The organism is Pantoea sp. App145, from assembly GCF_047947045.1.
GTDB lineage: Bacteria > Pseudomonadota > Gammaproteobacteria > Enterobacterales > Enterobacteriaceae > Pantoea.
This window is the reverse complement of the sequence record NZ_CP133290.1, coordinates 3,802,708-3,860,378: the sequence shown is the minus strand read 5'-3', so window position 1 is coordinate 3,860,378 and position 57,671 is coordinate 3,802,708. Positions and strand designations below refer to the sequence as shown.

Below are 57,671 nucleotides of genomic sequence, written 5' to 3'. Positions count from 1 at the left end.
ACACGGTTTCAGGTTCTGTTTCACTCCCCTCGCCGGGGTTCTTTTCGCCTTTCCCTCACGGTACTGGTTCACTATCGGTCAGTCAGGAGTATTTAGCCTTGGAGGATGGTCCCCCCATATTCAGACAGGATACCACGTGTCCCGCCCTACTCGTCGGACTCACAGTCCGTGCATTTTCGTGTACGGGGCTGTCACCCTGTATCGCGCGACTTTCCAGACGCTTCCACTAACACACAAACTGATTCAGGTCCTGGGCTGTTCCCCGTTCGCTCGCCGCTACTGGGGGAATCTCGGTTGATTTCTTTTCCTCGGGGTACTTAGATGTTTCAGTTCCCCCGGTTCGCCTCGTTAACCTATGTATTCAGTTAACGATAGTGCACAAGTGCACTGGGTTTCCCCATTCGGACATCGCCGGCTGTTGCGGTTCATATCACCTTGCCGGCGCTTTTCGCAGATTAGCACGTCCTTCATCGCCTCTGACTGCCAGGGCATCCACCGTGTACGCTTAGTCGCTTAACCTCACAACCCACAGGCGTTTTGCAACGCTTATGAATCGTAAGCTTTTGAGAGACTCGAACGCGCCGCTTTCATTTCTTATTACGGAGAAATGAAACAACGCGTCGTTTCAAATTTTCAGCTTGTTCCGGATTGTTAAAGAGCAAATACTTCGCAGCACACCGTTTCCGGTACGCTCTGAAGTATTGAAGTACTGTAATGGTGGAGCTAAGCGGGATCGAACCGCTGACCTCCTGCGTGCAAGGCAGGCGCTCTCCCAGCTGAGCTATAGCCCCATACAGTTACTGCAGAGACCACTACTACCACTCAACCGAGTTCACATTCTTCAGACAAAAGAAGAATGCAATTTCTGCTCAGGCAAGGCATGCGGAAGGGAAGTTTACGTCGGTAAACGACCGCGCGCATAACGCAGCATGAGAAGAAATTTGGTAGGCCTGAGTGGACTTGAACCACCGACCTCACCCTTATCAGGGGTGCGCTCTAACCACCTGAGCTACAAGCCTGTAGAGGTTTTTCTGCTCGTTACTTTTCTATCAGACAATCTGTGTGAGCACTTCGCGGGAAAGTATCTTCAGGTAAGGAGGTGATCCAACCGCAGGTTCCCCTACGGTTACCTTGTTACGACTTCACCCCAGTCATGAATCACAAAGTGGTAAGCGCCCTCCCTAAGGTTAAGCTACCTACTTCTTTTGCAACCCACTCCCATGGTGTGACGGGCGGTGTGTACAAGGCCCGGGAACGTATTCACCGTAGCATTCTGATCTACGATTACTAGCGATTCCGACTTCATGGAGTCGAGTTGCAGACTCCAATCCGGACTACGACGCACTTTATGAGGTCCGCTTGCTCTCGCGAGGTCGCTTCTCTTTGTATGCGCCATTGTAGCACGTGTGTAGCCCTGGCCGTAAGGGCCATGATGACTTGACGTCATCCCCACCTTCCTCCGGTTTATCACCGGCAGTCTCCTTTGAGTTCCCGACCGAATCGCTGGCAACAAAGGATAAGGGTTGCGCTCGTTGCGGGACTTAACCCAACATTTCACAACACGAGCTGACGACAGCCATGCAGCACCTGTCTCACGGTTCCCGAAGGCACTAAGGCATCTCTGCCAAATTCCGTGGATGTCAAGGCCAGGTAAGGTTCTTCGCGTTGCATCGAATTAAACCACATGCTCCACCGCTTGTGCGGGCCCCCGTCAATTCATTTGAGTTTTAACCTTGCGGCCGTACTCCCCAGGCGGTCGACTTAACGCGTTAGCTCCGGAAGCCACGCCTCAAGGGCACAACCTCCAAGTCGACATCGTTTACGGCGTGGACTACCAGGGTATCTAATCCTGTTTGCTCCCCACGCTTTCGCACCTGAGCGTCAGTCTTCGTCCAGGGGGCCGCCTTCGCCACCGGTATTCCTCCAGATCTCTACGCATTTCACCGCTACACCTGGAATTCTACCCCCCTCTACGAGACTCAAGCCTGCCAGTTTCGAATGCAGTTCCCAGGTTAAGCCCGGGGATTTCACATCCGACTTGACAGACCGCCTGCGTGCGCTTTACGCCCAGTAATTCCGATTAACGCTTGCACCCTCCGTATTACCGCGGCTGCTGGCACGGAGTTAGCCGGTGCTTCTTCTGCGGGTAACGTCAATGCATGAAGCTATTCACTTCACACCCTTCCTCCCCGCTGAAAGTACTTTACAACCCGAAGGCCTTCTTCATACACGCGGCATGGCTGCATCAGGCTTGCGCCCATTGTGCAATATTCCCCACTGCTGCCTCCCGTAGGAGTCTGGACCGTGTCTCAGTTCCAGTGTGGCTGGTCATCCTCTCAGACCAGCTAGGGATCGTCGCCTAGGTGAGCCGTTACCCCACCTACTAGCTAATCCCATCTGGGTTCATCCGATGGTGTGAGGCCCGAAGGTCCCCCACTTTGGTCTTGCGACGTTATGCGGTATTAGCTACCGTTTCCAGTAGTTATCCCCCTCCATCGGGCAGATCCCCAGACATTACTCACCCGTCCGCCACTCGTCACCCAGGGAGCAAGCTCCCCTGTGCTACCGTTCGACTTGCATGTGTTAGGCCTGCCGCCAGCGTTCAATCTGAGCCATGATCAAACTCTTCAATTTAAAGTTTGATGCTCAAAGAATTAAACTTCGTAATGAATTACGTGTTCACTCTTGAGACTTGATATTTTTTAAGTCCGTGGACTTTTGATATCAATCCTGCGAGTGCCCACACAGATTGTCTGATAAATTGTTAAAGAGCAGTGCGGGCAGCGGGTTAACCGTCTGTCGCGAGGTGGCGTATATTACGCTTTCCTCCTTCAGAGTCAATCACTTTTTTCAGCGATTTTCTCCGGCGGGATGAATCACTTCGTCCCTTGCTGACCCGTCTGCGTTGCCGCTTTGCCGTGTCAGTGGAGGCGCATTATAGGGAGATAATTCTGAGTGACAAGCGCTAATTTAAACTTTTTGCGCGACCGCTCACTTTCCAGGCGAAGCGTTGCAAAATCCAGCAAAAACCTGTGCAAAAGGCATAAAAAACGGGCCCGCAGGCCCGTTAATGGTTATTTCTTACTGATGTGCGACTATCACATCATCTTTCACATCCATCTCGATGGTTTTACCCGGCACTAACGCCCCAGAAAGAATCTGTTGCGCCAGCGGGTTTTCAATTTGCTGCTGGATAGCACGTTTCAGTGGCCGCGCCCCGTAAACCGGATCGTAACCGTTCTCACCCAGCAACCGGATAGCTGCGTCCGAAATGTGCAACTGGTAGCCACGCTCTTCAAGACGTTTATACAACCGCTGCAGCTGAATCTGCGCAATAGAAGCAATGTGTTTTTCACCCAGAGGATGGAACACCACCACTTCATCGATACGGTTAATAAACTCCGGACGGAAATGGTGCCCGACAACCGACATCACCATTTCTTTCATCTCAGGATAATCCAGCGCACCAAACCGCTCCTGAATCAAATCTGAACCGAGGTTCGAGGTCATAATAACTACCGTGTTGCGGAAATCGACCGTACGTCCCTGTCCATCCGTTAAACGACCATCATCCAGCACCTGCAACAGGATGTTGAAAACATCCGGGTGTGCTTTCTCTACCTCATCAAGCAAAATCACCGAATAAGGACGACGACGAACAGCCTCAGTCAGATAACCACCCTCTTCATAACCGACATATCCCGGAGGAGCACCCACCAGCCGCGATACCGAATGTTTCTCCATAAACTCAGACATATCGATACGTACCATCGCGTCGTCGCTGTCGAACAGGAAGTTTGCCAGCGCCTTACACAACTCGGTTTTACCCACACCTGTTGGTCCCAGGAACAGGAAAGAACCAATTGGCCGGTTTGGATCAGACAATCCGGCACGGCTACGACGAATCGCATTTGATACGGCTTCTACCGCTTCATCCTGGCCAATCACGCGCGCATGCAGCTCCTGCTCCATCCGCAGCAACTTATCACGCTCCCCTTCCATCATGCGGGCAACAGGAATACCCGTCCAGCGCGCCAGTACATCAGCAATTTCCACATCGGTCACGCGGTTACGCAGCAACTTCATGGTCTTGCCTTCGGACTGCATGGCCGCAGCCAGCTGTTTCTCCAATGCGGGTATCTTGCCATACTGCAATTCAGACATCTGTCCCAGATCGCCGACACGCCGTGCCTGCTCCAGAGACAAGCGTGCCTGCTCCAGTTCAGCCTTGATATTCTGCGTACCGGTCAGAGACGCTTTTTCAGCTTTCCACTCTTCTTCCAGCTCGGCGTATTCACGCTCTTTCTGGTCAAGCTCGCTTTCCAGCATTTCCAGACGTTTGATACTGGCATCATCCGACTCTTTCTTCAGCGCCTGCTGTTCCAGCTTAAGCTGGATAATGCGGCGTTCAAGGCGATCCAGTGGTTCCGGCTTCGAGTCAATTTGCAGACGAATGCTGGAAGCCGCCTCATCAATAAGGTCGATAGCTTTATCCGGTAACTGACGATCGGCGATATAACGATGCGAAAGCGTTGCTGCTGCCACAATCGCCGGATCGGTGATCTGCACATGATGATGCAGCTCATAGCGCTCTTTCAGGCCACGCAAAATGGCAATGGTGTCTTCGACACTGGGTTCCGCCACAAACACTTTCTGGAAACGACGTTCCAGTGCAGCATCTTTTTCAATGTACTGACGATACTCATCCAGCGTAGTGGCACCGACGCAGTGCAACTCACCGCGAGCCAGAGCTGGCTTAAGCATGTTACCGGCATCCATTGCGCCATCAGCTTTACCGGCACCGACCATGGTATGCAGTTCGTCGATAAACAGGATGACGTTGCCTTCCTGTTTCGCCAGATCGTTCAGGACCCCTTTTAAACGTTCTTCAAACTCACCACGATATTTCGCACCCGCCACCAGCGCTCCCATATCCAGCGCCAATACCCGACGGCCTTTCAGGCCTTCAGGCACTTCGCCATTGATGATGCGCTGAGCCAAACCTTCAACGATAGCGGTTTTACCGACACCGGGTTCACCAATCAGTACCGGGTTATTCTTGGTACGACGTTGCAGAACCTGAATGGTGCGCCGAATTTCCTCGTCACGACCAATCACCGGGTCAAGTTTGCCCAGTTCGGCGCGTTCCGTCAGATCGATGGTGTATTTCTTTAATGCCTGACGCTGATCTTCAGCCCCTTGATCGTTCACGTTCTCTCCCCCTCGCAATTGCTCGATAGCCTTAGCGAGTTTTTCCGACGTTGCACCAGCCGATTTAAGTAAATCAGCCAGCGAGCCACGTGAATCCAGGGCCGCCAAAGCAAATAATTCAGATGAAATAAAATTGTCGCCGCGCTTTTGCGCCAGCTTGTCGCACAGGTTAAGCACACGGACTAAATCCGCAGACGGCTGGACGTCGCCGTCAGTGCCTTCAACTTGTGGTAATCGATTAATAGCCTGTTCAATGCTGGTGCGTAGCCCAGCGACATCGGCACCCGCTGCGCTGAGCAACGGACGCACCGATCCGCCTTCCTGATTGAGCAACGCGCTCATCACATGAAGGGGTTCTATGAATTGGTTATCGTGTCCCAGAGCAAGGGACTGTGCATCGGCCAAGGCCAACTGGAATTTGTTGGTAAGACGATCCAGACGCATGTTTCCTCCCATTACAGGTCAAAATGCTACTGGAGATTAAATGAGGTCATCCCTCAAATTTTCAAGGTTAATGACCTGAGTTGTGAGCAAAAAATACGCTAACTGGATCGTCTTGTGGCGTAAGGTTATCTCAGCCAAATCAAAGTTGCCATACGCCCGGTGATACGATCGCGTCGGAAGGAGAAAAAATCGTCGCTTGCATGCCAGGTACAGCGTTGTTCGCCGCTGATTGAACGCACACCAGCAGCCTGCAAGCGCTGGCGAGCCAGCAACCAGATATCAGCAAAATATTTTTCGCCGACGGGGCGAAATGCCTGGTCGGCACGCTCGTCATGCGCCATAAATGCCGAACGCACCTCCGCACCCACTTCGAAAGCCTGCGGGCCAATGGCAGGTCCCAGCCAGGCATGAATCTCTTGTGCGGGACAGTGAAACTGTGCCAGCGTCTGCTCCAGTACACCGTGACATAAGCCGCGCCAGCCGGCATGAGCAACCGCCACTTCGCTACCGTCACTGGCACAAAAGAGCACCGGCAGGCAATCTGCCGTCATCACGGCACAGACCACGCCCGTTTCACGCGTAATCGCAGCATCCGCATCAGGTAGCGCTACGCTAGCAGGTAAACGCACCGCCTCCTGACCGTGAACCTGATTGAGCCATTGGGGCATCGCCGGTAACTGTGCCAGAGCAACCAAACGCTGGCGATTAAGGAGCACATGTTCCTGATTATCACCAACGTGGCTGCCAAGATTGAGAGTGTTCCAGGGAGCCTGACTGACGCCACCGTGACGTGTAGTTGAACATGCCCGAACGCGCGCCGGTGCTGGCCAGTCCGGGATGATCAACTCATTCATAGCCAGTCCATCTGATCGCGGAACATATCGGTATCAGCTTTCAGGGCATCAATCAAATCGACCATGTCCTGCGGCAGTGGTGCATGCCATTCCATTTCAATCCCGGTGATCGGATGGTAGAGACGCAACATGGTTGCGTGCAACGCCTGACGATCAAATCCACGCAGGGTTGCGATAAATTCATCAGATGCCCCTTTTGGTGGACGTGGACGACCACCGTAAAGCGGATCACCCACCAGCGGATGGTTAATATGGGCCATATGAACGCGGATCTGGTGTGTACGACCGGTTTCCAGACGCAGGCGCAGGCGGGTATGCGCACGGAAGTGCTCCATGATGCGGTAATGGGTCACCGCCGGTTTCCCCATCGGGTGCACCGCCATATGAGTACGTTTGGTGGAGTGACGCGCCATGGGCTCATTAACGGTACCGCCCGCGGTCATGGTGCCAATCGCAACCGCTTCGTACTCACGGGTGATTTCACGCAACTGCAGCGTTTCCACCAGATGCGTTTGTGCAGGTACGGTTTTAGCCACCACCATCAGACCGGTGGTGTCTTTGTCCAGACGATGGACAATGCCCGCACGAGGAACATCCGCAATCGCTGGGTAATGATAAAGCAATGCGTTAAGCACAGTCCCGTCCGGATTACCGGCTCCCGGATGCACCACTAAACCACGCGGTTTGTTGATAACAAGAATATCGTCGTCTTCATACACGATATTCAATGGGATGTTTTGCGCTTCCCAGCGCTGCTCTTCTTCGATTTCAGCGCTGATCGACACCTGCTCGCCGCCCAGAACCTTCTCTTTCGGTTTGTCGATGACGGTGCCATTGACGCTGACGCGACGCTCAAGGATCCATTCTTTTATGCGAGAACGTGAATAATCAGGGAACAATTCCGCCAAAGTCTGATCTAAGCGTTGTCCAAGTTGTGCTTCGGACACCGTTGCGGTGAGTTGAACTTGTTGTGCCATATACAGCTTCTTCGTTAACGTTGGGTTTTCACGGCGATGCCGTTTAATATAATGTGCTATCGTACCTGGTCATTACCGGGAGCTACACGGACAGCTTCCGCCATAACACTTTGAGGATAATCATTTCGTCATGACGCGTATGAAACATCTGGTGGCTGCTGCCACACTGAGCCTGGCACTGGTGGGTTGTTCCAGCTCAAAGGACACAGTACCGGACAGCCCGCCGTCTGAGATTTACGCCACAGCTCAGCAAAAACTGCAGGACGGTAACTTTAAAGCGGCGATTAAGCAACTGGAAGCGCTGGATAACCGTTACCCGTTCGGCCCATATTCTCAGCAGGTACAGCTGGATTTGATCTACGCGTATTACAAAAATGCCGATCTGCCGCTGGCGCAAGCCGCGATCGCTCGCTTTATGCGTCTGAATCCGACCCATCCAAACATCGACTATGTCATTTACATGAAAGGTCTGACGGATATGGCACTGGATGATTCGGCACTACAGGGCTTCTTCGGTATCGATCGTTCTGACCGCGATCCGACTCATGCCCGTGACGCGTTCCGCGACTTTTCTCAGTTGCTGCGCGGTTACCCGAACAGCCAGTATGCCGCCGACGCCCAGAAACGCCAGGTCTTCCTGAAAGAACGTCTGGCGAAGTATGAACTTTCAGTGGCGCAATTCTATACCAAGCGCGGTGCTTATGTCGCTGTTGTTAACCGTGTAGAAGGCATGATGAAGGATTACCCGGATGCAGAAGCGACTCATGAAGCGCTGCCGCTGATGGAAAATGCCTATCGCCAGCTGCAACTGACTGCTGAAGCGGATAAAGTGGCAAAAATTATTGCCGCCAATAACGCCTGATCAATGGCAAATAAAAAAGCAGCCTTCACTGGCTGCTTTTTTTTGGTGAAAATTCAGACTAAAAACAAAATTTCTCACCCGGTTAACTCGTCAATCTTGCCCCCTTCCCCCCACCGCTTCAAGCTTTTTCCGCCACTTTCCCGGCCTTTCTCACAATTTGCTGGCATTGACAAAAAGTGACATTTTAATGTGATTCTGATCACATATTTTCCCGATTTCCGCGGTATGCTGGACCTACCCAGACGGAAATGACAGAGAGGTTTGAATGATGATTCTGAACATTACCAGTAAACAAATGGAAATCACTGCGGCTATCCGCAACCATGTCGAAGACCGTCTCGCCAAGCTGGAAAAATGGCAAACTCACCTGATAAACCCGCACATCGTGTTATCGAAAGAGCCGAAAGAATTTGTGGCAGACGCCACGATTAACACGCCAAATGGCACGCTGGTCGCCAGCGCGAAACATGATGATATGTACACCGCAATCAACGATCTGATTGCGAAGCTGGAACGACAGCTCAACAAAGCGCAACACAAACCCGAAGCGCGTCGTGCCACCAGTAGTGTGAAAGATTTTACGCCTGCGGGTTAAACACCCATTTTCTCAGCAACGCGCCTCCGGGCGCGTTTTTTATTGACAGCCTCAAATCAGTGCGGTTAATCTCGGGTCACTTTACTTTCGGAAACCACCATGAAACATCTGCCGTTCTTCTTCGCATTCTTTTTTACCTTCCCCTGATTGGGAGGCGATTCGTCATGTGAAAATGAATGCGAAGACGAACAACAAAGCCTCCCAACCGGGAGGCTTTTTTATTGGACAGCTTACAGGTGAGCCCTATGACCCCCGATAACCCACTGCTGGCATTACGTGACAAAATCAGCGCCGTTGATGAGAAGCTGCTGACACTGCTGGCCGAGCGCCGCGCACTGGCCATTGAAGTTGCCCAGGCAAAACTAGCAACCCACCGCCCAATCCGTGATGTCGAGCGCGAGCGCGCCCTGCTGGAAAATTTGATTACGCTGGGAAAAAAACACCAGCTTGATGCGCATTACATCACGCGCCTGTTCCAGCTGGTGATTGAAGATTCGGTTCTGACGCAGCAGGCATTGCTGCAAAAGAACCTTAATCATCCCCATGCGCTGGCGCCGCGTATCGCTTTCCTTGGTCCGAAAGGTTCCTATTCGCATCTTGCTGCGCGCAAATATGCGGCACGACATTTTGATTCGATGGTGGAAATGGGTTGTCTCAAATTCCACGACATCATCCAGCAAGTGGAGAGCGGCCAGGCTGATTATGCGGTGATGCCGATTGAGAATACCAGCTCTGGCTCCATCAATGACGTTTATGACCTGCTCCAGCAGACGTCGTTGTCGATCGTTGGCGAGCTGACCATTCCCATCGAACATTGTGTGCTGGTGAGCAGCAATACCGATTTGCAGCAAATTGAGACTGTCTACAGCCATCCGCAACCGTTCCAGCAATGCAGCCAGTTCATCAACCGTTTCCCGCAATGGAAAATCGAATACACCGAAAGCACCGCTGCAGCGATGGAAAAAGTGGCTGCGATGAACTCACCGAAAGTGGCGGCTCTCGGCAGCGAAGCCGGTGGTGAGCTGTATCAATTGCAGGTACTGGAGCGTGATCTGGCCAACCAGCAGCAAAACCACACACGTTTTATCGTACTGGCGCGCAAGTCCATTGATGTCTCCGACCAGGTACCTGCCAAAACCACGCTGATTATGGCCACCGGGCAGCAGGCAGGTGCGCTGGTTGAAGCGTTACTGGTATTACGTCAGCACAACCTGATCATGAGCAAACTGGAATCACGTCCGATTAACGGCAATCCGTGGGAAGAGATGTTTTACATTGATGTGCAGGGCAATCTGCAATCTGACAGCATGCAACGCGCGCTGGAAGAGCTGCGTGGTTTAACCCGCTCACTCAAGGTACTCGGTTGTTATCCAGGCGAGAATGTGGTGCCGGTGGAGCCGCGCATCTAAGCAAAAGGGCATCCGGATGGATGCCCTTTTCTGTTATTGCCGACTGTCGTTTGCCGAACGTAGCATGCTACGGCTTTCAACCAGGAAGCGTTTCGCATAGTCACCAAACCAATGTTCTACGCGTTCAAAGCTTTCGATGAAGGCCTGCTTGTCTCCATGTTCCAGCAAGGTTATCGCCTCACCAAAACGCTGGTAATAGCGTTTAATCAGCGCGATGTTGCTCTCCGAGGACATAATGATATCCGCGTACAGCTGTGGGTCCTGCGCGAACAATCTGCCGACCATTGCCAGTTCCAGCCGGTATATCGGTGACGACAGCGCCAGTAATTGATCCAGATTGACGTTCTCTTCAGCCAGATGGAGACCATAGGCAAAGGTTGCAAAGTGACGCAATGCCTGGATAAACGCCATATTCTGGTCATGCTCAACGGCACTGATACGATGCAACCGCGCGCCCCAGACCTGAATCTGTTCCAGGAACCACTGATAAGCTTCCGGCTGACGTCCATCGCACCACACCACCACCTGTTTCGCCAGGCTGCCGCTATCCGGGCCGAACATCGGATGCAGGCCAAGTACCGGTCCGTTATGGGCAGCCAGCATCGCCTGCAGGGGACGGTTCTTCACCGAGGCCAAATCAACCAGGATGCAATCTTCCGGCAACGTTGGCAGCTGCGCGATAATTTGCTCGGTAAGATGGATCGGTACGCTGATGATAACCATACCGGCATCTTTCAATAACTCGTCAGCCTGTTCCCAGTCACCTTTGTCGAGCAGACGTACCTGATAGCCCGACAGGGTGAGCATTTTTTCAAACAGACGTCCCATCTGACCACGGCCACCGACGATCACCACCGGACGCAGCGTCGGACACAGGGTTTTAAAACCTTTGTCGTTTTCACTGGTATAGGATTCACGCATCAGGCGGCGCAGGACATCTTCAATCAAATCCGGCGGTACACCGAGCGCCTCAGCTTCCTGACGACGCGAAGCAAGCATGCTCGCTTCGCGCTCAGGTACATAAATCGGCAAGCCATAACGGCTTTTCACTTCACCTACTTCTGCTACCAGCTCCAGCCGCTTAGCCAGCAGCCCGAGCAGTGCTTTATCTACTTCATCTATTTGATCGCGTAGCGCGGTCAGTTCAGCCACCATGACTCATTACACCTCGTGTGACAGACGCGCCGACAGCACTCCCTGCAAATCCTGATGGATTTCACGCAGCAAGGTTTCAGTGGTGTCCCAGTTGATGCAGGCATCAGTGACAGACACACCGTATTTCATCTCACTACGCGGCTGCTCGGAAGACTGGTTGCCTTCGTGGATGTGGCTTTCCAGCATCAGGCCGATAATGGAACGGTTGCCATCTTTAATCTGGGCAATAGCCGATTCGGCTACACCAGGCTGGCGGCGATAGTCTTTGTTAGAATTGCCATGGCTGCAATCTATCATTAAGGCTGGACGCAGTCCCGCTTTCAGCATCTCTTTTTCGCACTGCGCGACATCTTCCGGGCCGTAGTTCGGTGCTTTGCCACCGCGCAGAATCACATGACCATCCGGGTTACCCTGGGTCTGTAACAGACAAACCTGCCCAGCCTGGTTGATGCCCACGAAGCGATGCGGCATGGCTGCTGCGCGCATAGCATTAATCGCGGTGCCGAGGCTGCCGTCGGTGCCATTTTTGAATCCAACCGGCATGGAAAGACCTGACGCCATTTCACGGTGAGTCTGCGACTCGGTAGTACGTGCACCAATCGCTGACCAGCTGAACAGGTCACCAAGGTATTGCGGGCTGTTAGGATCGAGCGCCTCAGTGGCCAGCGGTAGTCCCATTTCTACCAGGTTCACCAGCAGCTGACGCGCAATGTGCAGCCCGGCTTCCATATCAAACGAGTTGTCCATGTAAGGATCGTTGATTAACCCTTTCCAGCCGACGGTGGTACGGGGTTTCTCAAAATAGACACGCATAACGATGTACAGCTGATCCTTCAACTGTTCAGAAAGAGTTTTCAAAAGATGGGCGTATTCAAGTGCAGCTTCGGTATCGTGGATTGAACAAGGGCCACACACCACCAACAGACGCGGATCGCGGCCCGCGATGATGTCGGAGATGGTCTGACGGGAAGCCGCGATTTGCGCTTCCTGAGCAGCACTGAGCGGAAATTTCGCTTTCAACTCTCCCGGGGTGATTAAAATTTGTTCATCGGCGATATGCACATTGTTCAGCGCGTCTTTTTGCATGATTGCGATCCTTTTTACTCGTTTATGCGTGTTGGGATCCTCACTGAGGATGGCGTTCACTTTACCATAAGTCGTAAATCATGCAATCCACATATGTACACTTTTATTACCACATATAAAAACCAATAAGGTAATTTCAGATAAAATTGTTTTATTTCATAAAATTAAAAATAAATAACCACCAAACAACACTACGCCATTATGTAAACTATTAATTACACTCATTGCGGAAATTTAATACCGTCATTGGCATCATCTGGGCTAACATTCTGTTAAATAGACTTTTTCGGGATCGATCTTATGGCAATTCCTCATGTACATCTCCGCCCCTACAATTTGCAGGATGCTGAGGCTTTTACCGAGGCGGTGAATGCATCACTTCCCAGCCTTATCCCGTGGATGGAGTGGGCACATGATGACTATCGTAATGATGAAGCCGTCAGTTGGATCAATTTTACCCATCTTCAGCGGGCCAGAGGTGAAGCCGAAGAGTTCGCCATTGTCGATGGTAATGATCAATTGCTTGGCGGGGCTGGGATCCGTTTTGCCCGCCAACCCGGAGAATTCTGTGCTCTGGGTTACTGGGTACGCTCATCCGCCCAGCGCCAGGGCGTCGCGACACGGGCTGTGGCGCAGCTGATTGAATTAGGCTTTCAATCACCCGAGGTGAAGTTACTGGAAATTCTCGCCGCTGCTGATAACCTGGCCAGTCGCGCAGTGGCAGAACGCAGCGGGTTTAGTTTCATTGATTATCGTTACGGGTTAATCGTGCTGGAAAGCGGCCCGGTGAATACCGCCATTTATCATTTAGAACGTAGATAAAAAAAGGGGCTGGCAGATGCCAACCCCTTGTTTGCTATTAACTTTGAGATGTCGCTTTCGCGAGCTCTTAGCTAAGACGCTCTTTAATACGAGCAGACTTACCAGTACGCTCACGCAGGTAGTACAGTTTGGCTTGACGCACAGCACCACGACGTTTAACAGCAATGCTGTCAATTACCGGAGAGTGAGTCTGGAAGACACGCTCAACGCCTTCGCCGTTAGAAATCTTGCGAACAGTGAATGCAGAGTGCAGACCGCGGTTACGAATAGCGATAACCACGCCCTCGAATGCCTGCAGACGTTTCTTAGAACCTTCAACGACCCATACTTTCACTTCCACGGTATCACCCGGACGGAAGGAAGGTACGTCCTGTTTCATCTGCTCTTGTTCAATTTGCTTGATAATGTTGCTCATAATTAAATCTCTTATCCTGGGTAAACTGATAGTCAGGGAAGATTACTCTTCCGCCTCATCGTTTTGTTGCTGCTGATGTTCCCGCTGGAACTCAGTAAGCAACCTTGCTTGCTCTACAGTCAGAGCCAGGTTTTCCAGAAGTTCAGGTCTTCTCAGCCAGGTACGGCCTAGCGACTGTTTCAGACGCCAGCGGCGAATATCGGCATGGTTCCCCGACAGTAACACTGCCGGTACATCCATCCCTTCTAACACTTCAGGTCGGGTATAGTGCGGGCAATCCAGCAAACCGTCCGAGAACGAATCCTCATCGGCTGACGCCTGCTTCCCCAGAACGCCGGGTATAAACCGGGCGACGGAGTCAATCAACGTCATGGCTGGTAGCTCACCGCCACTGAGTACGTAATCACCGATTGACCATTCTTCATCAATTTCGGTTTGAATAACGCGCTCATCAATCCCTTCATAGCGACCACATACCAGAATCAACTTCTGATGTGTCGCCAGTTCGCAAACGCCCTGTTGGTCAAGTTTGCGCCCCTGAGGTGAAAGATAAATCACCCTGGCCCCTTCTCCCGCCGCTGCTTTCGCTGCGGAGATGGCGTCCCGTAAAGGTTGCACCATCATCAGCATTCCCGGTCCGCCGCCGTAAGGACGATCATCCACGGTACGGTGCCGGTCGTGCGTGAAGTCACGCGGACTCCAGCTCTCAATGCTGAGCAGGCCATTTTTTACTGCCCGGCCAGTTACCCCGAAATCGGTAATAGCGCGAAACATCTCTGGAAACAGGCTAATAACACCAATCCACATCGCGTTCGCCGTTACGTTACCGGTTGGTCCGGAGGTCAAAAACCAGGATCCCAATCTACTTCAATAGTGCCAGTAGAGAGATCGACTTTCTTGATAACCTGTTCATCAAGAAACGGTATTAACCGCTCCTGTGCACCGAATGCATCTTTCAGGTTTGCCTTTACGACGAGAACGTCGTTCGAACCGGTTTCCATCAAATCAATGACTTTACCCATTTCGTAGCCTTCGAGGTTTACTACTTTGCAACCCATCAGGTCTTTCCAGTAGTAATCACCCTCTTCCAGCGCTGGCAGTTGCGCGGAGTCAACCGTAATTTCGCAATTGGTTAACTGTGCCGCTGCATCCCGATCGTCAATGCCTTTGACTTTGATGATCAGATCCTGATTGTGGTGCTTCCAGCCCTCCAGTTCGACCAGCTGCCATTGACCGGCGTGCTGAATCAACCAGGGCTGATAGTCAAAGATACTTTCGGCTTCTTCGGTGGAAGAAAACACTTTGAGCCAGCCCCGAATGCCGTAAGCGGCACCCATCTTCCCCAATACGATTGGGTTAGCGGGAGGCTGTGCGGCAGGTTTTCTGCTCATGCTCACCACCGTGACAGATTAAGCTGCTTTTTTTGCTTCTTTGATCAGCGCGTTAACGCGATCAGAAAGCGTTGCGCCCTGGCCAACCCAGTGCTCAATACGGTCCAGATCCAGACGCAGACCTTCAGCCTGACCAGCAGCGATCGGGTTGAAGAAACCTACGCGCTCGATGAAGCGACCGTTACGAGCATTGCGGCTGTCAGTAACGACGACCTGATAGAACGGACGCTTTTTCGCGCCGTGACGTGCCAAACGAATAGTTACCATAACATCCTCATTAGTTAATAAAACAACCGGGCCCCATCGAGGAACGGGGCCCGGGTGCAATATATAAAGCCCGAAAATTCTACTCATTTTGGCGCAAAAAGCAACCTGAGCATCTCACTTTTCCGGCATTTTACCGGTCGCCTTAGCGACCGGGGAATCCTGGCGGCATCATGCCTTTCATGCTGCGCATCATTTTCGCCATGCCGCCCTTCTTCATTTTCTTCATCATGCGCTGCATGTCATCGAACTGCTTCAGCAGTCGGTTAACATCCTGCACCTGCATGCCCGAACCCAGGGCGATACGGCGTTTGCGTGAGCCTTTGATGATTTCCGGCTTCTCACGCTCTTTGCGTGTCATCGAGTTGATGATGGCTTCCATACGCACCAGAAGTTTATCGTCCATCTGCGATTTCACATTATCCGGCAGTTGGCCCATGCCAGGCAGCTTGCCCATCAGGCTTGCCATCCCACCCATATTGCGCATCTGCTTTAGCTGATCAAGGAAATCGTTAAGGTCAAAGCCATCGCCGGTTTTCAGTTTCTTCGCCAGCTTTTCCGCTTGCTCGCGGTCAACTTTGCTTTCGATATCTTCAATCAGCGACAGCACATCGCCCATACCCAGGATGCGCGATGCAATACGATCCGGATAGAACGGCTCCAGGGCTTCAGTTTTCTCACCAACACCCATGAATTTGATCGGCTTGCCGGTAATATGGCGAATCGACAACGCCGCACCACCACGTGCATCACCATCGACTTTGGTCAGAATCACACCGGTCAGCGGCAGCGCTTCATTAAATGCTTTCGCGGTATTGGCGGCATCCTGCCCCGTCATGGCATCAACAACAAACAGGGTTTCTACCGGATCAATCGCGGCATGTACCTGCTTGATTTCGTCCATCATCGCTTCATCAACGTGCAGACGGCCCGCGGTATCCACGATCAGAACGTCGTAGAATTGCAGACGAGCTTCTTTCAGCGCGTTGTTCACGATATCGACAGGCTTCTGGCTCAGGTCAGACGGGCAGAAATCCACGCCAACCTGCTGCGCCAGCGTTTCCAGCTGTCTGATCGCCGCCGGGCGATAGACGTCAGCAGAAACGACCAGTACTTTTTTCTTGTGCTTCTCACGCAGGAATTTACCCAGCTTGGCAACGCTGGTGGTTTTACCCGCACCCTGCAGACCCGCCATCAATACGACGGCCGGTGGCTGAGCGGCCAGGTTGAGTGCATTATTTTCTGCACCCATCGCCTCGACCAGCTCATTGCGAACAATTTTGATGAATTCCTGACCCGGGGTCAGGCTCTTGTTCACATCATGACCAACCGCGCGCTCTTTCACACGGTTGATAAATTCACGTACGACTGGCAGCGCAACATCCGCTTCCAGCAGCGCCATACGCACTTCGCGCAGCGTGTCTTTAATGTTGTCTTCGGTCAGCCTTCCGCGGCCGCTAATATTGCGCAGGGTTTGCGACAAACGATCGGTTAAATTATCAAACATGCTCTCTCACTTAAAAACATAGCGAGGCCGCCAGGGCGACACAATGCGGCGGATTATAACACGAAGCCAGGCCGATCTCTGCAATTGCCCTTCAGATCGTTTGGAGCCTGATGCGGCTAACGTTATACTGCTTTTTTCCTTATCTGACCGACACCTGACAGGATCTATGTTTGTTTCTGCGATCGTGGCGCTGTTCGCCTACTCTATCAGCCTTGCTCTGATCATACCCAGCCTGTTGAAACGCAACGGTGGCTGGCGACGCCTTGCGGTACTTTCCGCCTGTGTGGCGCTGATTGCCCACGCCATCGCGTTGCAACAGCGTATTTTTGCCGTCGATAACGGCCAAAATCTCAGCCTGTTGAACATAGGTTCGCTGGTGAGCCTGCTGATCTGTTCGATTATGACCATAGTGGCGTCACGCAATCGTGGCTGGCTGCTGCTGCCTATCGTTTACAGCTTTGCGTTGATTAATCTGGCCTTTGCCACTTTCGTGCCCAACGCGTTTATTACCCATCTGGAAACCACGCCGGGCATGATGATTCACATCGGCCTGTCGCTGTTTGCCTATGCCACCCTGATCATTGCCGCCCTTTATGCGTTGCAGCTGGCGTGGATTGACTATCAGTTAAAAAATAAAAAGCTGGCGTTCACCCAGGATATGCCACCGCTGCTCACCATTGAGCGCAAAATGTTCCACATCACTCAGGTTGGTGTCGTACTGCTGACGCTGGTGCTGTGCACCGGTCTGTTCTATATGCACAATCTGTTCAGCGCCGAGAATGTGGACAAAGCGGTACTCTCAATCATTGCCTGGTTCGTCTATATCGTTCTGCTCTGGGGACATTACCACGAAGGCTGGCGCGGTCGCCGTGTCGTCTGGTTCAATTGCAGCGGTGCGATTTTGCTGACCATGGCCTACTTTGGCAGCCGTGTACTGCAGCACCTGCTAACTCAATCGTCTCACTAAAGGAATTTTTGCGTTGGAACATGTTTCAACCACCACGCTGATCATCACCCTGGTCATCATGGTGCTGGTCTCGGCCTATTTCTCCGGTTCAGAGACCGGCATGATGACGCTCAATCGTTACAAGCTGCGCCATCAGGCTAAAAACGGACAGCGCGGCGCACGGCGCGTCGAAAAATTACTGCGTCGGCCAGATCGACTGATCAGTCTGGTGCTGATCGGTAATAACCTGGTCAACATCCTCGCCTCAGCGTTAGGCACTATCGTCGGCATGCGTTTATACGGTGATGCCGGCGTCGCGATAGCAACCGGCGTACTGACTTTTGTGGTGCTGGTGTTCGCTGAAGTGCTGCCCAAAACCATCGCCGCGCTCTATCCGGAGAAGGTCGCTTATCCCAGTAGTTTCCTGCTCGCTCCGCTGCAATATGTGATGCTGCCATTGGTATGGTTGCTCAACACCATTACACGCATTCTGATGCGCATGGTTGGTATCAAAACGGATGGCTCCATCAGTTCGGCGTTAAGTAAGGAAGAGTTACGCACCATCGTCCATGAATCACGCAGCCTGATGTCACGCCGTAATCAGGATATGCTGCTGTCAGTGCTGGATCTGGAAAAGGTGGGCGTTGAAGACATCATGGTGCCGCGTAACGAGATTGTCGGCATCAACATTAATGACGACTGGAAATCGATTGTTCGTCAGCTCAGTCATTCACCGCATGGTCGTATCGTATTATTCCGCGACTCGCTGGATGATTGCGTCGCCATGCTGCGGGTCCGTGAAGCCTGGCGCATGATGACCGAGAAAAAAGAATTCAACAAAGAGACACTGCTGCGTGCCGCCGATGAAATCTACTATGTGCCGGAAGGTACCCCGCTTAACGTGCAGCTGGTTAAATTCCAGCGCAATAAGAAGAAAGTGGGTTTAGTGGTGGATGAGTATGGCGATATCAAAGGTCTGGTCACCATCGAAGACATTCTTGAGGACATTGTTGGCGATTTCACCACCTCAATGTCTCCGACGTTGGCCGAAGAGGTCATGCCGCAGAACGACGGTTCTGTTCTGATTGAAGGCAGTGCAAATATTCGTGAAATCAACAAGGCCTTCAACTGGTCATTACCGGAGGAAGAAGCCCGTACCATCAACGGTATGCTGCTGGAAGTGCTGGAAGAAATCCCTCAGGTTGGCACCCAGGTACAAATTGGTAAGTACGATATTGATATTCTTGATGTGCAGGACAACATGGTGAAACAGGCACGTATTACGCCGCATACACCGCTAAAGTCTTCCATCGGTTCCTGAACTGAAGCATAAAAAAATGCCGCGATTATCGCGGCATTTTTCTTTCTGCATCAGCAAAAAACTAGATATGCAGTTCTTGTAGCTTTTCTTTCGGCAGTTTCAGATCTTCGTTGTAGTTAACGCCGATCTCGCTTGCCAGCACGTTGCGGGCAATCTGCTGCGCTTCATCCAGCGAATGCAGTTTGTAGCTACCACATTGATATTCGTTCAATTCCGGGATCTGGTTCTGTTCTTTTACTTTCAGAACATCTTCCATCGCCCCTTTCCACGCTTTTGCCACACGCTGCTCGTCCGGCGTGCCAATCAGGCTCATATAAAAGCCGGTACGGCAACCCATTGGCGAAATATCAACGATTTCCACGCCTTCACCATTCAGGTGATTACGCATAAATCCAGCGAAGAGGTGCTCCAGCGTATGGATGCCGCGCTCAGTCAGGATTTCCTTGTTCGGCCGGCAGAAACGCAGGTCAAAAACGGTGATGGTATCGCCATGAGGAGTTTTCATGGTTTTTGCTACGCGTACTGCGGGCGCCGCCATGATGGTGTGATCTACAGTAAAACTATCCAGCAGTGGCATATTGTCACCTCCTGTTTTGAGAATTTTTTTTAAAACGATGAAACTTTTCTGTTCGCCCAACGTCTGAATATATGAAAGACGCGCATTTGTTATCATCATCCCTGACAACAGAGATGTTAATTCGGCCACAGTGATGTGGCCTTTTCTTTTTTACCCTTCCCGGCTGGCGAGGTAGCTGGCAAAATCCAGCGTATCGCTCTGTTCCAGCTTCTCTTGCGCGAGCACTGAATCCTGCGCCTGGCGAGTAAAGTCATCCTCACTCAGAACCTGTAACGGCTCTTCGCATAACAAATGACGATATTGTTCAGCCAACGCCACTCCGGTCCCGGTCAAACCATTTTCCTTCATTGCATGAAGGATACGCGCCGAATAGGTTAGCTCAGGATCGTCAAACGATGCCACCAGTTGATCGCAAACCTGTTGATATTGCGTGCTGCCATGATTGCTGTCGAGTACTTCTGCTACGCGACTCAAATCAGCAAACAGGGCCTTACCTACCTCAACCAGCGTATGCTGCGTTTCACTGCAACCCACGGCAATCACCTGCCCCGGCTTACGACCTTCCAGCACCACTCGATTCCAGTTTTTACGGCTGCACAGCAATTCATCTGCGCTCATTTCCGGCGCATCGGCCAGCGTACACCAAATCAGGAACAAATCGAGGAAACGCACCTGGGTCGCATCAACGCCAATCGCTGAGAATGGGTTGATATCCAGCGAACGGACTTCAATATATTCAATGCCGCCACGTTGCAACGCATCCGACGGTGCTTCACCAGAACGTGTCACACGCTTCGGCCTAATCGGCGCGTACAGCTCGTTCTCAATCTGCAGCACATTGGTATTCAGCTGCAGCCAGTTGCCATCGGCATCTTTAGTACCCATGGCCGCATACTCTTCCGATGGCGTTTTGATCGCGGCTTTTAGCGCCGCAACATAGCCATCCAGTGAGTTGAAGGTGATACCCAACCCACTTTGCGATTTATTGGTATATCCAAGGTCGCTCAGGCGCAAGGAGGTTGCATACGGCAGCCACAAGGTCCCTTTGTCGTTCGTTTCAAACGGCAGATTGGTTTCGCGGCCTTGCAGGAAGCTCGAGCAAATTGCCGGCGAAGCACCAAACAGATACGGGATAACCCAGCCGAAGCGATAATAGTTACGGATCAGGCGCAGATAACCGGCAGAAATGGTCTCTTTACCACTTTCCGCATCTTTGACATCCGCCCACTCCTGCCAGAACGACAGCGGCAGTGAGAAGTTGTAATGGATACCTGAGATCGTCTGCATCAACGCGCCATAGCGATTTTTCAGCCCCTGGCGATACAGCGTCTTCATTTGGCCAATGTTGGAACTACCGTATTGCGCCAGCTCAATGTTATCGGCATCGTCAATAATGCACGGCATGCTAAAGGGCCACATGCGCTCCTGCCCCAGTTCACGCGCCACGTGGCGGTGAATATCACGCAGGAAACTGAGCATGTGATCGATGTTCTGATCTACAGGCGTGATGAACTCCAGCAGCGTCTCGGCAAAATCGGTAGTAATCCAATCATGCTTCAGCGCTGACCCCAGAGACTCTGGGTGCCCGGTCGTTGCCAGATGACCATCCGGGTTGACACGCAAAGTTTCGCGTTCAATACCACGGCCGATACCCTTTAACGCGTCGGGATGCGCTTCCAGCCAGGAGAGCGCTTTTGATACGTCCGGGATCACATTAACCTCCCGCTGTGCGAATAATTTATTTTTGTTCAGCATAATGTTAACCGTAGCCTCGAATCTGTGCGAATCAATGCCACCATTGCAAACCTTGTAAGGTGACCATCGCGATAACGATGTAACGCAGTGTTTTACCGATGGCGAGAAACAGCAACGCTGGAAGCCAGGCAACGCGCAACCAGCCTGCGAAGACGCAGAGCAGATCGCCCACCACTGGCAGCCAGCTAAATAACAGGGCTGCAGGTCCCAATCGGTGTAACCACGTCATTGCTGTGTTATGCCATCGCCCCTGCCCTTTCGGCGGCATCAGGCGACCAAGAAGAATGTTAGTCAGGCCACCCAGCGTGTTTCCCACTGATGCAGCCAATAGTAGCCCATAGACCGATCCCTTTTGGGCGATCAACAAGGCTACCAGCACCGCCTCTGAGCTTCCCGGAAGGAGGGTGGCACTCAGAAAGCTACTGCCGAATAACGAGCCATAGGTCAGAAATTCATTCACAGTAAACGGACATCAACCACATCCATGCCTGCTGCTTTTGCTGCCTGAACACCAAAATCAGCATCTTCAAATACCACACAGCGCGCGGGCGCGACGCCCATTAACTCGGCGCAGCGTAAAAAGGTATCAGGTTGCGGTTTATGGCGCTGTACGTCATCAGCGCCAACGACGGCGGTAAAAAGATGATAAACACCTAATTGTGTGAGCAGGGCTTTCGCCAGGCTATGCTCACTGCCAGTGCCAACCGCCATCGGGCGACGTCCGTGATAAGCTTTCACCACCGCCATCAGCGGCAGAGGACGCACGCTATCCAGCAGCATTGCTTTAAAGGCCACGGTTTTTTCCGCCGCCAGCAAATGGGGATCGTGCGTAGCATGGTTTTGCTCAATGATGAATTGCGCCAGCTGCCAGGTGGGCGCACCGTTAAAGCTCACCATTTTTTCCTCATCCATGGTGAAACCATAGCGGCTAAGTACCTGATGCCAGGCTTTTCGATGTGTCGGCTCAGAATCGAGAATCGTGCCGTCCATATCGAAAATCAGGGCGTCATATTGGTCGTACATTGTCACTCCGGGCGTCCAGCAAACGAGCCATTACTTTAACGTAATGCGTTCAGGTTGTCGCCAGGCGCGCTTAACAGCAAATGCTTTGAAAGCATTAGTATTTTTAGTTTTAAGATAAAGGTGAGAAAGTGGTGCCGCAGATAAATGGCGGTTAAAACAGGGCTTTTTTTACAGCGAAGTGATAAATCGGGGGGATATGGTGCATCCAGGAGGATTCGAACCTCCGACCGCTCGGTTCGTAGCCGAGTACTCTATCCAGCTGAGCTATGGATGCATTGGAGAAACGTTGTTGCGATGGAAGAACTGAAACAATCGGGTGATGAGACAAAGAATGGTGCATCCAGGAGGATTCGAACCTCCGACCGCTCGGTTCGTAGCCGAGTACTCTATCCAGCTGAGCTATGGATGCATTGAGATATTTTCTTACGATGGACTAACTGAAATCAACCTGGGAATGATACGAAGAATGGTGCATCCAGGAGGATTCGAACCTCCGACCGCTCGGTTCGTAGCCGAGTACTCTATCCAGCTGAGCTATGGATGCATTTCTGAAAATTCTTGTACAACGCAGGGTGCTAACAACTCACCTCGAAAGGAACTGCTCGTTCACTCTTTACGACATCTTTTTCGATGGTGCATCCAGGAGGATTCGAACCTCCGACCGCTCGGTTCGTAGCCGAGTACTCTATCCAGCTGAGCTATGGATGCATCGAAAAATGGCGGTGAGGCGGGGATTCGAACCCCGGATGCAGCTTTTGACCGCATACTCCCTTAGCAGGGGAGCGCCTTCAGCCTCTCGGCCACCTCACCTTACGCGTTCTTCCGAACCGTGCTTCTGAACTTTGTTTCTGCTCATCGGCACTGCGTGGCGCACATATTACTTTCCCGCACTTATAAGTCAAACAATTTTTCCCACTACAGGTTCGTTTGCACAAATGACAGACAATCCGCGCGTTTTGCCGACAAAAAGAGTGATTAATCAACAGTAAAAGGGGGATGCAGATAACAAAATGGGAAAGAAAAAAATGGGAGGGGAAGAAGTTGCAGGCAGGAAAAATCGGTAGCGCCTCGCAGCAAGGCGAGGCGCTGAATCCGTTAGTAACTCGTAGGCTGAGCTTTTTCTGCCTGAATGCGCTGATAGATCTCTTCGCGATGCACCGAAACTTCTTTAGGTGCATTGACGCCAATACGGACCTGGTTACCTTTAACTCCCAGCACCGTTACAGTCACCTCATCGCCAATCATGAGGGTTTCACCAACTCGACGAGTTAGAATAAGCATTCTTTGCTCCTTGAAAGATTAAAAGAGTCGGGCCTGTTCGGGTTCCCGGCCATATCCATCATATAACGCTGAACAATGTCTATGACAAATACACCATTGTGGTTTGCCACGCCAATACATTCTGCTGATAGTTAGTTTAGCCGAAATACACTGCCTCAACCTGACTTTGTCATTACCTGGTGCACATCGCGTTAAAAAGCGCCGGAACGTTCCGTTCCTGGCGCTCTCCACGATGCTTAGTTTTATTTCGTTACAGTCGATTGCTGACCCAGTCCTGCACACCCGCCAACGCGCCAGCCAGCGCCTGTGGATTCGTACCGCCCGCCTGAGCCATATCCGGGCGACCACCGCCTTTCCCGCCCACCTGAGCAGCCAGTTCCCCCACCAGTTCGCCCGCTTTCACGCGATCGGTCAGGTCTTTGGTCACACCCGCGATCAGCGACACTTTACCTTCTGCTACGGTCGCCAACACGATAATGGCGGAACCAAGCTGATTTTTCAGGTCGTCCATCATGGTACGCAGCATCTTAGGTTCTACATTGCTAAGTTCACTCACCAGCAGTTTAGTCCCTTTAACATCCACGGCCTTGCTGCTGAGTGAGGCACTTTCCTGTGCTGCCTGCTGATCACGCAGTTGCTGCAATTCTTTTTCCAGGGCACGAACATGGTCCACCAGTCCGCGGACTTTCTCATTCAGATTACTGCTATTGGCTTTCACCAGATGCGCGATGTCCTGCAACTGGTGGCTTTGTGCATTAACCTGCGCCAGAGCCCCTTCGCCAGTCACCGCTTCGATACGACGAACACCCGCAGCAGTGCCCGATTCAGACAAAATACGGAACAGACCAATATCACCGGTGCGCGCAGCATGCGTACCGCCACACAGCTCGGTTGAGAAATCTCCCATGCTCAGCACACGAACACGTTGATCGTATTTCTCGCCAAACAGTGCCATGGCACCCTTCGCTTTGGCAGCCTCAAGATCCATGATATTGGTTTCAACGGCCAGGTTACGACGGATCTGCGCGTTGACGATATCCTCAACCTGACGAATCTCCTGCGGCTTCATCGCTTCAAAATGAGAGAAGTCGAAACGCAGGTATTTATCATTGACCAGCGAGCCTTTCTGCGCGACATGCTCACCTAAAACCTGGCGCAATGCGGCATGCAACAGGTGTGTCGCTGAATGGTTCAGACGGATGCGAGCACGGCGTTCTTCATCAACCTGAGCACTCAGGCGATCGCCGACACGCAGCTGGCCGGTAGTTAGCTTACCGATATGACCAATGGCCTGACTATACTTCTGTGTGTCCTGCACGCTAAATTCAGCATTATTCCCAGCCAGTACGCCGGTATCACCTACCTGACCACCAGACTCGCCGTAGAACGGGGTCTCATCAAGCACCACTACCGCATCCTGGCCTGCGCTCACCTGCTCAACCGCTTGCCCATCGACAAACAACGCCTGTACGGTAGAGGTCAGTGCCAGCTGGTCATAACCTTTAAAGGCCGATGCAGAATCAATACGAATCACATTGTTGTAATCCGCACCAAATCCACTGGCTTCACGTGCACGCTGGCGTTGCTGCTCCATCGCCACTTCAAACCCAGCTTCGTCGATCTTCAGATTGCGCTCACGGCACACATCCGCAGTCAGGTCTACCGGGAAGCCGAAAGTATCATAAAGGCGGAATACAGTTTCGCCATCCAGCGTATCGCCTTGCAGCTTCGCCAGTTCTTCGTCCAGCAGCGCCAGACCACGCTCCAGCGTTTTCGCAAACTGTTCTTCTTCCGCTTTCAGGACGTTCTCAACCTGAACCTGCTGACGTTGCAGGTCTTCACCTGCCGAGCCCATTACCGCAATCAGAGGCGCAACCAGCTTATAGAAGAAGGCATCTTTCGCGCCAAGCATGTTGCCGTGACGTACCGCACGACGAATGATACGACGCAGTACATAGCCACGGTTTTCGTTCGAAGGAATCACGCCATCAGCGACCAGGAAAGCACAGGAACGGATATGGTCAGCGATCACTCGCAGTGATTTGTTGCTGAGATCAGTCGCACCTGTCACTTCAGCCACTGACTTAATCAGTCTGGCGAAAAGGTCGATTTCGTAGTTGGAGTTAACGTGTTGCAGAACCGCAGCAATACGCTCCAGCCCCATACCGGTATCCACTGAAGGTTTCGGCAATGGCTGCATGGTACCGTCTGCCTGACGGTTAAACTGCATGAATACGATATTCCAGATTTCAATATAGCGGTCACCATCTTCTTCCGGGCTGCCCGGCGGGCCACCCCAGATATGATCGCCATGATCGAAGAAGATCTCGCTGCACGGACCACATGGGCCGGTATCGCCCATCTGCCAGAAGTTGTCTGATGCGTAGGCGCTGCCTTTATTGTCCCCGATACGAATAATTCGTTCGTGCGGAATACCAATATCTTTGGCCCAGATGTCATAGGCTTCATCGTCAGTTTCATAGACGGTGACCCAAAGGCGTTCTTTTGGCAGCTTAAACCACTGCTCGCCCGTCAGCAGTTCCCAGGCATAGGCAATCGCGTCTTTTTTGAAATAGTCGCCAAAACTGAAGTTGCCCAACATTTCAAAGAAGGTGTGATGACGCGCGGTATAACCCACGTTTTCGAGGTCATTATGCTTACCGCCCGCACGAACGCAGCGCTGCGCTGTGGTCGCACGTGAGTAATCGCGCTTATCCTGACCGAGGAAAACGTCTTTAAACTGGTTCATCCCGGCGTTGGTAAACAGCAGCGTCGGGTCGTTGTTCGGTACGAGGGAGCTGCTGGCTACAACCTGATGTCCCTTGCTATGAAAAAAGTCGAGAAACGCTTGACGGATCTCAGCAGTGCTCTTGCTCATAAATTTCCTGGAATCACGCTAACGAACGTTACCTCTCGTCTGGCAAGCCGCATGCGCCCGGCCCACCACTGACTGAGGAACAAAAAGTGGGAATAAGATAAATTTTCTTCAGTGGGAAGTAAAATCCCATTGCCTTTCAGTCGTCAAAATTTCTGAAAATTGCCTGAATATCTTCCATCAGAAAGCCTTTTGTCATCAGAAATCGCTGGACTTTGCTTTTCCCGGCCCAGTCTTGTGGCAACGGATCGCCAAACTTACGTTTCGCCAGCCCGGCTGCACACGCGATCCAGTTGACCTCGGTATCAAACAGCGCCTGGTCAATTTCATCGCGCGCAATACCTTTTTGTTGCAGCTCCATGCGAATACGTTGCGGGCCATACCCTCTGCCGCTGCGACTGAGGATAAATCGCTCGGTAAAACGCTGGTCGTTTAACCAACCATTCTGCTGACACCAGTCGGCAACCTGCTCCAGCAACTCATCAGGAATGGGTTCGGCTTTTTCCTGTTGCTGCATCCAGGCAGCCCGCTGGCTGGAAAGTTGTAGCTTGCGCTTCAGTTCTTCACGGCTATGGTCACGTTGTGACAGGATGCGCATGGCGCGGTCCAGCAAGCGCGAGAAAGTTGGCGCGGGTGTCGGAGATGATGACATATGACTTACCTTTTTCAGACCGTAGCGCAGGGTAAAGCAAGAGATTCAAGAGGGAAAGTGCTGGCGGGGTAAAAACAAAACGGGAGCAGTGCGCTCCCGTTGTGGTATCAGAAATCTTCGTTCGTTTCGCTGGCTTCTTCGTAATCGTCAGCGGAAACCTCCGCAGCACCGGCACTGGCCGTTGCACCGGTCAGCAGCATGTCACGCAGCTTCTGATCGATTTCATTAGCAATCGCCGGGTTTTCCTTCAGGAAATTGGTCGAGTTTGCTTTACCCTGGCCGATTTTGTCACCGTTGTAGCTGTACCAGGCACCGGCTTTCTCAACCAGCTTGTGCTTCACGCCCAGATCAACCAGTTCACCAAAGGTGTTGATACCTTCACCATACATAATCTGGAATTCAGCCTGTTTGAACGGTGCAGCAATTTTGTTCTTCACCACTTTCACGCGGGTTTCGCTACCCACCACTTCGTCGCCCTCTTTAATGGCACCGATGCGGCGAATATCGAGACGTACGGAAGCGTAGAACTTCAGCGCGTTACCACCGGTGGTGGTTTCCGGGTTACCGAACATCACACCAATCTTCATACGGATCTGGTTGATGAAAATCAGCAGCGTATTGGACTGCTTCAGATTACCCGCCAGCTTACGCATCGCCTGGCTCATCATACGAGCGGCCAGACCCATGTGAGAGTCACCAATCTCGCCTTCAATTTCCGCTTTCGGCGTCAGGGCAGCAACGGAGTCAACGATGATGACGTCAACGGCACCGGAACGCGCCAGCGCATCACAAATTTCCAGCGCCTGCTCACCGGTATCCGGCTGCGAACACAGCAGGTTATCAATATCGACGCCCAACTTCTTCGCGTAGACCGGGTCAAGCGCATGCTCGGCATCAATAAAGGCACAGGTTTTGCCTTTACGCTGCGCAGCGGCAATGACCTGCAAGGTCAGCGTAGTTTTACCAGAGGATTCCGGACCATAAATCTCAACGATACGGCCCATCGGCAGGCCGCCTGCGCCCAGCGCGATGTCCAGCGAAAGTGAACCGGTGGAGATGGTTTCAACATCCATCGAGCGGTCTTCACCCAGGCGCATGATGGAGCCTTTACCAAACTGTTTCTCGATCTGGCCCAGCGCGGCAGCTAAAGCCTTCTGTTTGTTCTCGTCAATCGCCATTTCCACTCCTAATCATGCCGGGTAAGCGGACATCTCTGTATGTCTGCTCGCGTTCTGTTGCCGGTAATTATACTGTACAGTCATACAGTATCAAGTTTAATTTGTCAGAAATTCATCATGCAGCGTTTGCAGTGCCCAGGCGACGGACTGACGACGCACCGCATCACGGTCGCCAGCAAAGTGCTGACACTGCGCCATCAGTTGCCCATCCGGCCCGGCAAAGCCAAACCAGACAGTACCGACGGGTTTATCCGCGGTGCCGCCATCCGGTCCCGCAATACCGCTGACAGCAATAGCATACTGCGCACCCGCCTCTTTGCAGGCCCCCGCCGCCATTTCGCGCACGGTCTGCTCGCTCACGGCACCAAACCGGGCCAGCGTACCGGCCTGCACACCCACCATTTGTTGTTTGGCGTCATTGCTATAGGTCACGAAACTGCGCTCAAACCAGGCGGAACTGCCGCTGATATCAGTGAACACTTTTGCAATCCAGCCACCGGTACAGGACTCAGCCGCTGTGATGGTTGCCTTGCGCGTTTTCAGCTGCTCGCCAATACGACGACTCAACTGCTGTAACTGTTCATCGTTCATCGTCTTCTCCTTGTCTGGCGCTCACGTTAACAGTAAATGGTGCAGCGGAGGATCCTTTTCAACCCCGATGTACCGTTTTGCGCGTGCGCTTCCAGAAGCTTCAGCGTGTTTTCATTGCCACCATAAAAAGACGCGGGAAGGCCAGCAAAACCTTCCCATCGGCGCGAGTCGGATAAGCGGTAATCAGCGCCTGATGATATTCCGCTAAAAACGCCTGTTGCTGATTTTCATCCAGCCCGGCAAGGAAAGGACGCAAGCCGGTGGCTCGCAGCCAGGTAATAATCGCCTGTGCATCCGCCATGATGTGGTAGTAGGTGGTACGCCAGATATCCACCTCACAACCCGCATCACTCAGCAAATCATAATACTGCGCAGTGGTCAGTAAGCGCTTACGTTCAGCTGCCTGCTGGGAGATATGCGGCAGCCAGCGCTCACCCGCAGCCACCTCGCGCATCAGGCGATGTGAAGGTTCCTCAAGGTTATCCGGCATCTGAATTGCCAGTGAGCCGCCGATAGCGAGCTGGCTCACCAGGTGTGGCAGCAGCGAAGAATGTTCACCCAGCCATTGCAAAGATGCATTGGCGTAAATCACCTGCTGGGGTTGTTCGGCCTGCCAGGAACGAATATCGGCCAGCTCAAAGAGGCAATCCGGAAGGCGTTCACGCGCCTGCACCAGCATCGCTTCCGAGCTATCAATGCCACAGATGACGGCCTCCGGCCAGGCCTGCGCCAGTAGCTCGGTACTGTTGCCCGGTCCGCAACCTAAATCCGTTGCGAAACGCACCTCAGGAGTGGCAACCCGCGCCAGCAACTCATAGGCCGGTCGAGTCCGCTCTGATTCAAACTGACGATATAGCTGTGGATTCCAGTCTTGCATTGTCACGCTCCTGTTTTATCCCAAGAACTAAACACTACTCGTTTTTGCCATCCCCCGAAAAGAAAAGTGCGATAGCTCACTTTTTGCGTGCTGTTCTCTGGTGAGTTTAGCCAATGGCGATTAAGTTAAAACGGCGTTTCATTTTTCACGATAAGGAGTTTGCTATGGTTGCACAACCTGCACTGGCTGGCGTCTGGTGTCCGTCAGTAACCCCTTTTGATAACGACGGTAACGTCGATATTGACGCTCTGGGCCGTCACTTCGACCGGCTCAATCATTCAGGCATTGATACACTTCTGTTAATGGGCAGCATTGGGGAGTTTGCTTCGCTCACGCAACAGGAGCGACTACGCCTGATTCGCGAAGCGCGTCAGCTATCCCCACTCACGATGGTCGCTAACGTTTCCAGCACCTGCGTGCCTGATATGCTGCAACTGGCTGAGGCCGCGTGGCAGCATGGGTTTGACGCGGTGATGGTGCTACCTCCTTATTACTATGGACAGACGCAAAAACAGTTGCTGAGTTATTTCAAAGCCCTGGACCAGCAATTAGGTGGGAAGTGGTTTGCCTACAATTTTCCGGCGCGTACCGGTTGTGATTTAACCCCCGCGCTGGTAGCGGAACTGGCAGCAGAACTGCCGAATTTTATTGGTATCAAAGATACGGTGGATTGTCTGTCGCACAACCGTGCGCTGATTGAAGAAACAAGAAAGGTCCGCAGTGACTTTGCGGTGTTATCCGGCTATGACGAATATCTGTTACCTAACCTGCTGGCAGGCGGTGCAGGGGTGATTTCCGGGCTGAATAATATTGTGCCTGAGCTGTTTGCCGGGGCGATGCAGGCATGGCGGGCAGGCGATTTACATCAGTTAATCGCAATTCAGCAACGCATTGGTCAGCTGATGGCGATTTATACCCTGGGGGACGATTTTGTCACGACGATCAAAACCGCCGTCGCACGCCGTTATGAATCGATGACTACCCGATCCCGCAATTATGGCGGAGAACTCGGTGCCGCCCAGTGCGCAGCGATAGATCGACTGCTGGCATAATGGAACAACGCGGACGGCACTGCGCCGTCCGGATCTCAGTTCTTTTTCACGAACTCAGATTTCAGTTTCATCGGGCCAAAACCATCGATCTTACAATCGATATTGTGATCACCTTCAACCAGGCGAATGCTTTTCACTTTTGTGCCGATTTTCAACGTTGAGGAGCTGCCCTTAACCTTCAGATCCTTGACCACAGTGACGCTGTCGCCATCCACCAGCAGGTTACCATTAGCATCTCGCACAACCAGACCATCAGCAGCCACATCATCCGCCGCCAGCGACCAGATATGTCCACATGACGGGCAGTTCAGCTTCTCGCCATCCTGCCAGGTATAGTCGGCCTGGCATTCAGGACAGGCGGGTAAGGTATTCATAAGCGCTCCTCAGAGAAAAGGTCGCGGCGAAGGTGGTGCCGCAAAAGGGGCGACATCTTATCTCCTTACTGTTAGTAAGGACAGCATTAAAATATCGCGCCCTGACGCGCTTTGCTGACCGCTTCGCCCAACTGCCACACCGCCATTGCATAATGCGTGCTGTGATTGTAGCGGGTTATGACGTAGAAATTGGGCAGCCCGTACCAGTATTGATAACTGGTGCCGAGATCGAGGCGCAACAAACTGGCCTGATTGTTGCCGTCCAGCGATCCCTGCGGTGTCAGGCCACTTGCCGCCAGAGTGCTAACCGGGTACAAGGTTTTGAAACCATTCTCCAGTGCCGGAGCCTGCCCGCTGGCCGGGACAGCGACGGCTTCCCCCGGACGCCAACCGTGTTCTTTGAAATAATTAGCCACGCTGCCGATAGCATCAACCGGATCCCACAAATTGATGTGTCCATCCCCGTTAAAATCCACCGCATATTGTTTATACGACGATGGCATAAACTGTCCGTAGCCCATTGCGCCCGCGAAAGAACCGCGCAGATCAAGCGGATCATCCTGCTCGGTACGTGCCATCAACAGAAACGTTTCCAGCTCGCTGCTAAAGTAAGCTGCCCGGCGTGGATAGTTGAACGAAAGCGTTGCCAGCGCATCCAGTAAGCGGGTTTTCCCCATCACCCTACCCCAGCGGGTCTCAACACCAATAATGCCGACAATAATTTCCGGTGGCACGCCATAGACCTGCTGGGCGCGTTGCAGCGCATCCTGATATTGATTCCAGAAGGCCACACCATTTTGCACGTTATCAGGGGTAATGAATTTATTACGATAGCGAATCCAGGCACCATTTGGGCCGGTTGGCGGAGTGTAGCTCGGTGCCTGTTGGTCCATCAGGCGCAGCACATAATCCAGCCGTTTCGCCTGGCCAATCACCGCATGTAATTGCTGGCGATCAAAACCATGCTTCGCCACCATCTGGTCAATAAATTGCTCAGCGGCAGGATTCTCTGCGAAATCACCAAACATTGGCTGGATAGCGTGTGATTGATCCAGTAGAAAACCACCCTGAGGTGCAGAAACGACGGCGGGCTGCTGGGATGTTTCAGGCTTGCTACTGCAGGCGGCAAGCAGGGTAATGAGCGGGAGAAGGGCAACCTTAAAACGCATTGGATTTCCATAAGCCAGATGAAACCGGAGTCCACATATTAATCGTTCAGGTTAATGACTTACAGGGCAATATCTTAAATTTACGTCAGTTATCTCTGTCAGGGCGCCGCCCGGCGAAATTTGCGACCCGCTTCCACACTTTACCATTTACAGCGTTTTTTTCTTTTTTCCTGCCGCAGCAATTTGCTATGGTCGGCAACCGAAAGGCCAGCAGGCGGATGAAGGAGATGCTGCAAAAATGGTAACATCGCTTCTTTCGTTATCGCGCCAGCGTGATAACGCACCTTCCCTGTAGCGATAACCTATTACGGGCACTCAAAAAGTAAATGCAAAGCGAGAAAGAGATGAAAGGAGCAGAGCAAATGGACTTCACCGCCCATACGCCCATGATGCAGCAGTATTTGGTAAAATCCTTTATGCGCTGATTTATAAATATATTTTCAAAAAATAGTTTAAAGATATACGTATGGTATACATTTAGTACTTTGATGCTTAGAAAATGGTTATTTTTTGCACACAATAAACAAAGATAAATTACAAATATTAAAAAACCGGCTTTAAATCGTTATATATCAGACAGTTATTGCTATTGTTGGTGCGCAGTTCATAGTTTATAAGTTGCAACAGCAAACAGCCAAAAACGAGTTTTGACTGTTTCTGTCGCCGCTATTTTTAAAATCTGCCGAACTTAACCTCGTTGCTTTTCTTAGATTTCACATAGCAAAGCTAAATCCTCAGATTTTTCCTCTGTAAAACTCATCCATTATTGAGATTACATTTTTTTCTGATTCCTGACTCAATTCAAAAATGTCCTTTTTATTATCTATAAGATAGCTTACAAATCTTCGCTTAAACTTCTCATCAAAAAAATGTTCGCCATATTTTATTTTTTCTTCTTCCACAAATACATTTAAGAAACCGCCCATAGTTTCAACATCTATCTCGACAGAGAGATTAATTCGCTTACTCATTTTTAAATCCTGTATATTTGACAAAATAACACCTAGGGTGTAGTTACAATATTGAGGATAACGTTTTTTTATTTAAGGAGCAAGGTGTAATAACGTGTCCGTTATTTCCCTTGCCCATAAATCGCACTACGTTTGATTTAGGGATCTTTACCCTTCCGCTTTTCCCCCTAATAGCATTTAGGGGGAGCGGAAAAGAATAAACCAAAAACAAAGGAGATATATATGTTATTTATGCTAGGTGTTATTTTTGCAATGTTCTATTTGTACTCAATGATGGAAGATACCATTAAACAAAAAACAAGTTCCAAACATAGTGCGTTGAGAAGTAAATATGATGACGCTGTTAAACAATACAATCTAGTTCAGATTGTGAAAAAAAAGATAGGTAAAAAATAATGGAAACAGATAGAAAAAGAGGGAGGAGAAAACTCCCCCCGGAAGAAATACGAGATACCACTATAAAATTCAGAGTTAACGAAAAAGAGCTTGCTCATTTGAATGATCTAAAAAACAAAGCTGGTATTGAGTTGGGTCATTTAATAAGGCAGGAGCTTTTAAGATCGGAGCCGAGAAATAAAACATTACCAAAGATAAATAACGATGCTTTATTGGAATTAAAAAAAATAGGCAGCAATATAAACCAAATGGCTAAAATGTTAAATTCTAGGAATGACACTCAAACACTCGATCAATGGAGGCTTTCTATTAAAAAGATAAGCAGGGTTTTATCTGGTTTAGAAGAGGTAAGTAATGAAGAGCAAAATAAAACGAGGTAAAGGATTTAAAGGCTGTTTACAATATATTTTTTCTTTGAAAAAAGATAAAGAAGATAAGCCTGCTCCTGATTTTATTTGTTCCAATATGATTGGAGAAAATACAAAAGAACTTACTCAAGAATTCACTCAAACAAGAAATATCAGGCCAGATATTGATAAACCTGTATGGCATACCAGTTTAAGTCTTACGCCAGAAGAAGAAAAATTAGGCCCTGAAAAATGGCAAGAAATAGCAGAAAATTATCTTGAGAAAATGGGTTTTGATTTAGCTAATAATCAATATGTTGTTGTGAGACACAACGACACAGAGAAAGACCATATACATATTTTAGCCAATCGTGTTGGCCTTGACGGTACAGTTTGGTCTGGAAAATTTGAGGCGTTGAAGTCCATTGATGTCTGTCAGGAACTCGAAAAATCACACGGCTTAACTATCACAAAAGGGCTTGATAGAAGCGATAAGCCAGGCGTAAAAACCCCAACCAAAGAAGAGATAGAAATGGGTTTGAGAGAAGGTTCTAGGCCTCCTCGTATCGTGTTGCAGGACACGATTACAGAGGCTATGGCTGATAAGCCAGACACAGCTTCTTTCCTCGAAAGAATGGAAGCAGCAGGGATTACGGTAGCTTTCAACAAAGCCAGCACTGGCAGGATTTCCGGCGTTAGTTTCGGTTATGCCGGCATTCATTTCAAAGGTAGTCAGCTTGGCAAAAAGTTTGGCTGGAACAAGATAGCAGAGGTATTAAATTATGAGCAAGATCGCGACTTTACACACATTAGAGACATCAACACCACAATCGACGCTGCAAGAGTTGAGGGAGCTGAATCAGCAGGGCCAGTTGCTGAACAGCCAAGTTCAACTCTTACAACAGACGCTGAAAGAAACCCAAGCTTTGAAAATCGAAATGTCGGAGACAATTCTGCAAGACCTGGCAACAACATTGGAACCAGTGATCGAATCTCTATCGATTACAACGAAAGCCTTCCAAGAACTGGACTTAACAGTGGACAGGAACAAAACGTTTATAGAAAGCCAAAGCAAAACAATAGCAACAGCATCAACAGACTTAAAGATCGTATCAGCAGACTTAAAAAAGATTTTAAACGCAAATCGAAAAGCAGATGGAACACATCTGGTTCAAAAAATATTAATAGGTTCGTTGGCATTAATAACGGGATTATCGGTGGGAGCGTTAGTCGTATTTTGGACTATGCAGAAACAGCCATCAATAACGTTAGACAGTCGAGCCGTAGCGACTTACATATTACAGGGAATGAAAAAATAAGAGCTTTAAAATTGCGTTTGGGAATTATTAAACCAACATCACCACCAACAACAAAGCCAACAACAGGAACAGGCTCAGGAACAACGACAGGAGGGGGAATAGGCGGCCGAACTCGAAGAAAGGATACAGAGGATATTGCTTTGGAACGTCAAAAAGAAATGGCTAAAAAATTGGAGAAAGCTCTTAAAAGGGACGTTGAGCAGGAAAATCAGCGGGTTACCATAAATAAAAAGAATATGAAGATTGGCTCAACGTAAAAGCTGATCGTTTATACCGATCAGTTTTGTAACTTACGATAGGTGATAACTATCAAAATGATCTGAATTGATCGTTATAAACGATTCGACTAAAGAGTGCACGAAGTTAATTATGTCAGTAACTTATAGGGATCTTTTTTGAGGAAAAATCATGTCGGAATGTCCATTTTGCAAAGCCCACATACCAGAAGGTGCATCAGTGTGTGGTAGTTGCGGAGCAGAAGAGGTGGTGGGCTATGTTAGTCAACAGACAGTCAAAGCTCTGGTTGCAACTGGTGCATTGATCGGGGTTCCTGCTGGTATCGCCATTGCGGTGATTTTCCGTTCACCTCCTGCGTTTTTGGCATTTACGCTTGCTGTAACTTTTACACCACTTATTATTGTTAAACTCAAAAACAAAGATAAAGCTTCTTGGATTAGACGTTCAGCTAAATAAAGGGGACTCCTCCCCTTTTATTTCTAAGCTAAACCTATGCTTGCTAGTTAAGGCATTTAACAAACCAACTATTTTTATTATCATCTTGACATATTAGATATTTATATTAAAACAAGGGATAGATACAAAAAAAGCCAGCTGTATTTTGCTGACTTTTTAGGGACTAGAAAAGTTTACAGACTTTTGAAGCCTTGTAATCAAGTTAAGAAAGAACTCGATTACGAATATATATTTAATACAATACGAAAATATATTTGTCAAATCCAACCTTTCACTTTTACAACCTTCATTACTCAATTCAAAAACTGGTCTCCAAAAGCAATCATTTTATTCTGTTGTATCAGATCTTAACTATGTGGAAATAAAGGGTATGTCCATAGATTTGTTGATTGTTAGTAAAGATGGGGAGTGCAACGTATTACTAAGCTCGAAGCGCACGCCTAAGTTGTTGGGTGATTAATCTGGTAGGGTATGAGAAAACACGGCCAAAAACGTGGATAGATTAGCACAAATAACAATATGGCTTGTTTCCGGGAGTGTTGCAGAGTTCCTGTATTGGAAACAATATAGTTCTCTAAGCCGGAACGGTTGAAACCTGGGATAAAACAATATACATATATGTGTTAAACCTGATTTTTGGCAGCGCCTATCTTCGATTTTTGTTCATATTTTTTGAACGAATTCGGGGAGGGCGAAGCCTGGGATAAAACCCAGGCAAGCCTGATAAACAGTCAGGCGCACATTAACAGGCGCCATTAATACCCTTCGATAGACAATTTAATATAAGAAAGAAATTATGGTCTGGACCTCCCATATTTATCTTTTAAATTTTTATTTTAATTAAATCCAACTCACTAAAAGATATATCTTTTCTTTTTTCATCGTAAAAAGCTTGATAGAATTTGAAATCCTCCCGTTCTGACTCTAAACATTTCCTCTCGATAACTTTCATGATTTTTATTTTTTCATCAAGTTTTGTTTTGATGCCAAATATCATCCCTTTTAATGAGGAAAAATCATAAGGCAAAAGTCTGTCAGCTAAATCTTTATGTTCTGAGAATGTATCTGAGATTATTATTCTATACTCATTTTCGTATTCCCAGTCTTTAGATTTAACGGTAATATCTCTATAAAATTCTTTCCAGTAATTTTCTCTCCATAATGAAGTTGATTCATTCATTTCCTGCGCACATAAACTCATTTTACCTTCAAAAGAGTACCAAACTTTATTGAGAACCGGTACAGGTAATCGTCCTAGCTTTCTAAAGAAATCAACTTTACCATAGCCTTTCACATAGTCTATGGCGTATAATTTATGCAATACATTATCGTAGATTGCACCATCCATTCCATACCCTACTCTTCTTTTCAATTTTAAAAAGTGCTCTCCATCTTTTTCTTCACCGTTAAAGATTAGACATACTCCAGTGTGATTATCACCATAGCTCCCCCAAACAGATGAGTTTCTGCACTCTGACATAAAACAAGCTGTATACCAGTTAGGAAATACTAGTTTCTCCAATTGACGGATATATTCATTAGGGAAATCCAAGAAAACCAAATTCTTATTTTTTGTTTTGGAAGATGTTTTATCGGTTAAGCGATTTATTATGTCCATCTGTTCAAATGTATTCTTGTGGATAGAGAACATAGTATCAATATTTTCCGGACTTATATCAACTTCTATATTTTTAATAAAATCAGAATCGATTACATTCCTTATTGGTTTTTCATAGTCGATATCAGGCGTTACATTATCCTGAGAAACCAACCCATTTATTTGATAACAACCATGAATGATATCAATTGCTAAAAAATGCACCAGTCTAATATAAAAAAACAACTCATTTCGTCTTACGACAGAGCTTCTATTAGATATATCATTTATTAATTTTATTATTATCTGTTTTGAAAAGAATGATTTTGACACTTCATTAAATAAATTTTCGTACTCAGGAGTTGGAAATGTAAAGTCAGTCAACACTGGTATATCTTCTTCTGAAAGCGGATGCTCTTCCCCTGATATCCACAATAAAGAATAACTTCGTTCGAGGCAAAATAAATAGTGTTTAAATAAATTTTTCCAAATTATCTCATCCCCATCCCAGAAGTAATCCCTGAAACCTTCAATTGGATCATTTAATGACGATGGCTCAGCGAAATAAATAACTTGCCTTTCTAACTCTTGATATTTTTCACCAATCAGTTTTTCAACACTTCTAAACCTATAAAATTCCTTAGTCATATCATCTCCATAATTAAATAATAAATTAAAGGGGCAATGGTGGGTATTCTTTAGAAGCTAATAAAGAGTTATATAAAATAGGTGATTTTGATAATATGTTTAGTTCGATTCTTTGTAAAGCTTCTCTTAGTCTTTCAAACTCTGGTTCCGCATAACGTTCCGTTGGGTCGACAGTATTTCTATGATTCAGCAATCTTTTAACTACTGCATAAGAGGTTAGCTCTTCTGCAACACGTCCGAAAGTTCTCCTTAAATCATGCATACCTAACTTAACGATCGCAGCTTCCTCACAGATTTTGATACGGAGTTCTTTCGAATCCGAATAATGCCCTGTTCTACTAAACTTTGATCTGGCTGGAAACACATACTTTTCTTTTCCAATAGAGCCTATACTAACCTGGTTAACCAAAAACCTTCTTTCATCAAGAATACGATACATTGCATCGCATATTGGCAACGTATGATTATTCCTATTTTTTGTATCATAGAAGAATAGCACTCTATTTTTAAGATCTACATAGTTAGTTCGCTTCGCTTCTTCGTCTGTTAACTTTTCTCTCCAACATAATGAAGCTGATTCCTCTTTCCTTGTTCCGGATAGAATTGTCACTAGTAAATAGTCAGCACCTAACCTGTTAGTAAACCTTTTATAATAAAGTGCATCTAGAAACTGTTTTAAAGTATCGTTAGGAGATAGAGGGTTGCGGATATTTTTTTCTCTATAACTATCTTCTAACTCTGAACGCGTTCTATATTTTTTCTGTACAGCCAAAATTGAAAATGGATTATAAATAATGCTAGGCTGTCTTTGTTGCGTTTGAGCATTAATGGCCTCAATCTCAATAGCATATTTTACTGCAACATTTATCCATCTGAATGTTTGTTCAGCGGCTGTTCGTGCTTTGACAGCTATTTCGTCAAACTTTTTTAATATCTCATTTCCACTGAGATCTTTCACTCGTAGGTTAGCCCAATCAGATAACCTATTTTGTGCTTTATCGAAAACAAGCAGAGTATTGGGTTTAGCTGGCTTTGAACGTGTAGTTAAATGCCTTCTATATTGCTCAAAAATCTCTTTTATCATTAGTTCCGAAGCATGTGTTTCTCGTTTGACTTTATTTGGATTACGCTTCGTCTGTTTCATCTGTTGAACATAACGACGGGCTTCATCACGGGCTTGTGCGATGTTATCAAAGTCGCTAACGCTACCAAGGGTAGCCCTAATCACTTGCATACCAGAATCCGAGTCAGAAACCCTTCTCTGTATATAGTAAACCTTCTTGTTGGTTGAAACCTTTACACCAAATCCGACTGGCGCGTCACGATGAGCATCTGTGATAAAGTACGGTTTACGGTCTTCGTTAAGCTCAAAGATCAATTGGCCGTCAGGTAAGATCCTCGGCTTAAAATCAATAGATAATGTCTTAGCCACAAGCTGTTGATTTAGATTGATTTTCATATGATTTGTATACCAGTTATTTTTTTGTTCAGCAGCAAGAGTAGCTGATATACATATAGTATACATTTTTTCGCAGTGAGTGTGTTTATGTATATCAAAACACACTCACTCCAGAGTTTTATAAAATGGAAAAACAGAGTAAAATCAACGATAAAAGCGCCATAATTAAAGGCGTTGAAACTCACACGCCCATGATGCAGCAGTACCTGCGTCTGAAGGCCGATCATCCTGATATCCTGCTGTTCTATCGCATGGGTGATTTTTATGAGCTGTTTTACGATGACGCAAAACGCGCTTCACAGCTGCTGGAAATCTCACTCACCAAACGCGGTGCGTCTGCAGGCGAACCCATTCCCATGGCAGGCGTTCCCTATCATGCGGTTGAAGGCTATCTGGCGAAACTGGTCCAGTTAGGTGAGTCGGTGGCGATTTGTGAGCAGATTGGTGATCCCGCGCTGAGCAAAGGCCCGGTAGAACGCAAAGTGGTGCGTATTGTCACCCCCGGCACCATCAGCGATGAAGCATTATTGCAAGAGCGCCAGGATAACCTGCTGGCGGCTATTTTTCAGAGCCAGCGCGGTTTTGGCTATGCCACGCTGGATATCAGTTCCGGGCGCTTCCGGTTGAGCGAACCTGGCGAGCAGGAAACCATGGCCGCCGAATTGCAACGCACGAATCCGGCTGAATTGCTCTACCCCGAAGATTTTCAGGCGATGCCGCTCATTGATCAGCGTCGTGGCCTGCGCCGCCGTCCGCTCTGGGAATATGAAATCGATACCGCGCGCCAGCAGTTGAATCTGCAATTTGGCACGCGCGATCTCAATGGGTTTGGCGTCGAACAGGCGCATCTGGCATTGCGCGCGGCAGGTTGTCTGCTGCAATATGTCAAAGACACCCAGCGCACCTCCCTGCCCCATATCCGCTCGCTTAGCATGGAGCGTCAGCAGGATAGCGTGATTATGGATGCCGCCACACGTCGCAACCTCGAAATCACGCAGAATCTGGCCGGAGGGACGGAAAACACCCTCGCTGCGGTTCTGGATAAAACCGTTACCCCGATGGGCAGCCGCATGCTGAAACGCTGGCTGCATATGCCATTGCGTGATGTCGAAACCATCGCACGTCGTCAGCAATCCATTGCGGAATTACAGGCGCACAGCGAAGAGTTACAACCCGTGTTACGCCAGGTAGGCGATCTGGAACGTATCCTCGCCCGTCTGGCGCTGCGCACCGCCCGCCCACGCGATCTGGCCCGTATGCGCCACGCTTTTCAGCAGTTGCCGGAACTGAATGCCTTACTGGAACAGGCCGAGGCTCCTCAACTGATTCAGCTGCGTACGCAAATGGGGGATTTCAGTGAACTACGCGAACTGCTGGAGCAGGCGATTATTGAGTCTCCGCCGGTATTAGTCCGTGACGGAGGTGTGATTGCACCCGGTTATAACGCTGAACTCGATGAGTGGCGAGCACTGGCTGATGGGGCCACCGATTACCTCGATCGTCTTGAAATCCGCGAACGGGAAAAACTCGGGCTGGATACCCTTAAAGTTGGCTTTAACGCCATTCATGGCTATTACATCCAGGTCAGCCGTGGTCAGAGCCATCTGGTACCCATCCACTATGTGCGCCGTCAGACGCTGAAGAATGCTGAACGCTACATCATTCCAGAACTGAAAGAGTATGAAGACAAGGTCCTGACCTCAAAAGGCAAAGCACTGACGCTGGAAAAAGGTCTTTACGACGAGCTTTTCGATCGCCTGCTGCCGCACCTGGAAGCGCTGCAATTAAGCGCTGCTGCACTGGCCGAGCTTGATGTGCTGGCTAACCTGGCGGAACGTGCCTGGACTCTCAACTATTGCCGTCCGGTGCTACAGGATAAAGCCGGTATCCGCATCACCGGCGGTCGTCACCCGGTTGTTGAGCAGGTGCTGAAAGAACCCTTTATCGCGAATCCATTATCACTCTCCACTCAGCGTCGTATGCTGATCATCACCGGACCGAATATGGGTGGTAAAAGCACTTATATGCGCCAGGCGGCATTGATCGCGCTGATGGCGTGGATCGGTAGCTTTGTTCCGGCTGAGGAAACGGTGATTGGCCCCATCGACCGTATTTTTACCCGTGTCGGTGCAGCTGACGATTTGGCCTCAGGACGCTCTACCTTTATGGTGGAAATGACCGAAACCGCCAACATCCTGCACAACGCTACCGAAAACAGCCTGGTACTGATGGATGAAATCGGTCGTGGTACCTCAACCTATGATGGCCTGTCGCTGGCCTGGGCCTGCGCCGAAAGCCTGGCCAACCGCATTAAAGCGATGACGTTGTTCGCTACCCACTATTTCGAGCTGACCACGCTGCCAGAAAAAATGGAAGGTGTGGTTAACGTGCATCTCGATGCCGTGGAACATGGTGACACCATCGCCTTTATGCACAGCGTCCAGGACGGCGCAGCCAGTAAAAGTTACGGTCTGGCTGTAGCGGCGTTAGCAGGTGTACCTAAAGAAGTCATCAAACGTGCACGCCATAAACTGAAAGAACTGGAAGCCCTTTCGGGCAGTTCAGCAGCCTCGACGGTAGAAGGTTCGCAGCTGCCGCTACTGGTAGCAGACACGTCACCGGCAGTTGAGGCACTGGAAGCGCTCGATCCCGATACCCTGACACCACGTCAAGCTCTGGAGTGGATCTATCGTCTGAAAACGCTGGTGTAGAAGCAGCAGGATGGCGGCAGCCCGCCACCATCCTGAATAACAGGCATAAAAAAACGGTGACCAGATGGTCACCGTTTTTATGTAGCGATTACGGTTTATTCACGAAACAGCGCTTCGATATTCAGGCCCTGAGTCTGCAGGATTTCACGCAGACGGCGCAGACCTTCCACCTGAATCTGACGGACACGCTCACGGGTCAAACCGATTTCGCGGCCAACATCTTCCAGCGTTGCCGCTTCATAGCCCAACAGGCCAAAACGACGCGCCAGCACTTCACGCTGCTTGGCATTGAGTTCAAACAACCACTTGACGATGCTTTGTTTCATATCATCGTCCTGCGTGGTGTCTTCCGGGCCGTTATCTTTTTCATCGGCCAGGATGTCCAGCAACGCTTTTTCGGAATCACCACCGAGTGGCGTATCAACCGAGGTAATGCGCTCGTTGAGACGCAGCATACGGCTTACATCATCAACCGGTTTATCCAGCTGCTCGGCGATCTCTTCGGCACTCGGCTCATGATCGAGCTTGTGAGAAAGTTCACGCGCAGTACGCAGATAAACATTTAACTCTTTAACAATGTGGATAGGCAGACGAATGGTACGGGTTTGGTTCATGATCGCCCGTTCAATGGTCTGACGAATCCACCAGGTGGCGTAAGTCGAGAAGCGGAACCCACGTTCAGGGTCAAACTTCTCTACTGCGCGAATCAGGCCGAGATTCCCCTCTTCAATCAGGTCAAGCAGAGCCAGACCACGATTGCTATAACGACGGGCAATCTTCACCACCAGGCGCAGGTTACTTTCAATCATGCGGCGGCGAGAAGGAATGTCGCCTCGTAATGCGCGGCGGGCAAAGAACACCTCTTCTTCCGCCGTTAATAATGGAGAATAACCAATTTCTCCGAGGTAGAGCTGCGTCGCATCCAAAACGCGTTGCGTCGCACCCTGTGACAACAACTCTTCTTCCGCTACATCGTTATCACCAGGTTCGTTCTCAACGAGAGCCTTCTCATCAAAAACCTCAGCTCCGTTCTCCTCGAATTCCGCATCTTCGTGTAACTCGTTAACTTTCAGCGTATTCTGGCTCATAAGCGGCTCCTACCCGTGATCCAAGGGCAGAACACCTGGGTTCTGCCGGATTATCGTTGCGGTAAGTAACGCAACGGATTTACGGATTTCCCCTTGTAACGAATTTCAAAATGCAATCTTACTGAGCTGGTTCCGGTGCTACCCATGGTAGCGATTTTTTGCCCAGCTTTAACTTCCTGTTGTTCCCGGACCAGCATAGTGTCGTTATGGGCGTACGCACTCAGGTAGTCATCATTGTGTTTGATGATGATTAAATTACCGTACCCACGGAGCGCGTTGCCTGCGTATACCACCCTACCCGAAGCAGTGGCGACAACAGGTTGTCCACGCGAACCGGCGATATCGATCCCTTTGTTTCCGCCTTCCGCAGCGGAGAAGTTATCGATGATCTTCCCATCAGTCGGCCAACGCCAGCTTCCCACTGGGGTTGTGCTATCCGTTGTGCTGCTGACTGTGGGCGGTGCGATAACCGGAGCTGTGGTCGTTGCCACATTATTTGCCCCTTTCGACGGCAGCAATTTGCTGCCTGAAGAATTACCCGAATCATCAGAATACGTAATAACAGGTTGCTGTGCAACCGGGGTCGATTTAATTTGCGAAGAACCCGGTGTAACGGGTACGCCGCCCTGAGTTGCATCGGCCGCAGTGATAGCGTTACCACCGGTAATTGACTGTCCGGATCCATTACCAACCTGCAACGTTTGCCCGGCGCTCAGGCTGTACGGGGCGGCGATGTTGTTGCGTTGAGCCAAATCGCGAAAATCGTTGCCGGTAATCCAGGCAATATAGAACAGGGTATCGCCACGCTTGACGGTGTAAGTCTCACCGCCATAACTACCTTTAGGAATATTCCCATAATTGCGGTTGTATACAATATGACCATTTTGCGTCGTCACATTATCATTACCACTAATCATTCCGCCCGAGGCGGGCGCAGAAGGTACACCACCACTTAACATTCCGCCACGAGGCATTGTCGGTACACCGCCGCCAGAGGCGTCGCTCATACCACCGTTTCCACCAATCTGACTAATGGGTGCCTGTGTGTTATCGCTGGAGCTACAGCCTGCCAGCCAGAAACCGACCACTGTCAGTGCCGCCAGACGGCGTAATTGAAATATTGTGCTTCCCGTGCTCATTGATCCCCCGTGATGGCAATCCTGGATATAACTGTGACTGCGTTAGCCGCATTTTACACTGCGTAATGCGTCCGAAACGGCCTTTCGCTTTGATTAACAAGGATAGTAGCAAGATCAACTGCGCCATGCTATGTAACAGTTGTGAACAAGTACGAAGCGCTTTAGGCCAGATCGCCCTGTACTAAAGGCACAAAGCGGACGGGTTCGATGATCTCTTCAATCATCTCATCTCCCTGACGACGCAGACGTTTCAACACTTGCTGATCTTCTCCAACCGGCAGCACCATTCTGCCGCCGTCGCGCAATTGCGCTATCAGCGCAGTCGGAATTTCAGGTGGTGCTGCGGTGACGATAATGGCATCGAACGGACCGCGTGCCGCCCATCCCTGCCAGCCATCACCGTGGCGTGTGGAAACATTATGGAGATCGAGCTGCTTCAGCCGACGTTTCGCCTGCCACTGCAACCCTTTGATGCGTTCAACGGAATAAACGTGGTTAACCAGATGGGCCAGAATGGCAGTCTGATAGCCGGAGCCGGTGCCGATTTCCAGCACACATGCGTCGGCATTCAGTTCCAGCAGCGCTGTCATGCGCGCCACCATGTAGGGCTGTGAAATGGTTTGCCCGCTGCCAATCGGCAGTGCGACATTGTCCCAGGCTTTGTGTTCGAAGGCTTCGTCGATAAAACGCTCACGCGGCACATCGGCGATGGCTTTCAGCAGATGTTCATCATGGATGCCCTGCGCGCGCAGTTGCGCCAGCAGGGTTTCGACGCGCCGACTCACCATGCCAAATCCACCTCCGCCTGGGTCAGCCATTCGCTTAACACCAACTGCGCCGCTGGCGCGGTCAGGTCGACATGCAACGCGGTGATGGAAACGTAACCGGCATCAACCGCCGCAAAATCAGTATCCGGACCCGCATCCAGCTTTTCGCCCGGCGGCCCGATCCAGTACAGGGTGTTACCACGCGGATCCTGCTGACGAATCACCTGATCGGCCGGATGTCGGCTGCCGCAACGCGTCACGCGGAAGCCTTTCACTTCTGACAGGGGTAAATCAGGTACATTGATATTCAGGATGCGGCCGGTACGCAGCGGCTCACGCGTCAGGGCGCGCAGCAACGCGCAGGTCACTGCGGCTGCGGTAGCGTAATGCTGATGACCATTAAGGGATACGGCCAGCGCCGGTAGCCCGAGATGACGTCCCTCCATGGCAGCGGCTACGGTGCCAGAATAAATCACGTCATCACCGAGGTTCGGCCCGGCATTGATACCGGATACCACGATATCCGGGCGCGGTTGCATCAGGGCATTCACCCCGAGAAACACGCAGTCAGTCGGAGTGCCCATCTGTACAGCAATATCGCCGTTTTCATGGGTAAAGGTACGAAGCGGTGTTTCGAGGGTCAGCGAGTTTGAGGCACCGCTCCGATTACGATCGGGTGCCACCACCTGCACTTCAGCAAATTGGCGCAGCGCGCGCGCCAGAGTCTGAATGCCAGGAGCATGAATTCCATCATCATTACTCAGCAATATCCGCATCGTTACCTTCTTGTTGGAGAAGCTCACGCACCACACTGGTGGCATAACTGCCCGCAGGCAGCCAAAACTCCATCTCCAGCGTCACATCATCCCACCAGTTCCAGCGCAACTCTTTTGGCACCACGCGCATTGCACGTCGTGCCGCATCAACACGTTCACGCTCAAGCAGTGTAATCAATTCTGTCGCACCTGCCAGGCTCTGCTGTTCAAATTCAAGCGCTTCCGCCTGGGTGCCCCAGCCACCACGCCCGGCTAACGGGGCGGTGATACGCAGCTCATCCTGGTCCACACGCTGTTGCAGTTCGGCCAGTTCTTCGGCCTGCGCGACAAACCAGCTACCACGCCCGGTCAGCTGCAATGCATCACCGCTGATGACCGCATCAAGGCTATTGTCACGCTGTAAGCGGGCGCTGGTCACCTGATTAAACAGATGGCTACGTGTCGCCGAAAGCAGCAGGCCTTTTTTGTTACGATCGCGTGGGCGAAAGCTATCCTGCGCCCACTGCCGGGCCTGCGTCAGATTATTACCATCGCGCCCGAAACGCTGCTCGCCAAAATAATTCGGCACACCGCTTTTCTGAATTTTCTGTAAACGCTGTTCTACCTCGGTACGATCCGAAATTTGACGGATCACCAGGCGAAACGCATTTCCCGCCAGCGCACCGGTACGTAGTTTACGCTTGTGGCGCACAACCTGCAGAATTTCCACACCTTCAAGCTGAAATTCAGACAGATCGGGCATAGCGTTACCCGGTAAACGGAAGCAAAGCGTCTGTTCCGTCACCGCATGACGGTCCTTCATCCCGGCATAGCTGAGATCGCGCACGTGCACACCTAAAAATTTCGCCAGCGCTTCCGCGACGAAACGGGTGTTACAACCGATTTTACGGATACGCACCAATAGCTGTTCACCTTCGCCATCATAGGGATAACCGAGATCCTCAATAACGACAAAATCTTCCGGATTGGCTTTAATCACCCCAGTCGCGCGCGGTTCACCATGCAGGTACAGCAATTCACTCATGCCGTTTCTGCCTTAATCAGCAATGCAACCGCTTCACAGGCAATGCCTTCGCCGCGCCCGGTAAAACCCAGTTTTTCTGTAGTCGTGGCTTTGACGTTGACCTGATCCATATGGCAACCAAGATCTTCGGCGATATTCACGCGCATTTGCGGGACGTGCGGCAGCATCTTCGGTGCCTGGGCAATGATGGTGACATCCACATTACCAATCTGGTAACCCTTCTGCTGGATGCGACGCCAGGCTTCACGCAGCAGGCCACGGCTGTCCGCGCCTTTATACGTGGGATCGGTATCGGGAAACAGTTTGCCGATATCGCCCATCGCCACCGCCCCCAGCAAGGCGTCAGTCAGCGCATGTAACGCCACATCACCATCGGAATGCGCAATAAAACCCTGTTCGAAGGGAACTCGCACCCCGCCAATCACCAGAGGCCCCTCGCCTCCGAAGGCGTGCACGTCAAAACCGTGGCCGATACGCATCATGCGCTCTCCTGTAACTGAATCTGGGTAAGATAGAAGGCCGCCAGCGCCAGGTCTTCTGGCCGCGTCACCTTGATGTTATCACTGCGACCGCTCACCAGTTCGGGATGGTAGCCGCAGTATTCCAGTGCTGATGCCTCATCGGTAATGGTCGCCCCTTCATTAAGGGCGCGCGTCAGGCAAGCCGTCAGCAGTGCGTGAGGGAAGAATTGCGGCGTCAGCGCATGCCATAAATTTTCACGCTCAACGGTATGCGCAATGGCCGCTTTGCCCGGTTCGGCACGCTTCATGGTGTCACGCACCGGTGCAGCCAGAATCGCTCCCACTTTACTGTGCTGACGCACGGCCAGCAGGCGTGCTAAATCATCGGGATGCAGGCACGGACGCGCCGCGTCATGCACCAGCACCCACTCCCCCTGCTTCACTGCCTGCAACCCCGCCAGCACGGACTCAGCGCGCGTATCGCCGCCGGTGACGCGCAGCACGCGGGCATCCTGCGCCAGCGGCAAGGTGTCAAACCAGCCATCATCGGGGCCGATGGCGACCACCACCTGTTTTACGGCAGGATGCGCCAGCAACCGCGCGACGCTGTGTTCAAGAAGGGTGAATTGACCGATGGTCAGATACTGTTTCGGGCAGGCCGCCTGCATGCGGCTGCCAATACCGGCAGCGGGCACTACGGCGATCACATCCGCAGAGGAAGAAAGGTTGTTCATGGTTTATCGTTGTTGATTTTGCGCAGCTTGTTGCGCGTTACGTTTGTTCTGGTCCGGCACCAGACGATAGAAGGTTTCACCGGGCTTGATCATGCCCAGTTCATTGCGTGCGCGTTCCTCGATAGCCTCAGAACCGCCGTTGAGATCGTCAATTTCGGCGAACAGCTGATCGTTACGCGCTTTGAGTTTGGCGTTATTCGCCTGTTGTGACGCGACGTCATCATTAACGCGCGTATAGTCATGAATCCCGTTCTTACCCAGCCACAACGAATATTGAAGCCAGCCGAGCAGTACGAGTAGCAATAACGTCAGTTTTCCCATCCCCGCCCCCTGAAAAACGGCTCAATCATCCCATAACTTCGCGCCGGACTCCACTCCAGCAGCGAAAATGCCGTTCACAGGCGTTTGTCCGTACAAATAATGACGCAGATGATGAGAACATCGGCAGGTAAAGTTTTGTAACCAGCCGACGCGTTTGCACATCAGGCACAGCTTACCAGCCGGAGAGAAATGAGAAGAGTAGCCAGAACAGGCATACCACCACGATTGCCGTGACCACCCCGCTCCAGAACAAATGACCACGCAGCATCAGGCTGAAGACAATACCAATCAGCACCGAAACCGGCAGCAGGGCGAGGAAGAATGGCCAGGTATAGAGGAAGAAGAACAGCGTATTGGAGCCGTAGAGCAGGAACGGAATTGCCAGAGCGCACCAGTACGAGAGAAAACCAATCACACCACCCGGTAACGACGAGCGCGGCTCATCCTGGGGGAGTTCATCTTTGCGTGCCAGCATAGGGGTAACGTTCTGCATAGAGTTCCTGTTGACGCGAAGCGCGGCAAACCATAATGATTTGCCGCTGTCTATTCAGGATCTGATGATATCGCGGTGGCGCAGCAGGTCTAACAATTGGGCGGTCAGTTTTGTAACCAATTGTTCACCATCCAGGTGGATTTCCGGCACTTCTGGCGCCTCATAAACGCTGTCGATACCGGTGAAATTCCGCAGTTCCCCGGCACGGGCTTTTTTATACAATCCTTTCGGATCGCGTGCTTCGCACACTGCCAGCGGCGTATCGACAAACACTTCAATAAACTGGCCTTCTGCCAGCAGGTCGCGCACCATCTGGCGCTCGGCACGGTGCGGGGAAATAAAGGCGGTCAGCACCACCAGCCCCGCATCTACCATCAGTTTTGCCACTTCACCGACGCGACGAATATTTTCTTTACGATCGTCATCGCTGAAGCCGAGGTCACGGCATAAGCCGTGACGCACATTGTCACCATCCAGCAGATAGGTACTGACGCCCAGACGATGCAGCGCCTGCTCCACTGCACCTGCTACCGTGGATTTTCCCGAGCCGGACAGCCCGGTAAACCACAGTACCACACCCTGATGACCGTGCTGCTGCTCACGCTCAGCGCGCGTCACCGGATGGTCATGCCACACCACGTTTTCATCGTGTTGCGCCATTACTGACCACCCAGCAGATCGCGTGCATTCCAGTGTGGGAAATGACGACGAACCAACGCATTCAGTTCCAGCTCAAAGTCGCTGTACTGACCAGCCTCAGCGCGGCTGGCACTTTGCGGTTCTTCAATCATGCCCGCGCCGACGGTAACGTTGCTCAGACGATCAATAAAAATCATGCCACCGGTGACCGGGTTCTGGCGATACTGATCCAGCACCATCGGTTCATCGAAGGTGACTTCGACCAGCCCGATACCGTTCAGCGGCAGGCTGTCAGCACTGCGTTTTTCCAGCGTGTTGATCTCAACCTGATAAATCACTTTTTCCACGCGACCACGGGCTTTCTTACCGGCAATCTTCACATCATAGCTCTGGCCTGGTTGCAACGGCTGCTCAGCCATCCACACCACGTTGACGGTGGCGGATTGCACCGATTTCAGCTCCGCATCAGCGTCTACCAGCAGGTCGCCGCGACTGATGTCGATCTCATCTTTCAGCACCAGGGTGATAGCCTCGCCAGCGCCTGCCTCCGGCAAATCACCGTCAAAAGTGACGATGCGCGCGATAGTTGATTCCACACCCGACGGCAGCACTTTCACGCGCTGCCCCACTTTCACCACGCCTGACGCCAGCGTACCGGCATAGCCACGGAAATCGAGGTTCGGGCGGTTAACATATTGCACCGGGAAGCGCATCGGCTGATGATCAACCACGCGGTTCAGCTCTACGGTTTCCAGCACATCCAGCAGCGTCGGGCCGCTATACCACGGCATGCTCTCGCTCTGTGAGGCAACGTTATCCCCTTCCAGCGCCGACATCGGCACAAAGCGGATATCGAGGTCTTCCGGCAGCTGTGCCGCGAAATCGAGGTAATCCTGTTTGATCTGTTCAAACGTGTCCTGTTTGAAGGACACCAGATCCATCTTGTTGATCGCCACCACCAGATGCTTAATGCCCAGCAGCGTCGAGATAAAGCTGTGACGACGGGTCTGATCCAGCACGCCTTTACGGGCATCAATCAGCAGAATCGCCAGATCGCAGGTTGAGGCACCGGTCGCCATATTGCGCGTGTACTGCTCGTGTCCGGGGGTGTCCGCGATAATGAATTTGCGCTTCTCGGTGGAGAAGTAACGATAAGCCACGTCAATGGTGATGCCCTGCTCACGCTCGGCCTGCAAACCATCAACCAGCAGTGCCAGATCGAGCTTCTCGCCCTGCGTGCCGTGACGTTTGCTGTCGTTGTGCAGTGAAGAAAGCTGATCTTCATAGATCTGACGGGTATCGTGCAGCAGACGGCCAATCAGTGTACTTTTGCCGTCGTCCACGCTACCGCAGGTGAGGAAACGCAGCAGGCTTTTGTGTTGTTGCGCGGTCAGCCAGGCTTCCACGCCGCCCTGATCGGCAATCTGTTGTGCAATAACGGTATTCATCTGCGTCTCCTTAAAAATAACCCTGACGTTTCTTCAGTTCCATCGAACCGGCCTGGTCGCGGTCAATCACGCGGCCCTGGCGTTCGCTGGTAGTGGAGACCAGCATCTCTTCAATAATTTCCGGCAGCGTTCGTGCTTCGGATTCCACCGCACCGGTCAGCGGCCAGCAGCCGAGGGTACGGAAACGCACCATACGCTGTTTGATCACTTCACCCGGTTGCAGGTCGATACGGTCGTCGTCCACCATCATCAGCATGCCATCACGCTCCAGCACCGGACGTGGTGCGGCAAGATACAGCGGCACAATCTCGATGTTTTCCAGGAAGATGTATTGCCAGATATCCAGTTCGGTCCAGTTGGAGAGCGGGAACACACGGATGCTCTCACCTTTGTTAATCTGGCCGTTGTAGTTGTGCCACAGCTCCGGTCGCTGGTTTTTCGGGTCCCAGCGGTGGAAGCGGTCACGGAATGAATAGATACGTTCCTTGGCGCGCGATTTCTCTTCATCACGGCGTGCGCCACCAAACGCGGCATCAAAGCCGTATTTGTTCAGCGCCTGCTTCAGCCCTTCGGTTTTCATGATGTCGGTATGTTTGGCACTACCGTGTACAAACGGGTTGATGCCCATCGCCACGCCTTCCGGGTTACGATGTACCAGCAACTCAGCACCCATCGCTTTGACGGTGCGATCGCGGAATTCGTACATTTCACGGAATTTCCAGCCGGTATCAACGTGCAGCAGCGGAAATGGCAGCGTGCCCGGATAGAAGGCTTTGCGCGCCAGATGTAGCATCACCGAGGAGTCCTTACCGATGGAGTACATCATCACCGGATTACTGAACTCGGCCGCCACCTCGCGGATGATATGGATACTCTCTGCCTCCAGCTGGCGCAGATGAGTGAGTCGGTTTTGGTCCATAATTTTTCCTCAAGCCAAATTGACAACGGCGGACTCGCGAGTCCCCTGCTGTGCCGAATGTTGAAACCAGGCCAGTTGCCCGTGCAAATTCACAACTTCGCCAATCACCAGCAATGCTGGCGTCGGCGCGGTGGCGGCCAGCGCCTCCAGTTGGGCTAAGGTGCCGGTCAGCACCTGCTGATCCTGACGCGTGCCGCGGCCAATCACCGCAACAGGCGTCGCTGGATCGCACCCGTGTTCAATCAGTCCGGCGGCAATCTCCGCCGCCTTCACCGTGCCCATATAAATTGCCAGCGTCTGACGCGCGCGTGCCAGTGACGGCCAGTCAATACCGTTGCTGTCTGCCCGGCAGTGACCGGTGATAAACAACACGCTTTGCGCATGGTCACGATGGGTTAAAGGGATACCGGCATAGGCGGTTGCGCCCGCTGCCGCAGTGATACCCGGCACCACCTGAAACGGGATACCGGCAGCTTTAGCGGCCTGCAACTCTTCACCGCCACGACCAAAAATAAAGGGATCGCCGCCTTTCAGTCGCACCACGCGTTTACCTTCCAGCGCCAGCTTCACCAGCAGCTGATTGGTCTCTTCCTGTGACACGGAATGGGCACCGGCGCGTTTACCCACGCAGATACGATCGGCATCGCGTCGTACCAGTTCCAGCACCTCATCACTGACCAGGTGGTCATACAGCACCACATCGGCCAGCTGCATCACCTGCAAGCCACGTAGCGTCAATAACCCGGCATCACCGGGACCGGCACCGACCAGGGTGATTTCGCCTGGGTTATCGCTGTCATTCTCCAGCTCACGATCCAATGTGCGACGCGCTTCATTAACGTTGCCCGCCGCCATCTGGCTGGCGAACAGGCCGTTGAAGGCGCGCTCCCAGAAACGACGGCGTTCTGACATCTGGCGATAACGTTGTTTCACTTTGTCGCGCCACTGCCCGGCAACGAGGGCCATTTGCCCGAGATTCGTGGGCAACAGGGCTTCAATTTTTTCCCGCAGCAGACGCGCGAGTACCGGTGCGGTGCCACTGGAGGAAATCGCCACCACCAGCGGGGAACGATCAACAATCGACGGGAAGATAAAGCTGCATTTCGGCTGGTCATCCACCACATTCACTAGCTTGTGGCGCGCGTTGGCAGCGTCGAAGACCTGGCCGTTAAGGATGTTGTTATCTGTGGCGGCAATCACGAGGAACACGCCTTCCAGCTGTTCCGCATCAAAGGTTTGCGCTACCCACTCAATGGCCGCAATCTCATGCAGTGCCTGCAACTCATGGCCCAGCTCACGCGCCGTCACCCGCACATGCGCACCGGCACGCCGCAGCAGTTCAATTTTGCGCGCAGCGATGTCGCCACCGCCGACAACCAGCACCGGACGGTTTTTGAGATCGGCAAAGAGAGGCAGATAATCCACGTTAACCTTGTTAGTTTTACAATAAGTTAACGCGACTATACGTCCCCGCCTTCTGGCAGATGAAATTACGAATTGGAATGAGTAGTTACCGAATGGAATAACGACCCGGGATTGCTGAGAACATTTTGTGCTTAGCAAATGATATTGCTGGTGTTTCGGAGCAAATCAAATTGTGTAATAGCGGTCACAGTTTCATACTGAAGCACAATTTTTTTCGCACGACGGGATGTCAGAAAAGGACACACTATGTTTGCCACCCTCCGCCGCGTCCTGCTGGCAGCAGCGATAGCGGGCGGTTTTCCTCTCCTTGCTCAGGCTGCCGGGAACGTACCCGGGCAATTTGCCGAACAACAATTGCGTCATATCGCAACCTATTATCCGGGTCGCATGAGCGGCAGCCCGGCAGAGCTGATGACCGCAGATTACCTGCGCCAGCAATTCACCCAACTGGGTTATCAGAGCAACACCCGCCAGTTCAATACCGGCTATAACTGGCGCGAAAAGCAGGGCCAGATGCGCTGGCATAAAGTGACCGCCACCTCGGTGATTGCCGCCCGCGCGGGCAGCGCACCGCAGGAGATCCTGATTGTGGCGCATCTCGATACCTGGACACCGCTCAGCAGCCGTGAAACTGACAACAATATCGGCGGCCTGCGTTTGCAGGGCGTGGATGATAACGCTTCCGGCCTGGGTGTGATGCTGGAGTTAGCCCAGCAGCTCAGCAAAACGCCTTTACATTATGGCGTACGCTTTGTGGCGCTGAGTGCCGGTGAAACCGGTCTGCATGGCATGGATGATTATCTGTCACGCATGAGCGCCAAAGAGAAGAAAGACACCCTGCTGGTGATCGATCTGAACAGCCTGATCGTCGGCGATCATCTCTACTTTAACAGCGGCATGAATACGCCATCGGCGGTGCGCAAGCAAACCAGCGCCCGCGCCGTGCAGCTGGCGCACCGCTTCGGCATCTCTGCTGCCACCCATACGCTGGCGGCACGTGATTTTCCCGGGGAGAATCCTTTTGATAAGGCGGGTATGCCGCTGCTGGATGTCACCGCCAGCAACTGGGCGCTGGGAAATAAAGATGGTCAGCAGCAGCGCGCGCGCAGCTCCCACTTCCCGGATGGCAGCGTCCGTCATCAGACCGAGCGCGATAACCTGGACTATCTCGACCACTGGCTGCCAGGCCGCATTACCCAACGCACCCATGAGAGCGTGAGAATCCTGTTGCCATTGCTCACCGAGCTGGCGAACCCGACAACATGAGGAACTGATATGTACGTGGTTTATCTGAACTATTTCCGTCCGGTAGAAGAAGTGGAAGCCCTGCTCGCGCCCCATATTGCATGGCTGGATCGTTATTTTGCCAGCGGTGCATTTATTGCGGCCGGACGTAAGGATCCACGCACTGGCGGAATGGTGATGGTGAAAGAGATGCCACGGGACGAGCTGGATGCGATTCTGGCGGAAGATCCCTTCGTGGCGGTGGCGAATTATGACGTCACAAAGGTGAATGTGACGCGGGCTGGCGAGGATTTTGCCGGTTTAACCGGAATTTAATGACGAACCGTAGCGGCGCAATTTATCGCGCGATCTTTTAAAAGACGCGCGATAAATCGCGCCGCTACGGGTGTATATCATCAGCCCTCGTGCAATCCGCACTCACGCTTCAGACCGAAGAAACGCGTTTCTTCTTCCGCCATGCCGGGTTCCCATTTCTTCGTGGTATGCGTATCCCCCACTGACAGGTAACCCTCATCCCACAGCGGATGGTATTTCAGGCCATGCTGTTTCAGGTACTGATGCACCTGGCGGTTATCCCAGTCGATAATCGGCAGAACTTTAAAAACACCACGCTGAATCGCCAGTACTGGCAGATGTGCCCGGCTGCCGGATTGATCACGGCGCAGGCCCGCAAACCAGGTTTGCGCCCCCAGCGTTTCCAGCGCGCGGTTCATTGGTTCCACTTTATTGATCTGGTTGTATTTCTCGATCCCTTCGACACCCTGCTCCCACAGTTTGCCGAAGCGTGCTTCCTGCCACGCAGGCGAGGTATCAGCACGGAATACCTGCAAATTCAGGTTGAGTTGCTCAGTCAGCTCATCGATAAAGCGATAGGTTTCCGGGAACAGATAACCGGTATCGGTCAGAATCACCGGAATCTCCGGTTTCAGCCGGGTGACCATATGCAGCAACACCGCCGCCTGAATACCAAAGCTGGACGAGAGTACAAACGCACCAGGCAGTTGCTCCAGCGCCCAGTTCAGACGCTCTTCTGCCGATTGTTTTTCCAGCCGGGCGTTGGTTTCTGCCAGCGCCATTACGCGATCAATTTTCGGTAAATCATTCAGTGCGGAAAGATCGAGTACCGTCATACTGCCTCCGGGTCCCAAAAATCACGGGCAGGATCAACCACTGGCTTCACGATGCCCGCGCGAATCACGAAGTCGCCAAAACCTTCTTCACCTTTGCGTTCTTTGGCCCAGCGTCCCACCAGCTCATCAATGCTGGCGAGGATCTCGCCTTCCGTGATGTTTTCACGATACATACGCGGAATACGGGTACCGATACGGTTGCCGCCAATATGCAGGTTGTAACGACCTGGCGCTTTGCCCACCAGACCGATTTCGGCCAGCATGGCACGGCCACAGCCGTTAGGACAACCGGTAACGCGTAGCACTATGTGCTCCTCACCAACGCCATGACCATGCATGATTTCTTCCACTTTGGTCACGAACGACGGCAGGAAGCGCTCGGCTTCAGCCATCGCCAGCGGGCAAGTCGGGAAAGATACACAGGCCATCGAGTTTTCACGCTGCGGCGTCACCTGTTCCATCAAACCATGTTCACGGGCGATGGCTTCGATCTGCGCTTTTTGCTTCTCCGGCACCCCCGCCACGATCAGGTTCTGGTTGGCAGTCAGACGGAAATCACCCTGATGCACTTTGGCGATTTCGGCGATACCGCGTTTCAGCGGACGGCCCGGATAATCCAGCAAACGACCGTTTTCAATAAACAGCGTCAGATGCCATTTCTTATCGACACCCTTGATCCAGCCAATACGGTCGCCACGGGTGGTGAATTCGTACGGACGCGTCGGACCGAAGGTCAGTCCGGCACGTTTTTCCACTTCCGCTTTAAAGGTTTCCACGCCCACGCGTTCCAGCGTGTATTTGGTTTTGGCGTTTTTACGATCGGTACGGTTGCCCCAGTCACGCTGCGTGGTCACCACGGCGGCCGCGACATCCAGGATTTTCTCCACCGGCAGGAAGCCAAATTCGCTGGCGGTGCGCGCGTAAGTCGCTTTGTTGCCGTGATCGATCGACAGCCCACCACCCACCAGCAGGTTAAAGCCCACCAGCTTGCCTTTCTCAGCGATAGCAATAAAGTTGAGATCGTTAGCGTGCAGATCCACATCGTTATGCGGGGGGATCACCACCGTGGTTTTAAACTTACGCGGCAGGTAAGTCTCACCGAGGATTGGCTCCTCATCGGTGGTGGCAACTTTTTCCTGATCCCACCAGATCTCCGCATAGGCGCGGGTTTTCGGCAGCAGGTGCTCCGACAACTTTTTCGCCCATTCGTAGGCTTCCTGATGCAGCTCAGATTCCACCGGGTTCGAGGTACACAACA

The 57,671-nt window shown here is 51.3% G+C and carries 54 protein-coding genes, 7 tRNA genes, 2 rRNA genes and 1 other annotated feature (2 of these 64 only partly in view); of the genes, 14 read left to right on the top strand and 49 right to left on the bottom strand.

Features of this window, described 5'->3' with window-relative positions:
- The 7 genes from RCF31_RS17830 to rluD all read right to left on the bottom strand — a co-directional run.
- Positions 1-519 (bottom strand): 23S ribosomal RNA (locus tag RCF31_RS17830); it reaches 2,385 nt to the left of the window's first position.
- A gap of 196 nt (positions 520-715) precedes the next feature.
- Positions 716-791: transfer RNA gene (locus RCF31_RS17825), tRNA-Ala, on the bottom strand.
- Between the two features lie 151 nt (positions 792-942).
- Positions 943-1,019: transfer RNA gene (locus RCF31_RS17820), tRNA-Ile, on the bottom strand.
- Between the two features lie 73 nt (positions 1,020-1,092).
- Positions 1,093-2,634, bottom strand: a 16S ribosomal RNA gene (locus RCF31_RS17815).
- The 16S and 23S rRNA genes sit together here with 2 tRNA genes alongside, the layout of an rRNA operon.
- Before the next feature lie 447 nt (positions 2,635-3,081).
- Complete coding sequence (gene clpB, locus RCF31_RS17810) at positions 3,082-5,655, bottom strand: ATP-dependent chaperone ClpB (RefSeq protein WP_416411847.1); 2,574 nt, start codon at positions 5,653-5,655, stop codon at positions 3,082-3,084.
- 125 nt (positions 5,656-5,780) lie between these two features.
- Positions 5,781-6,509, bottom strand: a complete 729-nt coding sequence (gene yfiH, locus RCF31_RS17805) for a purine nucleoside phosphorylase YfiH (protein ID WP_416411846.1) — start codon at positions 6,507-6,509, stop codon at positions 5,781-5,783.
- Positions 6,506-7,486 carry a 23S rRNA pseudouridine(1911/1915/1917) synthase RluD gene (rluD, locus tag RCF31_RS17800; RefSeq protein ID WP_084876414.1) on the bottom strand — a complete coding sequence of 327 codons (981 nt, stop codon included), beginning with the start codon at positions 7,484-7,486 and terminating at the stop codon, positions 6,506-6,508. The genes yfiH and rluD overlap by 4 nt, the downstream gene beginning before the upstream one ends.
- A gap of 130 nt (positions 7,487-7,616) precedes the next feature.
- On the opposite strand from rluD, the gene bamD reads away from it, so the two are divergent.
- The 4 genes from bamD (at position 7,617) to pheA (ending at position 10,352) form a co-directional block, all read left to right on the top strand.
- Positions 7,617-8,348 (top strand): outer membrane protein assembly factor BamD, encoded by a 732-nt coding sequence (gene bamD / locus RCF31_RS17795; protein WP_416411845.1) that lies wholly within the window; start codon positions 7,617-7,619, stop codon positions 8,346-8,348.
- A 268-nt stretch (positions 8,349-8,616) separates the two neighbouring features.
- Positions 8,617-8,943: a ribosome-associated translation inhibitor RaiA gene (gene raiA, locus RCF31_RS17790; RefSeq protein ID WP_021507319.1), complete on the top strand. Its 327-nt coding sequence runs from the start codon at positions 8,617-8,619 to the stop codon at positions 8,941-8,943.
- Between the two features lie 98 nt (positions 8,944-9,041).
- Positions 9,042-9,166: a sequence feature (Phe leader region), on the top strand.
- Complete coding sequence (pheL, locus tag RCF31_RS17785) at positions 9,043-9,090, top strand: pheA operon leader peptide PheL (RefSeq protein WP_100703679.1); 48 nt, start codon at positions 9,043-9,045, stop codon at positions 9,088-9,090. Its footprint overlaps the feature before it by 48 nt.
- Positions 9,167-9,188: 22 nt before the next feature.
- Entirely contained in the window at positions 9,189-10,352 is a 1,164-nt protein-coding gene (pheA, locus tag RCF31_RS17780; RefSeq protein ID WP_299453237.1) for a bifunctional chorismate mutase/prephenate dehydratase, read from the top strand.
- A gap of 33 nt (positions 10,353-10,385) precedes the next feature.
- Here the strand turns inward: pheA and tyrA are convergent, their stop codons facing one another.
- Positions 10,386-11,507 (bottom strand): bifunctional chorismate mutase/prephenate dehydrogenase, encoded by a 1,122-nt coding sequence (gene tyrA, locus RCF31_RS17775; RefSeq protein WP_084876417.1) that lies wholly within the window; start codon positions 11,505-11,507, stop codon positions 10,386-10,388.
- 6 nt (positions 11,508-11,513) lie between these two features.
- The gene (locus RCF31_RS17770) at positions 11,514-12,593 is read right to left on the bottom strand and encodes a 3-deoxy-7-phosphoheptulonate synthase (RefSeq protein WP_416411844.1); all 1,080 of its coding nucleotides are present in this window, start codon (positions 12,591-12,593) and stop codon (positions 11,514-11,516) included.
- 300 nt (positions 12,594-12,893) lie between these two features.
- Between RCF31_RS17770 and RCF31_RS17765 the strand changes: the two genes are divergently transcribed.
- On the top strand, positions 12,894-13,415 hold the full coding sequence (locus RCF31_RS17765) for a GNAT family N-acetyltransferase (protein WP_416411843.1): 522 nt from the start codon (positions 12,894-12,896) through the stop codon (positions 13,413-13,415).
- Positions 13,416-13,482: 67 nt separating this feature from the next.
- Here the strand turns inward: RCF31_RS17765 and rplS are convergent, their stop codons facing one another.
- The 5 genes from rplS to ffh all read right to left on the bottom strand — a co-directional run bounded on the left by rplS (position 13,483) and on the right by ffh (position 16,992).
- On the bottom strand, positions 13,483-13,830 hold the full coding sequence (gene rplS / locus RCF31_RS17760; protein WP_299460431.1) for a 50S ribosomal protein L19: 348 nt from the start codon (positions 13,828-13,830) through the stop codon (positions 13,483-13,485).
- A gap of 42 nt (positions 13,831-13,872) precedes the next feature.
- Positions 13,873-14,637, bottom strand: a complete 765-nt coding sequence (trmD, locus tag RCF31_RS17755; RefSeq protein WP_299460494.1) for a tRNA (guanosine(37)-N1)-methyltransferase TrmD — start codon at positions 14,635-14,637, stop codon at positions 13,873-13,875.
- Between the two features lie 35 nt (positions 14,638-14,672).
- Positions 14,673-15,221, bottom strand: coding sequence for a ribosome maturation factor RimM (gene rimM, locus RCF31_RS17750; protein WP_299460428.1), 549 nt, complete (start codon positions 15,219-15,221; stop codon positions 14,673-14,675).
- 18 nt (positions 15,222-15,239) lie between these two features.
- Positions 15,240-15,488 carry a 30S ribosomal protein S16 gene (gene rpsP / locus RCF31_RS17745; protein ID WP_013510204.1) on the bottom strand — a complete coding sequence of 83 codons (249 nt, stop codon included), beginning with the start codon at positions 15,486-15,488 and terminating at the stop codon, positions 15,240-15,242.
- Positions 15,489-15,630: 142 nt separating this feature from the next.
- Positions 15,631-16,992 carry a signal recognition particle protein gene (gene ffh, locus RCF31_RS17740; protein ID WP_299460425.1) on the bottom strand — a complete coding sequence of 454 codons (1,362 nt, stop codon included), beginning with the start codon at positions 16,990-16,992 and terminating at the stop codon, positions 15,631-15,633.
- A gap of 166 nt (positions 16,993-17,158) precedes the next feature.
- On the opposite strand from ffh, the gene RCF31_RS17735 reads away from it, so the two are divergent.
- A complete protein-coding gene (locus RCF31_RS17735) occupies positions 17,159-17,959 on the top strand; it encodes a cytochrome C assembly family protein (RefSeq protein WP_208716237.1) in 801 nt (266 codons plus the stop codon).
- 13 nt (positions 17,960-17,972) lie between these two features.
- A complete protein-coding gene (locus tag RCF31_RS17730; RefSeq protein ID WP_299460422.1) occupies positions 17,973-19,259 on the top strand; it encodes an HlyC/CorC family transporter in 1,287 nt (428 codons plus the stop codon).
- A gap of 61 nt (positions 19,260-19,320) precedes the next feature.
- Here RCF31_RS17730 and luxS read toward each other — a convergent pair whose 3' ends face one another.
- The 15 genes from luxS to tam form a co-directional block, all read right to left on the bottom strand.
- Positions 19,321-19,836 (bottom strand): S-ribosylhomocysteine lyase, encoded by a 516-nt coding sequence (gene luxS, locus RCF31_RS17725; RefSeq protein WP_084876445.1) that lies wholly within the window; start codon positions 19,834-19,836, stop codon positions 19,321-19,323.
- 150 nt (positions 19,837-19,986) lie between these two features.
- Positions 19,987-21,591, bottom strand: coding sequence for a glutamate--cysteine ligase (gene gshA, locus RCF31_RS17720; RefSeq protein WP_299460418.1), 1,605 nt, complete (start codon positions 21,589-21,591; stop codon positions 19,987-19,989).
- A 31-nt stretch (positions 21,592-21,622) separates the two neighbouring features.
- Positions 21,623-22,051, bottom strand: coding sequence for a YqaA family protein (locus RCF31_RS17715; RefSeq protein ID WP_299460416.1), 429 nt, complete (start codon positions 22,049-22,051; stop codon positions 21,623-21,625).
- Positions 22,048-22,614, bottom strand: coding sequence for a fructose-1-phosphate/6-phosphogluconate phosphatase (gene yqaB / locus RCF31_RS17710; RefSeq protein WP_416411842.1), 567 nt, complete (start codon positions 22,612-22,614; stop codon positions 22,048-22,050). The genes RCF31_RS17715 and yqaB overlap by 4 nt, the downstream gene beginning before the upstream one ends.
- A 197-nt stretch (positions 22,615-22,811) precedes the next feature.
- A tRNA-Arg gene (locus RCF31_RS17705) sits at positions 22,812-22,888 on the bottom strand.
- Between the two features lie 58 nt (positions 22,889-22,946).
- Positions 22,947-23,023 (bottom strand) — tRNA-Arg (locus RCF31_RS17700).
- A gap of 58 nt (positions 23,024-23,081) precedes the next feature.
- Positions 23,082-23,158: transfer RNA gene (locus RCF31_RS17695), tRNA-Arg, on the bottom strand.
- 87 nt (positions 23,159-23,245) lie between these two features.
- Positions 23,246-23,322 (bottom strand) — tRNA-Arg (locus tag RCF31_RS17690).
- A 9-nt stretch (positions 23,323-23,331) separates the two neighbouring features.
- A tRNA-Ser gene (locus tag RCF31_RS17685) sits at positions 23,332-23,424 on the bottom strand.
- Positions 23,425-23,709: 285 nt separating this feature from the next.
- A complete protein-coding gene (gene csrA / locus RCF31_RS17680; protein ID WP_013510212.1) occupies positions 23,710-23,895 on the bottom strand; it encodes a carbon storage regulator CsrA in 186 nt (61 codons plus the stop codon).
- A gap of 250 nt (positions 23,896-24,145) precedes the next feature.
- Positions 24,146-26,773 carry an alanine--tRNA ligase gene (gene alaS / locus RCF31_RS17675; RefSeq protein WP_416411841.1) on the bottom strand — a complete coding sequence of 876 codons (2,628 nt, stop codon included), beginning with the start codon at positions 26,771-26,773 and terminating at the stop codon, positions 24,146-24,148.
- Between the two features lie 136 nt (positions 26,774-26,909).
- Positions 26,910-27,422 (bottom strand): regulatory protein RecX, encoded by a 513-nt coding sequence (locus tag RCF31_RS17670; RefSeq protein WP_208617292.1) that lies wholly within the window; start codon positions 27,420-27,422, stop codon positions 26,910-26,912.
- Positions 27,423-27,529: 107 nt separating this feature from the next.
- Complete coding sequence (recA, locus tag RCF31_RS17665; RefSeq protein ID WP_084876451.1) at positions 27,530-28,600, bottom strand: recombinase RecA; 1,071 nt, start codon at positions 28,598-28,600, stop codon at positions 27,530-27,532.
- A gap of 96 nt (positions 28,601-28,696) precedes the next feature.
- Entirely contained in the window at positions 28,697-29,191 is a 495-nt protein-coding gene (gene pncC / locus RCF31_RS17660) for a nicotinamide-nucleotide amidase (protein ID WP_313686707.1), read from the bottom strand.
- A gap of 100 nt (positions 29,192-29,291) precedes the next feature.
- The gene (gene tam / locus RCF31_RS17655) at positions 29,292-30,068 is read right to left on the bottom strand and encodes a trans-aconitate 2-methyltransferase (RefSeq protein WP_416411840.1); all 777 of its coding nucleotides are present in this window, start codon (positions 30,066-30,068) and stop codon (positions 29,292-29,294) included.
- A 164-nt stretch (positions 30,069-30,232) separates the two neighbouring features.
- On the opposite strand from tam, the gene RCF31_RS17650 reads away from it, so the two are divergent.
- On the top strand, positions 30,233-31,120 hold the full coding sequence (locus RCF31_RS17650) for a dihydrodipicolinate synthase family protein (RefSeq protein ID WP_416411839.1): 888 nt from the start codon (positions 30,233-30,235) through the stop codon (positions 31,118-31,120).
- A gap of 35 nt (positions 31,121-31,155) precedes the next feature.
- On the opposite strand, the gene RCF31_RS17645 is transcribed toward RCF31_RS17650, so the two are convergent.
- The 3 genes from RCF31_RS17645 to RCF31_RS17635 form a co-directional block, all read right to left on the bottom strand.
- Complete coding sequence (locus tag RCF31_RS17645) at positions 31,156-31,494, bottom strand: zinc ribbon domain-containing protein YjdM (protein ID WP_299460394.1); 339 nt, start codon at positions 31,492-31,494, stop codon at positions 31,156-31,158.
- 86 nt (positions 31,495-31,580) lie between these two features.
- A complete protein-coding gene (mltB, locus tag RCF31_RS17640; protein WP_299460391.1) occupies positions 31,581-32,663 on the bottom strand; it encodes a lytic murein transglycosylase B in 1,083 nt (360 codons plus the stop codon).
- Positions 32,664-33,397: 734 nt separating this feature from the next.
- Positions 33,398-33,634, bottom strand: coding sequence for a hypothetical protein (locus RCF31_RS17635; RefSeq protein ID WP_226020286.1), 237 nt, complete (start codon positions 33,632-33,634; stop codon positions 33,398-33,400).
- A 395-nt stretch (positions 33,635-34,029) separates the two neighbouring features.
- On the opposite strand from RCF31_RS17635, the gene RCF31_RS17630 reads away from it, so the two are divergent.
- The 3 genes from RCF31_RS17630 (at position 34,030) to RCF31_RS17620 (ending at position 36,389) form a co-directional block, all read left to right on the top strand.
- Positions 34,030-34,410, top strand: a complete 381-nt coding sequence (locus RCF31_RS17630; protein ID WP_416411838.1) for a plasmid mobilization protein — start codon at positions 34,030-34,032, stop codon at positions 34,408-34,410.
- A complete protein-coding gene (locus tag RCF31_RS17625) occupies positions 34,385-35,953 on the top strand; it encodes a relaxase/mobilization nuclease domain-containing protein (RefSeq protein ID WP_416411837.1) in 1,569 nt (522 codons plus the stop codon). Before RCF31_RS17630 ends, RCF31_RS17625 begins: the two co-directional genes overlap by 26 nt.
- A gap of 151 nt (positions 35,954-36,104) precedes the next feature.
- Positions 36,105-36,389, top strand: a complete 285-nt coding sequence (locus RCF31_RS17620; RefSeq protein ID WP_416411836.1) for a hypothetical protein — start codon at positions 36,105-36,107, stop codon at positions 36,387-36,389.
- Positions 36,390-37,212: 823 nt separating this feature from the next.
- Here RCF31_RS17620 and RCF31_RS17615 read toward each other — a convergent pair.
- Complete coding sequence (locus RCF31_RS17615; protein WP_416411835.1) at positions 37,213-38,634, bottom strand: DUF2971 domain-containing protein; 1,422 nt, start codon at positions 38,632-38,634, stop codon at positions 37,213-37,215.
- A 25-nt stretch (positions 38,635-38,659) separates the two neighbouring features.
- Positions 38,660-40,093 (bottom strand): tyrosine-type recombinase/integrase, encoded by a 1,434-nt coding sequence (locus RCF31_RS17610; RefSeq protein WP_416411834.1) that lies wholly within the window; start codon positions 40,091-40,093, stop codon positions 38,660-38,662.
- A gap of 125 nt (positions 40,094-40,218) precedes the next feature.
- Between RCF31_RS17610 and mutS the strand changes: the two genes are divergently transcribed.
- On the top strand, positions 40,219-42,804 hold the full coding sequence (gene mutS, locus RCF31_RS17605) for a DNA mismatch repair protein MutS (RefSeq protein ID WP_416411833.1): 2,586 nt from the start codon (positions 40,219-40,221) through the stop codon (positions 42,802-42,804).
- 95 nt (positions 42,805-42,899) lie between these two features.
- Here the strand turns inward: mutS and rpoS are convergent, their stop codons facing one another.
- The 13 genes from rpoS to cysG form a co-directional block, all read right to left on the bottom strand.
- A complete protein-coding gene (gene rpoS, locus RCF31_RS17600; RefSeq protein ID WP_013510222.1) occupies positions 42,900-43,892 on the bottom strand; it encodes an RNA polymerase sigma factor RpoS in 993 nt (330 codons plus the stop codon).
- A gap of 50 nt (positions 43,893-43,942) precedes the next feature.
- Complete coding sequence (nlpD, locus tag RCF31_RS17595; RefSeq protein ID WP_416411832.1) at positions 43,943-45,031, bottom strand: murein hydrolase activator NlpD; 1,089 nt, start codon at positions 45,029-45,031, stop codon at positions 43,943-43,945.
- Positions 45,032-45,192: 161 nt separating this feature from the next.
- Positions 45,193-45,819, bottom strand: coding sequence for a protein-L-isoaspartate(D-aspartate) O-methyltransferase (locus tag RCF31_RS17590; RefSeq protein WP_084876460.1), 627 nt, complete (start codon positions 45,817-45,819; stop codon positions 45,193-45,195).
- Positions 45,813-46,574, bottom strand: a complete 762-nt coding sequence (gene surE / locus RCF31_RS17585) for a 5'/3'-nucleotidase SurE (RefSeq protein ID WP_084876461.1) — start codon at positions 46,572-46,574, stop codon at positions 45,813-45,815. The genes RCF31_RS17590 and surE overlap by 7 nt, the downstream gene beginning before the upstream one ends.
- Complete coding sequence (truD, locus tag RCF31_RS17580) at positions 46,555-47,598, bottom strand: tRNA pseudouridine(13) synthase TruD (protein WP_416411831.1); 1,044 nt, start codon at positions 47,596-47,598, stop codon at positions 46,555-46,557. The genes surE and truD overlap by 20 nt, the downstream gene beginning before the upstream one ends.
- A complete protein-coding gene (ispF, locus tag RCF31_RS17575; protein ID WP_416413285.1) occupies positions 47,595-48,077 on the bottom strand; it encodes a 2-C-methyl-D-erythritol 2,4-cyclodiphosphate synthase in 483 nt (160 codons plus the stop codon). Before ispF ends, truD begins: the two co-directional genes overlap by 4 nt.
- A complete protein-coding gene (ispD, locus tag RCF31_RS17570) occupies positions 48,077-48,793 on the bottom strand; it encodes a 2-C-methyl-D-erythritol 4-phosphate cytidylyltransferase (RefSeq protein WP_313685474.1) in 717 nt (238 codons plus the stop codon). The genes ispF and ispD overlap by 1 nt, the downstream gene beginning before the upstream one ends.
- Before the next feature lie 3 nt (positions 48,794-48,796).
- A complete protein-coding gene (ftsB, locus tag RCF31_RS17565) occupies positions 48,797-49,114 on the bottom strand; it encodes a cell division protein FtsB (RefSeq protein ID WP_013510229.1) in 318 nt (105 codons plus the stop codon).
- 172 nt (positions 49,115-49,286) lie between these two features.
- The gene (locus tag RCF31_RS17560; RefSeq protein WP_084876464.1) at positions 49,287-49,607 is read right to left on the bottom strand and encodes a DUF3561 family protein; all 321 of its coding nucleotides are present in this window, start codon (positions 49,605-49,607) and stop codon (positions 49,287-49,289) included.
- Positions 49,608-49,661: 54 nt separating this feature from the next.
- Complete coding sequence (gene cysC / locus RCF31_RS17555; protein WP_416411830.1) at positions 49,662-50,267, bottom strand: adenylyl-sulfate kinase; 606 nt, start codon at positions 50,265-50,267, stop codon at positions 49,662-49,664.
- Complete coding sequence (cysN, locus tag RCF31_RS17550) at positions 50,267-51,694, bottom strand: sulfate adenylyltransferase subunit CysN (protein WP_416411829.1); 1,428 nt, start codon at positions 51,692-51,694, stop codon at positions 50,267-50,269. Before cysN ends, cysC begins: the two co-directional genes overlap by 1 nt.
- A gap of 10 nt (positions 51,695-51,704) precedes the next feature.
- Positions 51,705-52,613 (bottom strand): sulfate adenylyltransferase subunit CysD, encoded by a 909-nt coding sequence (gene cysD, locus RCF31_RS17545; RefSeq protein ID WP_084876467.1) that lies wholly within the window; start codon positions 52,611-52,613, stop codon positions 51,705-51,707.
- Between the two features lie 9 nt (positions 52,614-52,622).
- Entirely contained in the window at positions 52,623-54,038 is a 1,416-nt protein-coding gene (gene cysG, locus RCF31_RS17540) for a siroheme synthase CysG (RefSeq protein WP_416411828.1), read from the bottom strand.
- 246 nt (positions 54,039-54,284) lie between these two features.
- Between cysG and RCF31_RS17535 the strand changes: the two genes are divergently transcribed.
- Positions 54,285-55,304, top strand: coding sequence for an aminopeptidase (locus RCF31_RS17535; protein ID WP_416411827.1), 1,020 nt, complete (start codon positions 54,285-54,287; stop codon positions 55,302-55,304).
- 9 nt (positions 55,305-55,313) lie between these two features.
- Complete coding sequence (locus RCF31_RS17530) at positions 55,314-55,598, top strand: YciI family protein (protein ID WP_416411826.1); 285 nt, start codon at positions 55,314-55,316, stop codon at positions 55,596-55,598.
- Between the two features lie 80 nt (positions 55,599-55,678).
- On the opposite strand, the gene RCF31_RS17525 is transcribed toward RCF31_RS17530, so the two are convergent.
- Both RCF31_RS17525 and cysI read right to left on the bottom strand, forming a co-directional pair.
- A complete protein-coding gene (locus tag RCF31_RS17525) occupies positions 55,679-56,413 on the bottom strand; it encodes a phosphoadenylyl-sulfate reductase (RefSeq protein WP_416411825.1) in 735 nt (244 codons plus the stop codon).
- On the bottom strand, positions 56,410-57,671 hold the 3' portion of the coding sequence (gene cysI, locus RCF31_RS17520; RefSeq protein ID WP_299460323.1) for an assimilatory sulfite reductase (NADPH) hemoprotein subunit. It continues 463 nt past the right edge of the window; 1,262 of the gene's 1,725 nt are visible here — the last part of the coding sequence; its start codon lies off the right edge, out of view; its stop codon occupies positions 56,410-56,412. Before cysI ends, RCF31_RS17525 begins: the two co-directional genes overlap by 4 nt.

Coding starts and splice junctions, on each gene's coding strand:
- clpB (WP_416411847.1), bottom strand. CDS start 5,655: ATGCGTCTGGATCGTCTTACCAACAAATTCCAGTTGGCCTTGGCCGAT.
- yfiH (WP_416411846.1), bottom strand. CDS start 6,509: ATGAATGAGTTGATCATCCCGGACTGGCCAGCACCGGCGCGCGTTCGG.
- rluD (WP_084876414.1), bottom strand. CDS start 7,486: ATGGCACAACAAGTTCAACTCACCGCAACGGTGTCCGAAGCACAACTT.
- bamD (WP_416411845.1), top strand. CDS start 7,617: ATGACGCGTATGAAACATCTGGTGGCTGCTGCCACACTGAGCCTGGCA.
- raiA (WP_021507319.1), top strand. CDS start 8,617: ATGATTCTGAACATTACCAGTAAACAAATGGAAATCACTGCGGCTATC.
- pheA (WP_299453237.1), top strand. CDS start 9,189: ATGACCCCCGATAACCCACTGCTGGCATTACGTGACAAAATCAGCGCC.
- tyrA (WP_084876417.1), bottom strand. CDS start 11,507: ATGGTGGCTGAACTGACCGCGCTACGCGATCAAATAGATGAAGTAGAT.
- RCF31_RS17770 (WP_416411844.1), bottom strand. CDS start 12,593: ATGCAAAAAGACGCGCTGAACAATGTGCATATCGCCGATGAACAAATT.
- RCF31_RS17765 (WP_416411843.1), top strand. CDS start 12,894: ATGGCAATTCCTCATGTACATCTCCGCCCCTACAATTTGCAGGATGCT.
- rplS (WP_299460431.1), bottom strand. CDS start 13,830: ATGAGCAACATTATCAAGCAAATTGAACAAGAGCAGATGAAACAGGAC.
- trmD (WP_299460494.1), bottom strand. CDS start 14,637: ATGTGGATTGGTGTTATTAGCCTGTTTCCAGAGATGTTTCGCGCTATT.
- rimM (WP_299460428.1), bottom strand. CDS start 15,221: ATGAGCAGAAAACCTGCCGCACAGCCTCCCGCTAACCCAATCGTATTG.
- rpsP (WP_013510204.1), bottom strand. CDS start 15,488: ATGGTAACTATTCGTTTGGCACGTCACGGCGCGAAAAAGCGTCCGTTC.
- ffh (WP_299460425.1), bottom strand. CDS start 16,992: ATGTTTGATAATTTAACCGATCGTTTGTCGCAAACCCTGCGCAATATT.
- RCF31_RS17735 (WP_208716237.1), top strand. CDS start 17,159: ATGTTTGTTTCTGCGATCGTGGCGCTGTTCGCCTACTCTATCAGCCTT.
- luxS (WP_084876445.1), bottom strand. CDS start 19,836: ATGCCACTGCTGGATAGTTTTACTGTAGATCACACCATCATGGCGGCG.
- gshA (WP_299460418.1), bottom strand. CDS start 21,591: ATGCTGAACAAAAATAAATTATTCGCACAGCGGGAGGTTAATGTGATC.
- yqaB (WP_416411842.1), bottom strand. CDS start 22,614: ATGTACGACCAATATGACGCCCTGATTTTCGATATGGACGGCACGATT.
- csrA (WP_013510212.1), bottom strand. CDS start 23,895: ATGCTTATTCTAACTCGTCGAGTTGGTGAAACCCTCATGATTGGCGAT.
- alaS (WP_416411841.1), bottom strand. CDS start 26,773: ATGAGCAAGAGCACTGCTGAGATCCGTCAAGCGTTTCTCGACTTTTTT.
- RCF31_RS17670 (WP_208617292.1), bottom strand. CDS start 27,422: ATGTCATCATCTCCGACACCCGCGCCAACTTTCTCGCGCTTGCTGGAC.
- recA (WP_084876451.1), bottom strand. CDS start 28,600: ATGGCGATTGACGAGAACAAACAGAAGGCTTTAGCTGCCGCGCTGGGC.
- pncC (WP_313686707.1), bottom strand. CDS start 29,191: ATGAACGATGAACAGTTACAGCAGTTGAGTCGTCGTATTGGCGAGCAG.
- tam (WP_416411840.1), bottom strand. CDS start 30,068: ATGCAAGACTGGAATCCACAGCTATATCGTCAGTTTGAATCAGAGCGG.
- RCF31_RS17650 (WP_416411839.1), top strand. CDS start 30,233: ATGGTTGCACAACCTGCACTGGCTGGCGTCTGGTGTCCGTCAGTAACC.
- RCF31_RS17645 (WP_299460394.1), bottom strand. CDS start 31,494: ATGAATACCTTACCCGCCTGTCCTGAATGCCAGGCCGACTATACCTGG.
- mltB (WP_299460391.1), bottom strand. CDS start 32,663: ATGCGTTTTAAGGTTGCCCTTCTCCCGCTCATTACCCTGCTTGCCGCC.
- RCF31_RS17635 (WP_226020286.1), bottom strand. CDS start 33,634: ATGAGTAAGCGAATTAATCTCTCTGTCGAGATAGATGTTGAAACTATG.
- RCF31_RS17630 (WP_416411838.1), top strand. CDS start 34,030: ATGGAAACAGATAGAAAAAGAGGGAGGAGAAAACTCCCCCCGGAAGAA.
- RCF31_RS17625 (WP_416411837.1), top strand. CDS start 34,385: ATGAAGAGCAAAATAAAACGAGGTAAAGGATTTAAAGGCTGTTTACAA.
- RCF31_RS17620 (WP_416411836.1), top strand. CDS start 36,105: ATGTCGGAATGTCCATTTTGCAAAGCCCACATACCAGAAGGTGCATCA.
- RCF31_RS17615 (WP_416411835.1), bottom strand. CDS start 38,634: ATGACTAAGGAATTTTATAGGTTTAGAAGTGTTGAAAAACTGATTGGT.
- RCF31_RS17610 (WP_416411834.1), bottom strand. CDS start 40,093: ATGAAAATCAATCTAAATCAACAGCTTGTGGCTAAGACATTATCTATT.
- mutS (WP_416411833.1), top strand. CDS start 40,219: ATGGAAAAACAGAGTAAAATCAACGATAAAAGCGCCATAATTAAAGGC.
- rpoS (WP_013510222.1), bottom strand. CDS start 43,892: ATGAGCCAGAATACGCTGAAAGTTAACGAGTTACACGAAGATGCGGAA.
- nlpD (WP_416411832.1), bottom strand. CDS start 45,031: ATGAGCACGGGAAGCACAATATTTCAATTACGCCGTCTGGCGGCACTG.
- RCF31_RS17590 (WP_084876460.1), bottom strand. CDS start 45,819: ATGGTGAGTCGGCGCGTCGAAACCCTGCTGGCGCAACTGCGCGCGCAG.
- surE (WP_084876461.1), bottom strand. CDS start 46,574: ATGCGGATATTGCTGAGTAATGATGATGGAATTCATGCTCCTGGCATT.
- truD (WP_416411831.1), bottom strand. CDS start 47,598: ATGAGTGAATTGCTGTACCTGCATGGTGAACCGCGCGCGACTGGGGTG.
- ispF (WP_416413285.1), bottom strand. CDS start 48,077: ATGCGTATCGGCCACGGTTTTGACGTGCACGCCTTCGGAGGCGAGGGG.
- ispD (WP_313685474.1), bottom strand. CDS start 48,793: ATGAACAACCTTTCTTCCTCTGCGGATGTGATCGCCGTAGTGCCCGCT.
- ftsB (WP_013510229.1), bottom strand. CDS start 49,114: ATGGGAAAACTGACGTTATTGCTACTCGTACTGCTCGGCTGGCTTCAA.
- RCF31_RS17560 (WP_084876464.1), bottom strand. CDS start 49,607: ATGCAGAACGTTACCCCTATGCTGGCACGCAAAGATGAACTCCCCCAG.
- cysC (WP_416411830.1), bottom strand. CDS start 50,267: ATGGCGCAACACGATGAAAACGTGGTGTGGCATGACCATCCGGTGACG.
- cysN (WP_416411829.1), bottom strand. CDS start 51,694: ATGAATACCGTTATTGCACAACAGATTGCCGATCAGGGCGGCGTGGAA.
- cysD (WP_084876467.1), bottom strand. CDS start 52,613: ATGGACCAAAACCGACTCACTCATCTGCGCCAGCTGGAGGCAGAGAGT.
- RCF31_RS17535 (WP_416411827.1), top strand. CDS start 54,285: ATGTTTGCCACCCTCCGCCGCGTCCTGCTGGCAGCAGCGATAGCGGGC.
- RCF31_RS17530 (WP_416411826.1), top strand. CDS start 55,314: ATGTACGTGGTTTATCTGAACTATTTCCGTCCGGTAGAAGAAGTGGAA.
- RCF31_RS17525 (WP_416411825.1), bottom strand. CDS start 56,413: ATGACGGTACTCGATCTTTCCGCACTGAATGATTTACCGAAAATTGAT.